Raw genomic sequence first — 57,671 nt, 5'->3', positions numbered from 1 at the left:
AGAAGTTTTACCGTCTGGATAAAAAAATCGGCGGTCCGCTGCCTACGCGTACCTTTTGGTACAAGTACACCGACCACCTCATGAACAAAGCGGTTACGCTGTTCAGCTCTTACCGCGAGGTTCGCACCTCACGGCTGCATGGTCATATTCTGGCCTGCCTGCTCGATATGCCGCATGTCGTCATTGATAATTCCTACGGCAAAAACTCGCAGTATTATAACACCTGGACACAGCCTAATCCCAAGGCGAAGCTGTTCAGCGATACACCGGATGCGCTGGAGCAGCCTTCTTAATAGTAAGGAAAGTTATTGAGTATTGAGAGTAATCTCTAATTGCACTGAAATTTTTCAAGACCTCCTGACCATTTAATTGGTTTAGGAGGTTTTTTGTTTAGTGCTATATAGAGCAAAGATATGATTTAATTAGATAAACAATTAAGGCAATGAATATTTAATGGCTTAAACTAACAGAGTGGGGTATCTTCTATGTCGTAATAATAGAAGATACTGGATTATTCAGACTTTCAAAAACAGTTTGTTTAAAAATGACCGTGTAACGAAAACAGCAGCGAAGTGGGCAGAATCGTTCTGAAGAAGCAACAGCGATCGTAAGAATGATCCGCCCGCGTAGCGGTCACAATTACACAAACATCCCTCCAAATACCGCTTTGTTTTGACAATTCATTTCATGAATAGATATAATTTATGAGATAAAACTTGCAGTAGAATCGAGGCTGACGAATGAGCAATCTACCGATGGACATGCTTCTCACGAAGGATATCGTGCGCGAAGGGGAAGCGATTTTGCGTACGAAGGTTGATCCGGTATGCCTACCGCTGCGTGAAGAGGATCTTCAACAGATGCGGTGGATGATGGATTATCTGAAAAATAGTCAAAATGAAGAGCTGGCAACTCGTTATGATCTGCGTCCGGGTGTGGGATTATCAGCCAACCAGGTCGGTCTGAACAAAAGAATGTGTGCTGTCTATTATCAGGATGGAGACAAAACGGTGGAGTATGCGCTGTTTAATCCGAAGCTGGTCAGCCACTCGACGTCCATGATTTATTTGGAACAGGGCGAAGGCTGCTTGTCAGTGGATCGTTACATATCCGGCTATGTCCCGCGTTATGGAAAAATTCGCATTAAGGCCCATTTGCCGGACGGAACGCAGGAACTGCTGACTTTCAAAGGCTATGCGGCGATTGTGGTACAGCACGAGATGGACCATTTGGATGGCATTATGTTCTATGACCATATTAACCCGGACGATCCTCAAAAGCTGCCGCAGGGTGTGCATATCGAGCCTTTTGTGCGAGAATAGTTCATGATCCGTAAAGTGTGGTGACTCCGTTCGCCACATTTTTATTTTGCAAAAATATAGATATAGATGTTGTGAAGCTTTAAACTGAAATCATGTATATCGTGATGCGGTGAGTAAGTAATACATATTAATGTAAGCGCTTATCTAACGGGGGGATGGCATGTATCGTGGAGTTCGACATCTGATGAATAATATGCGTATGCGAAATAAGCTGCTGTTCTCCTACGTGCTGATTGTCATGATCCCGGTGCTGGTGGTGGGCGGCTGTGTCACGTTTTATTTGCGGGAGCAGGCTTTGGACAGTGCGATTGCCCAAACGGTAAACAATGTGGAAAGGATCAAGAGCCAGACTGCGAATTTACTGCGCGTACCCACGGATATTTCAAATGGGCTGATGTTCGATAAAAGGCTGAGGGAGATGGCGAATCGCCGTTATTCGGGCATGGTAGAGCTGATGAATGCGTATCATCAATACAAGGACTTTAATGAGTATGTGCAGCAGTATAGAGAGATTGCGACCATCCGGTTTTATTCGTATAATCCGACACTTGTTAACAATCTGGAATTTATCCCTGTAGATTCTGGCATTGAGCAGCAGAAGTGGTTCGAGACGGCCTTGAAGGGGACGGCGATTAACTGGTTTTATATTCAGGATAAGGAGGATAACCCGGTAAATCGGCTGAGTCTAGTGCGGCAAATTCCCTTTCCTGAATACAACACCAAGGGAGTTCTGATGATTGCACTGAGTCAGACGGAGCTGAACCAAATGCTCAGCAAGGAGCCGTTTGAAACGTTGATTGTGGATCGTAACGGAATTGTGGTCGCGGCTACCCATACACAGTCCGTGGGTCAAACATTGGTGGATCTACATCTGGGCTTTGATGTTCAGGGTGCGGGTAAGGGTATATATGAAGCAAAAGTAAACGGGAAATCCTCGAACATTATTGTAGATGAGCTGCTGCCAGCCTCCAGTGTGAGCGGATTGACGATTATTTCGGTGTTTTCGACGGAACATATTGTACAGGGAGCGAACCGAATCAGCTTGATCGGCGCATTGTGTGTTCTTGCGGTGCTGGTCATGGCTTTGATTCTGATTACGATGATTTCCTGGCTGCTCACCAAACGGCTACAGCGATTGAGCCATGAGCTAGGTAAGGTGGCTGCGGGGGATTTCCATGTCGTGTCAAGCGTGGAGGGGATGGACGAAATCGGGGACTTGTCCCGCCGCTTCAACTATATGGTTGCCAGCATCCGCCAGTTGATGGGGCAGGTGTATGAAGCGAGTGAGAAAAATAACAGGCTCGAAATGGCACAAAAGGATATCAAGCTGAAAATGATGGCCAGTCAGATTAACCCGCATTTCCTGTTTAATGCGCTGGAGTCTATTCGAATGAAGGCACATCTTCACGGGGAGGCGGAGATTGCCACGACGGTGCGTTTGCTTGGCCGATTGATGCGGCGGAATCTGGAGATTGGCAGCGGTAAAACGACAGTGCGTCAGGAACTGGATATGGTGCGATCCTATTTACAAATTCAGCAGTTCCGATTTGGAAATCGTTTGATCTATGAAGTGAATCTGGCAGAAAGCGCTGAGGAAATGTCCATTCCTCCATTAATTATACAGCCGCTGGTGGAGAACGCAGTTATTCATGGCCTGGAAAACAAGGAAGAACCGGTTACCGTGAAGGTCGATATTTCGATGGAGCTGCGAGAGCTGCAAATAAAAGTAGCTGACGATGGAGCTGGCATGGAGGCAGAACCGTTGGCCCGTCTGCTTGACCGTATCACAGGCACGGAAGAGCCGGAAGGAAGCAGTATTGGTCTGCGCAATGTTCACCAGCGTCTGACGCTGATGTATGGTGAACGTTATGGTCTGCACATGGAGAGCGTACCGCAGGCAGGAACAACCGTAACCTTTTCAATACCCAAGGAGGAGGGGCCGAATGTATAAAGCGATGATTGTGGATGATGAGCCTGCGATTCGTGAAGGATTGACCTCCATTATTGATTGGAGAGACTGCGGCTTTCATATTGTAGATACCGCAGGGAACGGGCGCGAGGCATTGGATAAATTTAGGGAGCATCGGCCGGAACTGGTCATTGTTGATATACGCATGCCGGGGATGAGCGGGCTGGAGGTCATACGGAGCATACGCGAATTGAACGGCGAGCCTTTTCACTTTCTCATTTTAAGCGGATATGCGGACTTTGATTATGCGCGGCAGGCGATGGGCTTTGGCGTGGATGGTTATTTATTGAAGCCTGTGGACGAAGAAGAAATGACGACAGAGTTGAAACGGGTACGTCGAAGCATTGAGAGCGAAAAAGAAGACGGCAAGTGGGGAAGTCCACCTGTCCATGAGCGCGATTGGATCGAAATCCTGCTGTTTCCGGTTCAGGAAGATCAGGCTAATCGTGGTGCATTGGAGCACAGCAACCCTCTCCACGGAGGAACGGAGCAAGCCGAACATCATGGCCAGCATCCGGCGCTACCCTCTTTGGATTGGGGAAGCTATCAGGTCGTACTGCTGGATCTACGGATACCCGACTGGGATCGGCAAGCCCGGCAGTCGGCAGCAAAGCTGCGGCTAACGGAAATGTGCGGGGAGCAGGGCAGGGGGATTGTATTCGAGGCCGGAATATATACAGGCGTGCTACTTCCTGCCACGGTGGACACAGAAGAAAATGCTGTTCGATTGCTGGCTTCCTGGCGACAGGAGCTAAAGCCGTGGGCAACGAAAATATACGTAGCTGCTGGAGATCCTGTGAAGAGACTTCATGATATTCCGAGTTCTTTTGAACAGGCGCTGCGTCTACTGGAGCGTACTTTTCTTTTCCGGGCGGAAAGGGTTATGCTTACCAGTGACCTGCACGATTTGGAAGCTTCGGACGAGGAAATGCGCGAAACGACGGACAAAGCCTCAGACCCCATGCGTTATGCAGAGAAGCTGTACTACGCGCTGGATATGTCCAATCGTGAAGCTGCAATACGTGTATTGAAGGAAATGGAGGTCCAATTTCCACAGCTCTATCGCTCAGAGGCTGAAATCAAGGCGGCTTTTGCACGGACATTTACCTTGGCGCTGAACAAGTATGCGGCTGGACAGGAACAGAGCCGTACGGTGCTGGAAGAGCATTCCCGCTTGATTACGGATGTATATGCCTATTCAACCTTGGGAGAGCTGGTGGATCGGTCGGTGGAGCATATGGTGCAGTGGATAGGTCAGACCGATTCAGGTGGTAAGGAAACGATCATGAAACAATTGATTGATTTCATTCATAGTCATTATGATGAGAATTTGCGCTTGGAGCTGTTGGCGGATATGTTTAATTACAACAGCGGCTATTTGGGCAAATTGTTCAAAAGCCATACGGGCGAAGCTTTTAACGCCTATCTGGACAAGGTGAGGATCGAGCGGGCAAGGGAATTGCTTGCACAGGGGATCAGGGTGCATCAGGTGGCAGGACGTGTCGGATATGCCAATGCCGATTATTTTCATGGCAAATTCAAAAAATATGCGGGGATGTCGCCTTCCTCCTATCGTAGTCGGGTTCAGAAGAACAGAGGGACGGATGGCAGTTGATGGATTCCCGTGGGTTCAATTAATGAAGTCTCTCTTGCGGATGTCGGAGTAAAGTCTCCGAGCGAAGAGAGGCTTTTTTCATGGAAAAAATTTGGATAGATCAATCGAAAATGTCACACTAACTAGAAGATTTGAGCTGTTTTCATAAATTAGACATCATTAAGACACAGCTTTGACACGATGTTCACACTTTCGATTCTATTTCTATCAAATCTATTCTATATAATGATGATATTCTTAAGCCGGGTCATGTGATTCCGTAATGAAGATGCCTGAGGGGGCTATTCATAAAAAGTGATCGTTCCATATGTAATAATGTGAATACAATCACAAGGATGAAGGAAGGCTTCAGAACCTAATTATTAACATTCATTCTAAAGAGAAGCGCAAGGGGAGGAATAACATCATGGACGTATTAGAATTGGCACGGTTGCAGTTTGCAACCACAACAATTCTTCACTTTGTTTATGTACCGATCTCCATTGGATTGTCGTTGCTGGTGGCGATTATGGAGACTATGTATGTAATCAAAAAAAATGATTTGTACAAAAAAATGGCTCAATTCTGGGGAACTTTTTTGCTGATTAACTTTGCAGTAGGCGTGGTCACCGGGATTTTGCAGGAGTTCCAGTTCGGGATGAACTGGTCTGACTTTTCCCGTTTTGTCGGTGATGTGTTCGGTACGCCGCTGGCGATTGAGGCACTGCTTGCCTTTTTCCTGGAATCAACCTTTATCGGATTGTGGGTATTCGGCTGGGAACGGCTGTCCAAAGCAGTCCATTTAACCTGTATGTGGCTGGTATCCATCGGTACGATGCTGTCTGCCCTGTGGATTTTGGCGGCCAACTCATTCATGCAGCGTCCGGTAGGATACGAGATTCATAACGGTCGCGCAGAAATGAAAGATTTTTTCGCTCTGTTGACGAACGAACAACTGCTATGGGAGTTTCCACATACGCTGTTTGCAGCTTTTGCGACAGGCGCTTTTCTCGTCGCGGGTATTAGCGCATGGAAGCTGATGCACAAGAAGAATCTGGATTTTTTCAAGCCTTCTTTCAAAGTAAGTATTATTGTTGCCTTGATTAGTTCGATGTTAATCCCGATGTTTGGTCACGGACAGGCTCAATATTTGGTGGAAACACAGCCGATGAAAATGGCTGCGAGTGAAGGGCTATGGGAAAACAGTAGTGACCCGGCCCCTTGGACAGTTATCGCAGGTATTGACCCTAAAAAGAAGGAAAACAGCTTTGAAATTAAGCTTCCTTATCTCTTGAGTTTGCTGTCCTATAACAAGCTGTCCGGCGGGGTTTTGGGGATGAATGAGCTTCAGGCACAATACGAAAAAGCCTACGGCCCCGGTAATTATATTCCGCCGGTACGTACTACATTTTGGAGCTTCCGCATTATGATTGCGGCTGGATGTGCCATGATTGCACTTGCTTTGTACGGAGCTTATCTGACATTCCGTAAAAAATTGGAGGGCTCGCATCGCTGGTTCTTCCGCTTGATGATGCTTGGTATATCTCTTCCATTTATTGGAAATACTGCGGGTTGGATCATGACGGAAGTGGGGCGTCAGCCTTGGACTGTCTTTGGTTTACTTCAAACCAAAGATTCGGTTTCGCCTACCGTTGGGGCAGGGGAAGTGCTGTTCTCACTGATCTCGTTTACCGCATTGTATTTAATTTTAACGGGTGTGCTAGCATTCCTGTTTGTCCGTACGGCTCGCAAAGGTCCGGATATCGAACCACATCAGGAAACGGTAATCCATGATCCATTTGCTCAAGGGGGTGACACCAATGTCGTTAAATGATTTGTGGTTCTTATTAATTGCTGTGCTGTTTACCGGCTTCTTCTTCCTGGAGGGCTTTGATTTTGGCGTGGGGATGGCTACAGGTCTGGTGCCGCGTAATGACCAGCAAAAACGCTTGATGATCAATACGATTGGTCCATTCTGGGATGCTAACGAAGTATGGCTGATCACAGCAGCAGGTGCGATGTTCGCGGCTTTCCCGCACTGGTATGCGACCATGTTCAGCGGATATTATCTAGTATTTGTAGTTATTCTGCTTGGTTTGATTTTACGCGGTGTTTCCTTTGAATTCCGGGGCAAGGCAGAAGGAAAATGGTGGACAGGGACGTGGGATGCCTGCATTCTGATAGGCAGCTTTCTGCCGCCGATGCTGTTCGGTATGGCTTTTGCGGCTTTGATAAAGGGTGTACCTATTCAGCAAAACATGGACTTGAAAGCCGGATTCTCCGATGTGTTTAACGGATATACGGTATGGATTGGATTGACCGTGGTTGGGATGTGCCTGATGCATGGGCTAACGTTTATTTCTCTGCGTACGATTGGAGAAGTGCGGGATCGTGCTCGTGTGATTGCGTCAAAATTTCTTCCAATATTAGGAGTTTTGCTCGCGGGTATGGTGGTATGGACTTATTTTGCAACAGATGTATTCGCACGTCGTGGTCCTTATATGTACGCCGCAGTTGCAGTGGGGGTCGTCGCCTATGTGCTGGCGTGGTATTTCCTGAAGCAGCGCCGCGAAGGCTGGGCCTTCGGGATGACGGGAGCTATCATTTTGCTGACATTCGTTTCGTTGTTCGTCGGCTTGTTCCCGAGATTTATGGTGAGCTCGATCAATAGTGCATTTGATTTGACGATTTATAATGCAAGCTCCAGTCATTACACCCTGAAAGCCATGACGATTGTTGCAGCAACGCTTTTACCCTTTGTGCTGGCTTATCAGGCGTGGAGCTATTTTGTTTTTCATAAGCGTCTCAGTGAAAAGGATCATTTGGAATACTAATGGATAAAGCATGGTTTGGATTAAAGGGCATTCGGCCGGTAATGCTGCTGCTGGCCGCCCTTTCCCTGGCTCAGGGGGCCGCTGTGATTGCACAAGCGATTTTTTTGGCAAAGGCGGTTACGATTTTATTTGATAAACATCCGCTGGTGATGGCTTGGCCGTCACTCGCGTTGTTTTTCGCGGCTTTTGCGGCGAGGCATACGATGATCTGGCTGCAACGCCGGACGGCAGGCCGTTTTGCCGAAGCATCAGGCGCTTCTTTGCGGGAGCGTCTGCTTGCTCGTTTGTTCGAGCGAGGGCCTGTTTTTGCTGCCAAGGAAGGCAGCGGCAAGCTGGTGACGTTGGCGCTGGATGGAGTGGATCGTTTTCGCACGTATTTGGAACTGTCCATTCCTCGTATGATTGACATGATGTGTGTGACGATACTTCTGCTTGTGTCTGTTTTCACATTGGATATAATTTCAGGTGTGATTTTGACGGCTACGATGCCCATCCTGATTGGCTTCTTTATCCTGCTGGGCTTGGCGGCGCGGAAGCAGGCAGATAAACAGTGGCGCTCCTATCGCCTATTGTCGCATCATTTCACGGATTCGTTGCGTGGCCTACAGACGCTGCGGTTTTTGGGCCGTAGCCGGGAGCATGGAGAAACGGTCGGGAAGGTCAGCGACCAGTACCGCACGGCTACGATGCGTACCCTGCGGGTCGCGTTCCTTTCCTCTTTTGCGCTCGATTTTTTTAGTATGCTGTCGGTCGCTTTTGTGGCGGTAGGCTTGGGCTTGCGTCTGATTAGCGGATCGGTGGGACTGGAAGCGGCACTTGCGGTACTGATTTTGGCCCCGGAATATTTTATGCCTGTACGCCAGTTGGGATCGGACTATCATGCCTCGCTGGATGGCAAGGAGGCTTGGGGTACAATGCGCTCCATTCTCGGTACAGAGAATGAAGCGGCTCAACCAACAGATTCCGTGGATATCCTTACGGGGAGTGACCGCACAGACAATGCTAAGTGTGATGGCAATGCCCTAAATATCACGGGACAGGATACGATCAGGCTATCGGATATATGCCTTCTCAATGAGGGCGGTTCCGCACGGCTTGACCACATATCCGCGAGTGTTGAGCCGCATGTGAATATGATCGGCATCGTCGGAGTCAGCGGTGCAGGTAAAACAACGCTGCTCAGTATACTTGGAGGCTTTGCTGATCCGACCTCGGGCGAGCTGAACGTGAATGGATGGGCATTGGCTAGTGATACCCAAGCCGAATGGCAGCGGCATATTGCCTATATTCCGCAGCATCCGTACCTGTTCAGCGCTTCCTTGGCGGACAATATCCGATTTTATGAACCGGAGGCATCCAACGAACAGGTGGAATGGGCGATTGACGCGGTTGGATTGCGTGAGCTGGTGGATGGTCTTCCGAATGGATGGGATGAGCCGATTGGTGAAGCGGGCCGGACGCTGAGTGGAGGACAGGCGCAGCGGATAGCGTTGGCGCGTGCTTTGCTGAGCAACCGTCCGGTGATTTTGCTGGATGAGCCGACGGCACATTTGGATATCGAGACGGAATGGGAGCTAAAACAGACGATTTTGTCTGTTTTTCAACATAAAAGAGTGTTTCTCGCAACGCATCGTCTACATTGGATGCCGGATATGGACTGTGTCTGGATGATGAATCAAGGTCGCCTGGAGGAGGCAGGATCGCATAAGCAACTGGTTGCCCGCAAGGGAGGATATTACCATTTGCTGACGGGAATGACGGAAGGAGGGGACGGACGATATGAGAGCCACGGACAATAGCGGCCAAGGCTGGTTTGTATTTTATCTGAGACAATATTTCTGGGCCTTTCTGGCTGCGGCGCTATTGGGCGCTCTGGCGATTGGATGTGCAGGCGCGTTGCTCTTTACGTCCGGTCACCTGATTACCCGTTCAGCCTTAAAACCGGAAAATATATTGATGGTGTACGTTCCGATTGTGCTTGTACGAACGTTTGGTTTTAGTAAAGCGGTAATTCAGTACCTGGAACGGTTGGTGGGGCATGATGCCGCGCTGCGTCTCGTTTCCCGTATGCGGGTGCGACTGTACCGGGCAGTAGAACCGCAAGCGCTTATGATTCGCAGCAAGTTTCGCACAGGGGATCTGTTGGGTTTGCTGGCCGAGGATATTGAGCAGCTTCAAAACATATATTTGAAGCTGGTTCTGCCCGCGGTATCGGCGTTGCTCATCTATGCGCTGGGGATTTCAGCACTCGGATGGATGGACGGAGCCTTTCCCCTGATGATGGCATTGTATTGTGGATTTTTACTTTTTATCGCCCCGGCCATCTCGCTGTGGACCTCACTCGCTAAACGACGAACGTTTAAGCAGGAACGGAGTACAGCCTATCAGGAGCTGACCGATGCTTTGTTTGGCATGAGTGACTTGGTGCTGAGCGGTCGGACTGGACATTTTCTGGCTTCCTTCACCCAACGGCATAACAAGGCTGCTGTAGTAGAAAATTCACTTCGGCGAAGCGAATGGCGCTCTCATTGGATCGCACAATGCGTCGTAGGTGGCGGAATTGTGATGATGACCGTATGGGCTGGAGGGCTGGTAGCGGAGAACCGCATAGAGGCAACATGGCTGGCATCCTTTGCGCTTGTTGCTTTTCCGTTGCTGGATGCCTTCGTCCGCGCTGGAGAAGCGGTGGTCCATGCGCCGGAGTATCAAGATTCACTACGACGGTTGAAGAACTCCGAGAAAGATACACCTACACCTGCTGTACCTGCACCGTTTTCGGCCTCAGCTTCTGTGAAAGCAGGGCAACAAGCAGCAGGTAGCACTGTAGACAAAATAGAGGTGGAGCATGTTACCGCCCAGCCATCGAGCAATGCAGGTGAGCTGCTGCTGAACAACGTTAGCTACCGATATGCAGCAACGCAAGAATGGAGCGTGCGCGACATTTCCCTGCGTGTGCCGCAAGGGGGGAAGGTTGCACTGCTTGGTCGTAGCGGTGCGGGCAAGTCCACCCTTCTGAATCTGATTCAGGGTGCATTGCAGCCGGATGAAGGGAGCGTTACTGTCGCAGGTGCGCCTGTGTATACAGGCGGGGCGTATTCCAGCCTGTTTGCAGTGTTAAACCAGCAACCGTATTTGTTCGATACAACGGTAGCGAACAATATTCGGCTGGCGCGGCCAGATGCTACGCTGGAAGAGGTTCGTGCAGTAACCGAGCAGGTGGGACTGGGAACGCTAATTGATTCTTTGCCAGATGGCTATGACACCCGGATGCAGGAAACGGGCCTGCGCTTTTCCGGTGGAGAAAGACAGCGAATTGCACTGGCGCGGATTTTGCTTCAAAATCACCCCATTGTCCTGCTGGATGAACCAACCGTAGGACTCGATCCGCTGACAGAGCAGGAACTGATGCAGACGATGTTTCGTGTGCTGGAGGGCAAAACGCTCATCTGGATTACACATCATCTGACCGGGATGGAGCATATGGACGAGGTGATCTTTATGGAGCAGGGTGGCATATCCATGCGAGGTAGCCATGAGCAGCTCTGGCAGGAGCAACCTCGATACCGCAACCTGTATGAGCTGGATCATCCCAGTCTGTAAAGAAATAGAGAAGACCATATTTTGGTAAAATGAACATACACATTGGAGTCGGCATGAAGATGTCGGCTTTTTTCTTTTCTATCTGCTGTAGGATGGATCTTGTTCTAAATCAGCAAAAAAGTTATGCTTGGGATGCATAAAGACGCTCGGAATGGTGGGTATCACGGATCTGCTTAGTTTGTTCGTGCAAGTTTCGTGGTGCTGCAAGGAGGACGGTATGACGTATAAACAAATTAAATGGATGATTCTATTCGTACCTACGCTAACGGTAGGGGCCTGGGAATATGTGAGACACCAATTTTTACTCCCCTATATATCTATGGACCTTGGCAACTGGCTGACTCCAGTTCTCTTGTATTTGGTCAGTGTGACGCTGTTAACCAAGCTTTTTCGTATGCTGGAACGTATTCAGATGGAGTTGCAATACGAACGCGCGGCCAAAGCAGCCCTTGAAGCCAGAGAGGATCTTGCCAGGGAGCTGCATGACGGGATTGCCCAATCGCTTTTTTTGTTGTCCGTCAAAATGGATCGCCTGGAGCATAACGAAGATCAGGAGCAGTATCGTCAGGATATTTATAAAGTCAGAAAGACCGTCCACGAAGTGAACCGCTATGTTCGTCAGGCCATTGCCAATTTACGATTTGATCCGACCACCGATGAGATGCTGGCAACCAACGAATCATTGGACTATAAGGTGCAGCAAATGATTCATGAAATCCCTGTGTATGCAGATATTCAGTGGACGATTCCCGATGATGCGCTGAATCTCAAAGAGAAAGTAGAACTTCTGGCCTGTATTCGCGAGGCGGTGGTCAATATTGAAAAGCACGCACGGGCTTCCAAATTCTGGATTATTGGAGAAGGTAACTGCGATCAATGGAAAGTCACCGTCAAAGACAACGGCAAAGGCTTTATGACCGATCCATATCAGTTTAAAGACCGATACGGCCTGAATATCATGAAGGAAAGAGCGGGAGATATGAACTGGACGTTGCAGCTTCTGTCGGATTCTTCGTATACCATGGTGGAAATAACCAAAGAGGGAGAACATAAATGACGCATACCCGTGTACTGGTCGTAGACGATTCTGCTCATGCTCGCGAGGCCATCTGTGAAATATTGTCCATGGATCAAAGCTTTGAAATCATCGGGATGGTGGACAACGGCGAAAAAGCAATTGAGTTTACCGAGCAGTGGCTTCCAGATCTGATCCTGATGGATATTTCGATGCCTGGAATGGACGGGCTGGAGGCTACACAGCGGATTAAGCTCATGTTTCCATATGTCAAAATAGTGATGATTACCGTGTCGGATGATATGATTCATCTGCTTGAAGCTTTGAAACGGGGGGCCCAAGGCTACCTGTTAAAAAATATAGCGCCCTCCACATGGCTGGAATATCTGCATTCTATTGTGAATGAGGAGGCGCCGCTGAGTCGGGAACTGGCTTTTCAAATCTTGAAAGACGTTACCATAACAGCGAAAAAGGAACCGCAGGTCCGCCTTACCTCAAGAGAGCAGGATATTTTATATGGGGTGGCCGCTGGGTGGACGAACAAGGAAATCGCCGAAAAGTACGGTATTTCCGAGTACACAGTAAAAAACCATTTGAAAAATATTTTGCAGAAGCTGCATGTTCAGAACCGTGTACAACTGACGAGATATGCGTTGGAAATGGGGCTTGTTCCTGATGATCCTAAATTCAGGTCATAAGCCTCTTTGTTTTTTTGACACCATTTAGTTCAGAATATAGCTCCAATGAGGTATTTTAAATTTTGATTAACTTTTATATACTGGTTAGAGTTGGCGTGCTACACATGAACGGTCAACTGGAGGGGAATGATCTGAATGAAAACAATTATCTCTAAGCATTGGCACCTGATGCTGATTGGCTTTGTAGCGCTGATCGTGGGCGGATTTGTCTTGTTTTATTTTCAGGGGAGCGTGTCGTCGTTTCCAGCAAGTCAACCTAAAACCGTTCAAGAAGAGCCGGACAAAGCCAAGTATGAAATTGCTACGGTCAATGTAGAGGGAGACGGTTTTTATCCTAAAAATATTGAAATAAAAGCGGGTGTCCCGACTAAAATTAATTTTAAAAGATCGACATCCTTTACTTGTATAGACGAAGTACAGTCGCTGAAGCTTGGAATGGACGTCTTTATGGACCACGAAAATAATTATTTTACGGTCAAGGACCTGAAACCGGGTGTATATGAGTATAACTGCGGTATGTACATGTTCTATGGGACGATCACGGTAAAATAAATCAATACCAGCTTTCCAGCACATTTGTGCCGGGAGGCTATTTTTTTGCCTTAATATAAGGTATCTATGATAATAGTCACAAAATGTTCAAGGTTATAAGGCAAATATAGCTCAAGTGGGTCAGGTCATGACAAGCCAAAGGTAGGTAAAATAGAAGGAAACGATAGAGAAATGAAGGGGAAATATGAATAAACACAGGTTTATCCCAATGGTATGTATGCTTTTGATCGTAGTCTTACTGGCTGCTTGTTCTGGCCCGCAAGAGGGTTCAACGCAAGCAACACAGCAGCCCAAGAAAGAGCTGACTTTTCTGTTTAACTTCGCTAGTCAGACCGTTGATCCCAGTCTCGATTATATAGCGTTAAGAGCAGGTGTTGTAGAAACGTTGGTTAAACTGGACGAGAACGTAAAAAGCCAGCCATGGCTGGCTACCCAATGGTCGAGTAAAGACGGGCAAAACTGGGAGTTTCAGATTCGTGATGGTGTAACCTTTCAAAACGGAAAAAAACTCACCGCAGAGACGGTTAAGCAATCGCTGGAACGCTCAATAGAGCTGAATCCAGGGGTTAAGCAGGTATTGCGAATTAAATCCATGAAGGCATCCGGTCAAACGCTACATGTGGTGACGGAAGAACCATTCCCTCAGTTCCCATCCGAACTGGTTCATCCCAACACAGCCATTCTGGATACAGAAGCAGCTGATCCAGATAAAAAGCCAATCGGTACAGGGCCCTTCCAAGTAGAATCTTTCACCGCAGGGACATCATTAAAGCTTGCCCGCTATGATGGATATTGGAGTGGGGCGGCCATGCTGGATCGGGCAGTTTTTGCTTTTAACGAGGATGCGAATGCACGTTTATCCGCCATTTTATCCGGTGATGCAGATATCGTCTATCGCCCACCTGTTGAAAGCATGGACAAAATGAAGCAAGACAATCAGCTCAAGCTGGATTCAGTGGTTAGCTTGCGTACCCATGAGTTGATATTTAACACGAAAAAGCCTTTGTTCCAACATACGAATTTGCGTAAGGCATTTGATGCTTTAGTTAACCGTGAGGAACTAAAGGACGCTATTATGGGTGGACAGGCTACAGTGGCGCAAGGTCCATTTTTACCGGATTTCCCGTTTGTACCGGAATATCCAACTCGCAAAACCGGGGCTGAAGAAGCGCTCAAGTGGTTCAAGGAAGCCGGGTATCAGGTGGACAACGGTAAAGTAACGCAAAACGGGAAGCCGTTAACCTTAAAGCTGGTGACTTACGCATCCAGAGCCGAGTTCCCTATCTTCTCACAAGCGTTGCAATCGGAAGCCCAGCAATTGGGTATTATACTGAAAATCGAGCAGGTTGAAAATTACGAAGACTACTTGATGACCGATACGACTTGGGATCTCGGTATGTACAGTCCGTTGATTGCGCCTCGCGGTGATGCCAGCTACTTTTTGAATGTATCGTTTTTGCCAGATGGAACGCTGAATTTTGGGAAAATAAACGATGAGTTGTTGAATGAATTGATTTACCAGTTAGATCAAACCGTAGATACAGCCAAACGGAATGAACTAATATCTCAAGCGCTCACGAGAATTCATGAGCAAACGTACTATTCCTATCTGGTGCATCCGAACACGCTGGTTGTTTACAAAGACCGTGTGAAAAACTGGGTAACCAGCAAAAGCGAATATTACATGCTTACCAACCAGTTGGATGTTGAAGCCAAATGATTCAAATGCTTGGGAAAAGGCTGATCGAGTTTTTCCTGTTTATTTTTCTTCTGTCGCTCATCAGCTTCGCGGGAATCAAGCTTGCTCCGGGAGACGCTGTCCGACAACTGCTGCGTGCGGATGATGTGGCGGTTACGAACGAGCAAGTGGAAATTCAAAGGGAGATCATGGGGCTGAATGAGCCGGTTATCGTGCAATATGGGGAATGGCTTTCTAAATTCATTCGTTTGGATTTGGGAACCTCCTACATGACACATCGTCCGGTCATAGAAGAAATATGGACGAGGATGCCAGCGACGCTTCTTCTGACGTGTACCTCCATTGTGGTGTTGATGGGAGTTGCGGTACCGCTGGGCGCTTGTTCAGCTTTATATCCCAAGAAGTGGATTGATCGGGTCAGCCGGGTGCTCGCGATTATGGGAGCATCCATCCCCAGCTTTTGGCTAGGGCTTTTACTTATTGAGGGATTTTCGGTGCGCTGGTCGATCTTACCATCCATGGGGAATGGTACTTTGATGCATCTGGTGCTTCCTTCGCTGACACTGGGACTGACGATGGCTGCGGTATATGTACGTCTTATTCGTTCCAGCCTGTTAAGCAGCTTGAGTCAGGATTTTATTCTGGGTGCAAGGTCCAGAGGGATTGGAAGGCAACGTATTTTTTGGTTGCATGCGTGTCGCCATAGCTTGACTCCTGTAGTGACTATGTTTGGCATTAGTGTGGGAAGCATGCTGGGGGGAAGTGTCGTGGTAGAAACGATATTCGCCTATCCGGGTCTGGGAAAATTTATTGTAGAAGCCATTCATAACCGGGATTACCCGATGATTCAGGGATACATTTTATTTATGGGCGCTATCATTATGCTGCTTCATGTGATGCCGGATGTAACGGTAGGATACGTGAATCCTGAAATCCGCTTGAAGGAGGGAGGAGCTTGAGTACATCCCGACTTCCTTTATGGTTGTTTATCGGTGGAATAGCTGCATTGTTCATCCTGCCTGAGTTTATGAAAAATGATCCGTTGCTCGTTTCGCTCACTCGAAGACTTCAATCCCCAAGCGCCGAGCATTGGCTGGGTACGGATGGTTTGGGCAGAGATTTAATGTCACGGGTGGTATACGGAGGCAGAAATACGGTTGGCAAGAGCTTATTGATTTTGCTCCTGTCTCTAGGTATTGGCATTCCGGCCGGGGTCATTGCCGGGGTTATGGGCAAAGGGATAGACCGCTTGTTCATGCGGGTGTCGGATTCCTTTCTGGCTTTTCCCGATTACTTGATTGCAATTGTGCTGACGGGCTTGCTCGGGCCGGGTGTCGTCAACCTGATGATTGCGATTGTATCGGTAAAATGGGTGGCATATGCTCGTCTGGTGAGAAGCAGCCTGGTGGCTGAAAAAGAGAAGGATTATATCTACAGTGCCCGCTTGAGCGGGGTGCCGACGATTCGATTGGTCATCCGGCATTTGCTGCCAGCGGCTTTCAGAGAAATTGTGGTCGTAGCCACACTGGATTTGGGTAAAATCATTTTAATGATCGCGGCTCTATCCTATATTGGACTTGGGCTACAGCCGCCTACTCCCGAATGGGGAGCGATGCTGAATGAGGGACGGGCCTATTTTCACAGTTCTCCGTTGGCGATGGTTATTCCGGGGGGGGCCATTATGCTGTTCGTTCTTTTATCCAATCTGATTGGGGATCAGCTACGGGACAGTCTTGAACTAAGACCACGGGGGAAATGAAATGATGAACATTCTGGAAATAACCGGACTGCATTTGAGGTCGGAGCAAGGCTTGATCGTACGTGATTTTCATATATCTATTAGCGCGAGACAGTGCCATGCGCTGATTGGTGAAAGCGGTAGTGGAAAAAGTATGACCTCGCTGTCGATTGGCGATCTGCTTCCTGCGACGGTCTGGGTAGAATCCGGTAAGATCGAATTGTGCGGACGCTCGTTACTCACCCTGTCCAAGAAAGAAAGAGAACGCCTTCGCGGGCAGGAAATCGCTTATGTTTTTCAGGACTATGCCAGCGTGTTTACGCCGTTTATCACCATAGGCAAACAAATGGACGAAACGCTAAAAGCACATCATGTGTTAGAACGCAAAAGCCGGAAAGAGCGCATCAAGCAAGTCCTCGAACACGTTCGATTACCGAACGAAATATACAACCGTTATCCATTTCAGCTCAGCGGTGGGCAGCTACAAAGGGTATCGCTTGCGGTAGCCATCATGCTGGAATCCAAACTGCTGATTATGGACGAGCCTACGACAGCATTGGATCAAACGAATGCCAACGAAATTTTACGGATCATTTCAGAGCTAAAAGAACGCACCCAATGCGGCATTTTGTTCATCTCGCATGACCTGAGAAACGTCAAGCGCTACGCCGATCAAGTCACCGTAATGCGAGAAGGGCAGCTTATGGAGTCGGGGAACACATGGTCATTGTTGAACAACCCGAAGGCTGATTGAAGCTATTCCATCCTTGCGCCCATCCAATGAAAGCCGTGCATGAGTCCATATAGAGAGGGCGGTAAAGTTGTTATGAACCCGAAACTTGTGCCTGAACTTTTATTCGTGCAGGACGTGCATAAATCTTACCGCAAAAAGAGACAAGTGCTCGGCGGGGTATCGTTGACGATTCGAGCGGGTGAATGTGTGGGGCTGATCGGAGAAAGCGGCAGTGGAAAAAGCACCTTGGCACGCTGTATTATGCTTATGCAAGCTATAGATCGAGGAACAATCCGGTTTCAGGGAACGCCTGTTCAGGCAGGCAACAGGCAGTCGTTAAAACGTTATAAAGGACAGATGCAGGCCGTATTTCAAAATCCCTCTGCGGCGCTAAATCCAAGATTTCGTTTACTGGAATCCGTCATGGAGCCACTGGATCAACTGGAACGAAAGGTTCCATCTTTTGTGAAAGACTGTGGTTCAGACAGAAGAGAAATAGCAGTGAAATTGCTGGAATATGTGGGATTATCACCTGAATTGCTGGATAGATATCCTCATGAAATCAGCGGTGGACAAAAGCAACGGCTTTGCATGGCAAGAGCTATCAGCGTGGAGCCTGCACTCATTATTATGGATGAACCAACATCCAGTCTGGATACCTTAATTCAGTCAGAAATGCTAAACTTGCTCAAGGAGCTACAGGGGAGGCTGGGATTTGCGTATCTGTTTATTTCCCATGACCTACCTGTGGTGCAATATATGTGACCGGGTGCTAGTCATGCACGAAGGCCGTTTGGTGGACGAGTTTGTAAAAGAGGAAATCTTTGCTCCCGACAGACATCCGTATACTCGCCAATTGGTTGCAGAATATGATTGAGGAGTTTGAACATTCTAGAGAATTGCATTACCCTTTACCTTTGATCAGCTTACATTGCTGGTCTTTTGTTTTTTTATAAGATTTTCCTCAGGAAATTTACATTAGAACGGAGCAGGCGGAATGGTGCTGGACAAGCGATAGCGGTCGCCTTTGTCCCCGGATTTCTACCGTTGTGTGTTTATTCAAGAAATTCGGGGGGCAACAGCGATGGGAAGCACCATCCGCATGCGTAGTGGCACCCCATGTAAATCCCAACCCCCCATATATCTAATTTTGAACTGATTTTTCTCCTAATTCGTTGGGTATCCGCTTTCAAGCCAGCCAAGTATGATAATAGTAATTATATACAAGGAGGAGCTTGCTATGGAATCATCAATTGAAACCGCTTCCAATGCTGGTGCTACGATTCCTGAATCTAACCGGGGCAGACGGCGCAGGGTGCGCGGGCCGAAGCGCGGGCGTGGTGAAAAAGGCTTGTGGGACAGTGTAAAGCAGCAAAAGTATCTTTATTTTATGTCCATTCCTTTCGTCATATGGGTGTTTATTTTCAGTTATCTTCCGCTGTGGGGCTGGACGATGGCGTTTCAAAATTATAAGCCGGCCAAATCCTTTTCGGACCAGAAATGGGTAGGGCTGAATAACTTTATTGAGCTATTTCAGGATGAACGATTTTATCTGGTATTACGCAATACGCTGGCGATGAGCCTGATGGGCATTGTATTTGGTTTTGTTGTACCGATCTTTTTTGCCATTCTGCTAAATGAGCTACGGGGGATGCTGTTCAAACGATTTGTGCAGACGATATCCTACCTCCCGCATTTTGTATCCTGGGTAGTTGTTGCCGGATTGGTTACGAAAATGCTGTCCATCGACGGAGGGATCGTCAACGATATATTGATAGCGCTTCATATTGTGGATGAGCCGATTCAGTTCATGGCAAAGGGAAGCTGGTTCTGGTATATTGTAACCGCTTCCGATATATGGAAAGAGACAGGCTGGAATACGATTATTTATTTAGCCGCCATTACCGGAATTGACCAGGAGCAGTATGAAGCCTCGCGTGTGGACGGGGCAAGTCGCTGGAGACAGATGTGGCATATTACGTTACCGGGTATCCGTTCGACCATTGCCGTTCTGTTCATTATGGCGATTGGGCATCTGGTGAGCAACGGTTTTGAAAAGCAGTTCTTGCTCGGCAACAGTCTGGTGACGGATTATTCCGAGGTGCTGGATTTGTATGCGCTGAATTACGGGATTAATTTGGGTCGGTTCTCTTACGGGACGGCGATTGGTATTTTCAACTCATTGGTCAGCATCCTATTGTTGTTTACGGCAAATGGCATATTCAAAAAACTGACCAAAGAAAGCATCATGTAGGAGGGAGATGCGAAATGACGACAAAGGCTTTTAACGCGACCCGATCTGAAAAGGTGTTCGATCTGTTCAACTACATCCTCATGGCTCTAATCGTGGTCGTAACGCTGTATCCGTTTCTGAACGTACTTGCGATTTCCTTGAACAATTCGACGGACACTGTTCGTGGGGGCATTTATATATGGCCCCGCCAATTTACACTCGAAAATTACAAAACGATTTTCCAATATGACGGTCTTCTTCAGGGACTGCAGGTATCGATTTTACGTACAGTGGTGGGGACGGTGCTGGGACTCATCTGTGCATCCATGCTCGCTTTTACGCTAAGTCGGGTCGATTTCCGCGCCCGCAAGTTCATTTCCACGTTTTTGGCGTTGACGATGTATTTTTCTGGCGGGATGGTGCCTGTATTTATTTTGATGCGTGATTTGCATTTGCTGGGTTCGTTCTGGGTGTATATTTTTCCGACGTTAATTAGTGCGTTTAACGTATTTGTCATTCGTTCCTTTATGGATGGTTTGCCGTATGCCCTTCAGGAATCCGCCAAGCTGGATGGTGCGAATGATTTTACAATTTATTGGAAAATAATTTTACCGTTGTGCAAGCCTGTCTTGGCGACCATTGCTCTCTTTTTGGCGGTAAATCAGTGGAACTCGTGGTTTGATACGTATTTGTATAACGGAGGAGCTGCGCAATGGACGACGCTGCAATTTGAGCTGATGAAGGTACTGCAAAGCACGCAGCAAGGCGGCTCCAGTATGACGAACAGCAATGATATGGCGAAGCAAATGGCACAAATCTCGCCAGAGTCGATCAAAATGGCGATTACGATTACGGTCACCCTCCCCATCCTGCTGGTGTATCCGTTCCTGCAAAAGTATTTTGTAGGCGGCATGACGCTGGGTGCAGTGAAATCATAATGCAGTGAAATCATAAAAGCCGGATTCCCAGAGGTAAAGTAACAGCTATTTTGCAGGCTAAGTCATCATATGAATACAGGAGGTTTTGTTCATGAAAAAGGTTTGGTCCAGATTTGTACTTATTCCCTTGCTTGCGGTATCACTTGCTGCACTGGCAGGCTGTAGCGGGAGCCAAAATGCAGCCAAGGAAGGCTCATCTAGCGGAACCGATCCGGTTACGTTTAGCTTCTTTGGAGCCGACCCAAGCCCGAAATGGAACGGAATGAAGGATGAAATAGGCCAGGAAATCACCAGGAAAACAGGTGTAACCTTGAATGCGGAATTTGATGTCAGTGGCGGAGGTGGAGATGACCGAATTGCTTTGATGGCAGCAAGTGGAGAATACCCTGGCTTGGTTTCTCCTAAAGCGAATATTAGCAAGCTCGTGGATGCGGGGGCCATGATTGATCTGACCGATCTGATCAATGATCACGCGCCGAATCTCAAAAAGCTGTACGGCCCCTACATGAATCGACTGAAGTACAGCAATAAGGATCAGGCCATCTATGTCATCCCTACGTATGCAGGTGTGGGACAGAAGAACTTTGATGCGACGGGTGGATTTGAAATCCAGCACAGGGTACTTAAGGAGCTGGGATATCCGAAGGTAAAAACATTACAGGATTATGAAAACGTACTCAAAGCCTATGTAGCCAAGCATCCAACCATTGACGGTAAAAAGACCATTCCCCTCACGCTGGATGCGGACGACTGGAGAATCATGATTACCGTAACCAACCCTGCCTACCAGACGACCGGAGCGTCAGACGATGGAGAATATAATATTGATCCCAAGACATTTGAAGCCAAGCTCCACTACAAGCGTCCGGTGGAAAAAGAATATTTTCGCTGGTTAAACCACATGTACAATGAGGGGCTGCTGGATAAGGAATCCTTTGTACAAAAAAGTGACCAATACAAATCCAAAATTGCCAGCGGGCGTGTTCTTGGTCTCATTGACCAGGAGTGGGGCTACCTGGAAGCTGAAAATGCGTTAAAAACGTCAGGCAAGGCCGATGCCAGCTATGCACATTTTCCAGTTACACTCTCGGAGGAATATAAGGATCATTCCTTTCAGGATACAGGCTTTATGTCCGGTTACGGTGTAGGCATTACCGAGAGCTGCAAGGACCCGGTGCGGGCTATTAAGTTCCTTGATTTTTTAGCCTCCGATGAAGGACAGGTGCTGGTGAACTGGGGAATCGAAGGAAAGCATTATGAAATTAAAGATGGAAAACGCGTCATTCCGGCTGATGTGCTGGAGCAAAAAACGAACAACGCCACCAATTTTAACAAAACAACCGGGCTGGAGCTGTACACGTTGATCAGTGGACACTACGGCGATGGTGTGAAGGACCCTGCGGGTAACTATTACACCACCAAATTTCCGGAACAAATTATCGCAAGCTATTCGGAGCCGGAAAAGGAGTCGCTCAAGGCGTATGGCGTAAAAACGTGGAAGGAACTGTTCCTGAGCGAGAAGGAATTTGATGTGAAGCCATGGGGCGCAGCTTATAACCTGACGACAGACAATGAATCCAGCTATAACGTTACGTTCAAAAAAACGACGGATATTATCCGTAAGCGTATACCGGAGGCTATCTTGGCCCCAACATCCAATTTTGACACCGTATACGACAACATGCTTAAAGAGCTGGATGCTGCCGGAGCGGTACAAATGGAGCAACAATATACTCAATTGGTGAAGGACAGAGTGGAATTGTGGAACGGCAAGGCTTCTAAATAGCGAGCTGACTTAACGAGGCGCAACAAAATGACGGAATGACGGAGCGCTTGTCCTGTGGTTCATACGGGATCGGCGCTCTGTTTGATCTCAATGGGGAGGGTTTGATGTGATACAAACCGAAAAGCAGAAATCCCTGCGTTTATGGTATCGCCAGCCTGCCGAGGTGTGGGAGGAAGCATTGCCTGTCGGCAATGGGAGGCTGGGCTCGATGGTATTTGGCGGGATCGGGGAGGAGCGTTTGCAATTAAACGAGGATACGCTCTGGTCCGGATTTCCCAGGGATGGCGTTCAGTATGATGCATTGCGATATTTGAAGCCCGTCAGGGAGCTGATTGCGGACGGAAAATACAAGGACGCGGAACATCTGATCAATGCGAACATGCTGTGGCGCGATACGGAGGCTTACCAGCCTTTGGGCGATTTGTGGATTACACAGGAGGGACTTGGGGCAATCGCGGAGTATGAACGCGAACTGGATTTGGCCACCGGAACGGCGGCGGTCACTTTTCATAGTGGCGGTATTCGTTATACCCGTGAAGTCATCGCCAGTGCGCCGGATGGAATTATTATGGTATCGCTGACTGCGGATACGCCAGGCAAGATCAATGCAACCGTACGTATCACTACACCGCATCCTTGTGAAGCCGAGGCTGGCGAGGATGCACATTTTGGTGATTCATCCGAATGGGATAGCGATAAGGAAGATGACTCTTCAGGTGAACCAACGAGGGACTTAATTACGTTGACCGGGCGAGCGCCCAGTCATGTGGAATCCAATGATCACGGTGAACATCCGCAGTCGGTTGTTTATGAGGATGAATTGGGGATGGCTTTTGCGATTCAGGCACGGATTATCGCCGAGGGGGGGACGCTGACAGAGGATGATGATGGAGTGCTGAGCGTATCGGGTGCAGATAAACTCACGGTATATTTGGCCGCAGCTACCGGATTCCGGGGATTCGATACTCGACCGGACAGTGATGCAACGGAACCGACAGCCGTATGCCAAGCTACGCTGGCTAGAGCGGTCTTGCTTGGATACGAGCAGGTGAAGCATCGGCATGAGCAGGATCATGGGGAACTGTTTGGCCGCGTTGAGTTAGAGCTTGGGAATGGTATCGGGACGGATCGAATGACAAACAGACAAATTCCGACTGACTTGCGATTGGAGAAGTACCGTGAAGATCAGGCAGACCCGGATTTGGAGGTGCTGTTGTTTCAGTATGGACGCTACTTGCTGATAGCCAGTTCGCGTTCAGGCAGTCAGCCCGCCAATCTTCAAGGTATCTGGAATGACCGGGTGCAGCCGCCGTGGAACAGCAATTATACAACTAACATTAATACCCAGATGAACTATTGGCCGGCGGAAATATGCAATCTTGCTGAGTGCCATGAACCACTGCTGCACATGATAGGAGAAGTCAGCCGTACGGGACGCAGAGTTGCTTCGATCCATTATGGTGCGAAAGGCTGGACGGCCCATCACAATGTAGATGTGTGGAGGTATGCGGGACCGTCAGGAGGTCATGCCAGTTGGGCCTTTTGGCCGCTCGGGGGTGTCTGGCTAACCGCCCATTTATGGGAACGTTACCTGTTTACTCAGGATACGGCTTATTTGGCGGAGCAAGCTTATCCGCTGATGAAGGGAGCGGCCGCCTTTTGTATGGATTGGCTCGTGGAAGGCCCGGACGGCTGGCTTGTGACCTCGCCTTCTACATCACCTGAAAACAAATTTAAAACCCCGGACGGAGAGGATTGCAGTATATCCATGGGTTCCACGATGGATATGACGCTAATTCGGGAGTTGCTGAGCAACTGCATTCAGGCTGCGGAGCTGCTGGAATTAGACGATGAGTTCCGCAACCGCTGTGAAGAGACGCTGCAACGCCTGCTGCCTTATCAGATCGGTCGTCACGGACAGCTACAAGAATGGTTCGCCGATTTTGAGGAAGCGGAGCCGGGACATCGACATGTTTCGCATTTGTACGGATTGTACCCTGGTCGACAAATTCATGTTCGTGATACCCCGGAGCTGGCGGAGGCGGCCCGCATATCGCTGCGCCGACGGCTCGATCATGGCGGAGGTCATACCGGCTGGAGCTGCGCCTGGTTGATTAACCTGTACGCGCGGTTGGAGGATGGCGAAGCAGCGCATCGGTATGTTCGCACGTTGCTGTCGCGCTCGACCTACCCCAATTTATTCGACGCTCATCCACCTTTTCAGATCGACGGTAATTTCGGAGCGACGGCGGGTATCGCGGAAATGCTGCTACAAAGCCGTCCGGGTGAGCTGACCTTGCTGCCTGCCCTGCCTTCTGCATGGCCTGAGGGGCGGGTCAGCGGATTGCGGGGGCATGGCGGGATGACGGTTGGCATGGAATGGTCCGGTTCCCGGCTCGTCCGCGCGGAGCTTACCGCATCCGCCCCGACGGGACGCTGCACGATTCGCAGCGCTCATCCGTTTAGCGCAGATGCTCGGCAGGCTCAGCCTGATCCAGAGCATGGAGGATTCATTTTGTCATGGAATTTTACCAAAGAGCAGGAAATTATGGACAGACATTCGATTATTATTGATGGAGAGGAAGAGCAAATATGACCATTTTTCAATTTCCGCAGGACTTTATGTGGGGGACGGCAACAGCAGCCTATCAAATCGAGGGGGCCTATGAGGAGGATGGAGAGGTTTGTTCATCTGGGATACCTTTGCCCATACGCCTGGCAAGGTGTTCAACGGAGATAACGGGGCTTGTATCAACGATGAGATCGTAAATGGCAAGGTTGAGGATGACCGACGTATTTCCTATATGCAGCAGCATTTGGTGCAGGTACATCGGGCGATTCATGACGGCCTTCACGTCAAAGGCTATATGGCATGTCGCTCATGGACAATTTTGAATGGGCGGAAGGATATAATATGAGATTCGGCATGATTCATGTCGATTTCCGCACTCTGGCCCGCACCCCCAAGGAAAGCTACTATTGGTATCGAAATGTGGTAAGTAACAACTGGCTGGAGACCAGACGTTAAAAGAAAATATACTTTGATACTAAAGCGGACATGGGCATGTCTTCGCTCCCTTTTGTTTGAACAAAGAGTCCTCTGGGGTAATAATATCCAAGTTGAATTGCAGGTTGCTAAAAGTATGGTGAAGCGATTAAGAATAAGATCACAGGGATTGTGCATACTGACAAAAATACCTGAAGAGGGCGCTTCATCAATTTTAGACTAGAGGGAGTGGAGGATATGGCTTCGAATTTTAGTAAATCAGGATCGAACGAAAAGCAAATGAGCCGCTTCGTGTCTGTCATCGCTTGGCTCGCTTGGATTGTAGGCATTATTCTTATTTTGTTCAATTTAGGTAATCTAAGTGATCGTAACATATATTTAATGGTGGGTATTGGATGTGTCGTTGGCGGATTGTTTATTTATATGATCGGAAAAGGGCTGGTCATTGCCCGCAAGAAGGAAGATCAGGAGAAGGGACGCAGTTAATACAACTGAAATAACATCTATAGAAAAACAACAACTTGGGTCTTCGCACAGTGTGGAACAATAAACTGTCTGGAGCCCCGTTTTTGCTTCCTGACATCGCAAGAACAAACTTCAGCTACAAGCAGTGTGTCTTCCTTGGAATACTCCGATATATTCTTTTGCTTATGTCACCTTTGTAGTAATAGTAGATTTTGAATTTGCAAGAGAAATTTTATTTTTAGAGAGATTTTTCACAAAAAACGGACAAATAATCGACAATTCTGTTAACAATAAAAAAAGTATCCTCTTTTCTGATATCTTATATAGGGGCAACATTACAGGAGTTCGTAAGTTTTGAGTAATTTATTATTTTAATGAGAGGGGAACAACATGAACAAAAAACCAAAAGCGATTATTGCGTTGGTTTTGACCGTGCTCACGGTAGCATTGCTCATTTGGACGTGTTTTTATGCTGGCGGAAAATACGTTGTTTTCGATCCAAAAGGACCTATTGGGCAAACACAAAAAGAGCTGATCATTCTTTCAACGTCTATGGCTGCACTTCTAATTGTACCGGTCATGTTTTTGACTTTTTTCATCATTTGGCGTTATCGCGACGCACCGGATAACAAGGCGAAGTACGAACCCCACTGGGACGACAGTAAAAAACTGGAGACCGTATGGTGGAGTATTCCAATTATTGTCATCCTGATTCTTGCGGTTATCACTGCGAGATATACCTACTTGCTGGAGCCTTCCAAGCCATTGGCAAGTACACAAAAACCAGTAACCATTCAAGTCACTGCACTGGACTGGAAATGGCTCTTTATGTATCCGGAAGAAGGTATTGCTACAGTCAATGAAATTCACATTCCTAAAGGTGTTCCGGTCCGTTTCGAGCTGACTGCTGATGCGCCGATGAACTCGTTCTGGATTCCGCAATTGGGTGGCCAGATCTACACCATGTCAGGCATGGCCATGAAGCTGCACTTGCAGGCTGATCAAGAAGGAACTTACTTTGGTTCGGGCGCAAACTTCAGCGGTGAGCATTTTGGACAAATGCGCTTTGATGTAGAGGTTCAGTCGGATGATGATTATAAAAACTGGGTTGCTAACATTAAAAAGCAATCCAAGCCCCTGACGAAGGATGGCTATTTGGCGCTTGCCAAGCCAGGCCTTTCCCAGACTGACGAGTATTCTTCAATTCCAGACGGTTTGTTCCAGGATATTGTGACCAAGTATGTAGTGGAGGGGGCTCCTAATCCTCATGCTGGGCATGGCGGAGCTTCCACAGAAGGTTCTTCCAAGTCTGGCAGCACTGAAGATACAGGCACCATGAGTAATATGAATATGAGCGGACACAATTAAATGATTATAGGGAAGGAGGCCCCCAATGCTTGACAAAATAAAAGAGTTTGCATCCACTTTCTTCGTAACTGGAGACCCAATGATATATGGAGCGGATGTTTCTATCGCTCTCGCGATGATCGGGATCGTGTTTGTGCTCACTTATTTCAAAAAATGGGGCTGGCTTTGGAAAAACTGGTTGACCACCGTTGACCATAAAAAAGTCGGTATTATGTATATCCTCGCAGCCATCTTGATGCTGTTCCGTGGAGGCGTGGACGCATTGTTGATGCGTTTACAGCTTGCTACACCGGATGTTACACTTTTGCATCCTGAGCATTACAATCAGATCTTTACAACGCATGGCACGATCATGATCTTGTTTATGGCGATGCCATTGATGTTTGGTTTGTTTAACATCGCGGTACCACTTCAAATTGGTGCGCGTGACGTTGCGTTTCCTTTCCTGAACGCGCTGAGCTTCTGGCTGTTCTTTATGGGAGCGATGCTATTCAATCTGTCCTTCGTTATTGGCGGTTCGCCGGACGCAGGTTGGTTGAGTTATCCACCGCTTTCGGAGCTGCAATTTAGTCCCGGCGTCGGTCAGAACTTTTATATCTGGGGTATACAGATTTCTGGTATAGGTTCATTGGCTACGGGGATTAACTTTATTGTTACCATTATTAAAATGCGCGCACCTGGTATGACATGGATGAAAATGCCTGTCTTTACGTGGTCCGTATTTTCATCATGTGTTATCATCATTTTCGCGTTTCCGATTCTGACGATAACATTGGCTTTGCTGTTCCTTGACCGCTTCGGAGGAGGACATTTTTTTACACTTGATTTCGGCGGTAACCCTATGATGTATATCAACCTGATTTGGATGTGGGGTCACCCTGAGGTTTATATCGTAGTTATACCTGCCTTCGGTATTTATTCCGAGGTCATCAGCGTATTCTCCAAAAAGAAATTGTTTGGCTACAAATCCATGGTTTACGCCATGTTCATGATTGCTATCCTGTCCTTCTTCACCTGGGCGCATCACTTCTTCACGATGGGATCAGGCGCAGATGTTAATGCATTCTTTGCCATTTCGACGATGGTTATCGCAATACCGACAGGGGTTAAAGTGTTTAACTGGCTGTTCACGATGTATCGGGGTAAGATCACATTTAAGACACCTATGATGTGGGCAATTGCCTTTATTCCGAATTTCCTGATTGCAGGTTTGACGGGCGTCATGTTGTCTGTAGCGCCTGCGGACTTCCAGTTCCATAACAGTTACTTCCTGGTCGCTCACTTTCACTCCGCTCTGATTGGCGGTGTAGTGTTCGGCTATCTGGCAGGTCTGTACTATTGGTGGCCTAAAATGTTCGGCTTCACTCTGCCTGAAACGCCGGGTAAATGGGCTTTCTGGTTCTGGAATATCGGCTTCTATGTGTGTTTCATTCCACAATATTCCCTCGGTCTGATGGGTATGACACGTCGTCTGAGCACTTACGGCTGGGATACTGGCTGGCAGCCGCTCAACCTTGTTTCAACCGTTGGAGCATTCCTGATGGGTATTGGCTTCTTGTTCCAGGTTCTTCAAATTCTTCTGGGTATCAAAAATTTCCGCAAGCTGAAGGATACAACTGGCGACCCTTGGGGTGGTCATACGTTGGAATGGTCGATCCCTTCACCTGCACCGGAATACAATTTTGCTACCATCCCACAAGTAGAAGAACGTGATGACTGGTGGGCAGAGAAAGACAAACGCGCAAAAGGAATTTTCAGAAAGCAACCGCCAATTGAAGCGATTCATATGCCGAAAAACTCGGCGATTCCATTCATTATGTCGGTATTCTTTTTCATCGCAGGTTTCGGTTTTGTATTCGGGTGGTCGCTCTTCTATATTCCGGGTCTGATCGGCGTTGCGATTTGTATGATTTGTCGTTCTTTCTTCTCGTATGATGGCGACTACTACATCCCTGCGGATGAGGTAAAACGCACGGAAGCGGCAATAAGGGGGTCTGTATAATGGCACAAGCAGCAGCACATCACAGCCATGATCATGACCACGGGCATCACGATCCACAAGAATTGAAGATGCTTGGTTTCTGGATCTTTCTTGTAACGGACGTAATCCTGTTCAGTACCTTGTTCGCAACCTATGTCGTCCTTCGGGACAGCACAGCTGGAGGACCGGGGGGCGCAGAGCTGTTTAACATGTCGGGCGTTATCATTGAAACGTTCCTCTTGCTCACAAGCAGCTTCACAAGTGGTCTGGCTGTATTGGCCATGAACAAAGGAAGCATGAAGGGATTAATCAACTGGTTAATCGTGACGGCAATCCTGGGTCTTGGTTTTATCGGTTTTGAGGTTTACGAGTTTGTTGAAATGGTACATGAAGGAGCCAATTTTGGAACGAGTGCGTTCCTGTCGGCATTCTTCACTTTGGTCGGTACGCACGGACTTCACGTTTCGTTAGGTCTGGTATGGATGATCGGCCTTATGTTTCAGCTGAAAAAACGCGGGCTCACTCCAGAGACGAAGGGCAAAGTTTCGGCGTTGAGCTTGTATTGGCACTTTTTGGACGCTGTCTGGATCTTCTTGCTGACAGTCGTCTATTTGATGGGGGTGATGTAGATGGCACAGCATCAATCAGGAGCGGGTTCGCATGGTCATGATGATTCTCACGGTTCAGTGAAATCCTATGTAATCGGATTTATTCTGTCCATCGTACTGACCATCATTCCTCTCGGTGTGGTCATGAATCATATGTTGAGTCGTACTTCAACGATGGTTGTTATTTTGGCCGCAGCAGTGCTGCAATTTCTGGTGCAGTTATTCTTCTTCATGCATATCCGTGAAAGTAATGGACCACGCTGGAATGTCATGACTTTGATTTTCGGTGTCGTCATCCTGTTGACCATTGTTGGCGGTTCTGTCTGGATTATGGAATACAACATGGTAGCACAATAATAAGTACAAACTAATTAGGTAAGAGGAAGCAGCTTAGAGCCGCTTCCTCTTTTTTTTGTGAGTATCGTGTTGGAAATATAAACTGTGGCTACTTGAACTCAAGTTTATCTATGTGTAAAATGGAATTGAATAACAGTTGGGTAAAAACAACAAACTATTTGAGAGCGGAGGATGAAAATAATGAATACAGATATACTATTTAAACCTTTTAAGGCAGGTAATTTATCTCTTTCCAATCGGATCGTGATGGCTCCAATGACACGGAATTTTTCTCCTCAAGGTATCCCAGGCCCTGAAGTGGTCGCGTATTATCGTCGTCGTGCGGAAAATGCAGTCGGATTGATTATTACGGAGGGAACCGCTATTAATCATCCCGCAGCCGTGGAGCATACGAGCATTCCTAATTTTTATGGTGAGGGATTGAAGGGGTGGGCGAAGGTAGTCGAGGAGGTTCATGCGGCGGGTGGCAAGATTATACCGCAGCTCTGGCATGTGGGGGCGGCCCGGAAAATAGGCGCGGCTAATCAGCCGAATCCTGAGGCATTACCTGTCGGTCCGTCCGGTATCACTCCTGCTGGTGAAAAGGTAGTTGAGCCGTTGAAGGAGGCCGAGATTGCTGATATTATCGCAGCCTATGCCCAAGCCGCAGCCGATGCCCAGCGGGTGGGTTTCGACGGCATTGAGCTTCATGGAGCACACGGCTATTTAATTGACCAGTTTTTCTGGGATAAAACCAACAAGCGTACAGATCAGTACGGAGGCAATTTGGCCCAGCGTACTCGGTTTGGGGTGGAGGTCATTGAGGCTTGTCGTCGTGCAGTGGGTCCTGATTTTCCAATTATACTGCGGTTCTCCCAGTGGAAGATGTACCATTATGGAGAGAAATTGGCACAGACACCGGAGGAGCTTGAACAGTTTCTGACTCCATTGGTGAAGGCCGGGGTGGATATATTCCACTGCTCAAGCCGCCGTTTTTGGGAACCGGAATTTGCGGGGTCTGATCTAAATTTAGCAGCTTGGACCAAAAAGCTAACAGGCAAGCCGGTTATTACTGTAGGCTCCATTGGTTTGGAGAAGGCTTTTTTGAGTGAACTGGAAAAAAATAATAACAGCCAGACCGATCATTCGAGTAGCGTACAGGCAAGATTAGAACAACTTGTTGGACAAGTAGCTCGAGAGGAAGCTGATCTGGTCGCGGTTGGACGGGCTTTGCTGGTTGACCCGGCGTTTGCGGTTAAGCTACGTGATAAACGGATAGAGGAACTCGTGCCTTACAGTGATGAAGCATTAAAAACGTTGAATTAAGCTTTACTTAGCACAACTTTATAGGGTGTTACCTAGGCATTGAGACTTGAAAATTCTCCGTTACAGGGCAAGCTGTAATATAAGCTATTCGTAAATTCTACGAATTTGCTATAATAGGAGCATCAAGTCGAAATACACGGGGTGAAAAGGATGAATTCTGAAACGGAAGCTTTGGATTGCGAGCCGGCTTGTCATGGTTCAGACAAAGAAATCGAACACATAAAATCTTCTCTTGTTGAGGATTCCATCGCATACAAAATGTCGGAGCTGTTCAAAGCCTTGGGTGATCCGACACGGATCAAGCTAATCTACGCTTTGGCCCAGAAGGAGCTGTGTGTACATGATCTGACCCAGGTGCTGAATATGGGGCAGTCTGCAGTATCTCACCAGCTTCGTTATTTGCGCAATCTGCGCATTGTCAAACGGCGCAAGGAAGGCAAAACGGTGTTTTATTCGCTGGATGATAATCATGTGGAGCAGATATTTTTGCAAACCCACCAGCACATTTCACATCCATAATTTTGGGATAGAAACAAAGCAGGGCGCCAAGCGATTGGCGCTCTTTTGGTGTTTGTTCGAGAAGTAGATTTATTTGGCGGATAAGGGCTATTATCATTGACTTTTACTCATGATACTGAATATAATGAGTTTAATAAATAATATATGAACAGTTGCTCATATATAGTTAATTGGAGGCCAATGATTATGGATGCTCTGAAAAGAACGGCACGGCACGAATGGATTTTGGAAGGCTTGGATTGTGCCAACTGTGCTCTGAAGATTGAAAATGGAGTCAGTAAAATAGAAGGTGTACTTGATTGCTCGGTCAATTTTGTAACGAAAACATTGACGATGACAGCAAGCCTAGATCAAAAAGAGGAGATTTTTCGTCAAACGGAACGGAAGGTTCACAGACTGGAGCCTCACGTACGAATGATCGTAAAAAGCGCCCGGGTACGCTCGCGCTCGGGTGCAGCGCAGACAGGCAGCGCAGGGGAGCATCATTCCAATAGTCATGAGCATGATGAGGGACATACGCATGAGAACGGCCAGCAACATGGAGCTCACAGCCACACAGGTCATACTCATAGTCATGAAGCACATGCTGAGGAAGTTCATGCCCATGATGGCCACCACCATGGCGAACATGCACATGATCATGGTGATTCCACACATGCTCATTCACATTCGCATGGAGATGACAGCCATGCGGGGCATACACATGACCACGGTACAGACGGTATACGACGCATGATTGCACGCTTGGCTATCGGTGCGGTTGTTGCGGCTGTTGCTTGGTGGTTGCCTGTAGAGGGCCTAGGGAAACTGGCACTGTTTTTACTGGCATATATCATTGTTGGTGGAGATGTAGTCTTGCAGGCTGTGCGCAGTCTGGTACGGGGAATGGCTTTTGACGAATATTTCCTGATGACGCTGGCTACTGTTGGTGCATTTGCAATTGGGCAATATCCGGAAGGCGTAGCCGTCATGTTCTTTTATCAAATCGGTGAGCTATTCCAGGGCATTGCGGTTAATCGTTCGCGCAAATCTATCAGCGACCTGATGGATATTCGACCGGACTATGCCAACCTGAAGACGGCTGATTCCGTAAATCGGGTGTCACCCGAGGATGTGCGTGTAGGTGATCTGATAGTAATCAAGCCGGGCGAGAAGATTCCGCTGGATGGTAAGGTTGTAGACGGAAAATCGCATGTGGATACCTCGGCGCTGACGGGTGAATCCGTGCCTCGTACCGTGGAGCCGGGAAGCAGTGTGATGAGCGGATTTATCAATACGAACGGACTTTTGACTGTTGAGGTTAGCAAGGAATTCAACGAATCGGCGGTCTCCAAAATTTTGGAGCTAGTGCAAAATGCGAGCGCCAAAAAAGCACCGACTGAAAAGTTTATCACCAAGTTTTCCAGATACTATACTCCTGTTGTGGTTATTGTTGCGCTACTGCTGGCAGTCGTTCCGCCACTCGTCGTATCGGGGGCACAGTTTGCCGATTGGGTATATCGTGCACTTGTTTTCCTCGTTATTTCTTGCCCATGTGCGCTGGTCGTATCCATTCCGTTGGGCTTCTTTGGCGGCATCGGGGCAGCCTCCCGTTCAGGTGTGCTGATTAAAGGCGGGAACTATCTGGAAGCACTGAACCATGTAAAATATGCTGTTTTTGATAAAACAGGTACACTCACTAAAGGGGTTTTCCGTGTAACAGGCATGTATCCTGCCGGGGAATTTACGAAGGAAAGCCTGCTGGAAACAGCTGCTTTGGCGGAGCTGCATTCCACGCATCCTATTGCAGCATCCCTGCGTGATTCCTATGGCAAGGAGCTTCAAGCCGAGCGGGTACAGCAATATAGCGAGATTTCCGGTCATGGGATTCAAGCGCAGATAGATGGTCGCCTGGTGTTGGCCGGGAATGCGAAGCTGATGAAGCGGGAGCAAGTTGCTTTTGACGATGCACAACGTGCAGGAACGATGGATGAAGGAACAGTCGTTCATGTGGCTGTAGACGGAACGTATGCCGGATGCATCCTGATTTCGGATGAGGTCAAGGAGGACGCGGCACGAACGATTGCTTCACTGAAAAAGCTGGGTATAGTGAAAACGATCATGCTGACAGGTGACAACCGGACGGTTGCAGAGGCCGTAGGACGACAGTTGGGTCTGGACGAAGTACGTGCAGAGCTGTTACCCCAGCATAAAGCCGAAGCGATTGAACAACTGTCTGCAAGTAAAAAAGCGGGCGACAAGATTTTGTTCGTGGGGGACGGGATTAATGATACCCCTGTGCTGGCGCTGGCAGATGTAGGTGTAGCGATGGGCGGTTTGGGTTCAGATGCCGCGATTGAGGCGGCGGATATCGTGATCATGAACGACGAGCCTTCGAGGCTGGTTACAGCGATTCATATCGCCAAGCGTACACGACGAATCGTATGGCAGAATATTATTTTTGCGCTAGGTGTCAAAGCCGTGTTTCTCACTTTGGGTGCATTCGGTATTGCTACCATGTGGGAAGCTGTATTTTCCGACGTGGGTGTAACATTGCTTGCCGTACTGAATGTTATGCGTGTATTGAAAGTACGTTCTTTCGAATAAAAAAATAGTGCCCTCGGGTTATTATCGGATGTATTCATCCTGTGAAATCCGGGGGCTTTTTTTCGTTCAATGCTGCGGTTTAATCTATGCTTTCCGGTTGTTCTACAGATATGTATAAATGTGGGGTGCGACTAATACGTTAAGGTAGGGACCTTACAGGTGAGGCTCATTTGAATTCCGCTCGACGTCTGATAGGTAAGCGTTTTCTTTTTTTGGTGGAATACTCAAACTTGTGTGTGCCACCTTGCTGACGGGAGAAAGGATGGATTTGTAGCATGGAGGCTAAACTGATGTATGTATTCGCAGAACTGTTAAGTGAAAAAAACAGTCTGGATTGCGATGCCCCCGAGTTGGGGAGTGAGGCCGCTGCTGCACAGAGACTGGCTATTGAGTCAGTGCTGGCAGGATGCAGTGAAGTATCTGCCTCACAGGAGGAAGACCCGCTGGGCTGGCTGGTCGGATTAGCCGTACAGGGTAGGATCAGTCAAGAGGAGGCGTTGCTGGCTGCGGACTCCGGGCTAATAGAGGAAACGCTGCTGAATAAGGACAACGATAACAGGGAAGCGATGACCACACTGCTGGAGTGGAGCGATGAATACAGGCGTACATTCATACGTATCTATGCTGATGATCCTGCCCAGGTGAATTATACAAGCAAGGAGTCAGCGATAGGGCTAAGTATGGACAGCCTAGATGGCTATAGTCTTCTGCACGGCCCCTTGTCGCAGTCGTCCAGCCGTGTGGCTGAATTATGCCGTGCCTATCTAGACGCGGCAGAGTCCGGGCATACGATTCATGGTCCTGACGGGGAGCCTGACCCCCTCCTTATTCCAGGCTCCCGTGCATCAGACACGTACAAAGCCTTTAATCAGGCATCCGGCTTGCCCGGATTATGTGATCATCTGTCCCGGCGAATTATCGGGCTGCTGGAAACAGAGTATGAAGGCTTACTCGAGTCTCTGAATGGATTACCTCTCACAATCGCCTTGATCGAACAAAACAATGCAGTGGGCATCGGAAGCCTGCAAGATATGCAGTTGGAGGCGCTGCTGCGTGCAGCGTTGCGAAGTGTGCAGCAGGGGGGAGAACCGCAACTGGAGATTGTGGTGCGCAATCCGGCTGGCGTGGACCAATTCCGGGCAATCCGGGACTGGATCGACGGCGTTGCGGAGCAGACCTTATGCGGCCGCCTGCGGTGCATTCCATATCGGGTAGGCGTGCTTTTGACGGTCGATGCCCCCTCGAAGCTCAACGTCAGACAAACATGGAATAGACAGGCCCAACCGTCTTATGAGTCTGCCAGCGCCAACCTCATGCCGGAAGTGAAAGCGCAACAGATCAAGCAGGCAGCTCAAGCCGCAGATATGGCGCGTTTTGCCGACGCGGTGATTTTGGAGATCGCACCAATTCCATCATATAATGATGAGGGCATGCATCGGTTGAATCAACCCGTTGCTGGTAGTTTTGAGAACATCAGTGCTATGATAAAATGCATGACGCACGCCATTCGGGGCGTGAAATCCGAGCTGCCCGTATGGGTGGCGTTAGAGGCTATTCACGATTCGCTGGATGGAGCTTCCATATGGGGAAGCGGGCTAACGGGCGTGATTTGCCCGGAAAAAGCAGCTTCCATCGCACGTCTTGCGGCTGCACGTTTCGGACTGCTGCAACAAGCTGAGCAGCAACAAGGCTCTGTTGCTCTACAAAACCCCGCCCAGCGGTTTCCGCTGTAGCCCGATCCAGAAGGTAACTAGAGCGTTTTGATCTATATATTGCTGATTTGAAATCGCTCTTGGGATTTATCCAAAATGCTCAAATATATAGGATATCTGCGCTGTTTGTGCAGGTATCTTTTTTATTTGGGCGAATGTCGGTTTACAACCGGAGAAGAAAAGGATTATAATAAAGCAAAAGTTTCTCTAAACCAAAATAATTGTATCAATGCAAAAATGATTATCATTCTCATTGCTAAACATGCTGCTTCGGAATTCCCGAAGCAGCATGTGCTATTTTAAGGCACTTAACAATGGATATCATTCTCAATAAGATGCAATAACAAAGAACAAAAATGGAAAGGAACGTGACATCATGCAAGCAGTTCAACGACTTCAAAAAACATTGTCTCCCTCAGATCGGATACTTTCAAAAAACGGTGGCAGCGGACGGCCAGGCCCGAATCGCAAGCCGCAATTCCAGCTCAAAAGCATGCTGAAAAACAAGGAGATGCAGGCTGCCCTGGGCAGTGGAACGCTTATGCTGATGGCATGGGGCGTCTCGCATTGGTCGCAATGGCTGGCGGTCATCCTGTATGTGGTTTCCTACGCCCTGGGTGGCTGGTCTAAAGCTAGAGAAGGCATTGAGACACTGATCCGTGAACGTGATCTGGATGTCAACCTGCTTATGATCGCAGCGTCATTGGGGGCTGCGGCTATTGGCTATTGGAATGAAGGAGCAATGCTGATCTTCATTTTTGCGCTCAGCGGTGCGCTGGAGAGCTATACCACCGAGCGCAGCAGCAAGGATATTTCCGAGCTGATGGCGTTGAAGCCGGAAACGGCTTTGCGTCTGTCAAGCGAGGGGACGGAAACGGTCGGTATTGAGCAACTGCTGCCGGGGGATCTGCTGCTGGTGAAGCCGGGCGAACTGATTCCGGCAGATGGCCGGATTTCCAAGGGCGTTTCGGCAGTGAATCAGGCATCTATTACCGGGGAATCCATTCCGGTGAACAAAGCGGCGGGTGACGAGGTATATGCGGGCACCATTAACGGGGAAGGCGTGCTGTATGTGGAGGTTAGTCATTCCTCCGAAGGTACTCTATTTTCAAAAATCATCCGTATGGTGGAGGAAGCGCAGACTGAGGTTCCCGATTCCCAACGCTTTATCAAAAGGTTCGAGTCGATTTACGCCCGAATAGTTGTTGCGGTTACGCTGATTGTTATTGCAGGTGCGCCAATGGTATTGGGCTGGACATGGGCAGCGGCCTTTTACAAGGCAATGGTATTTCTCGTTGTGGCCTCACCGTGCGCACTCGTATCGTCCATTATGCCAGTCATGCTGTCTGCTATTTCCAACCGTGCCCGTCGGGGCATTCTGTTCAAGGGTGGTGCCCATGTGGAAAATATGGCGCTGACATCTGTCGTCGCCTTTGACAAAACAGGTACGCTGACCATCGGTTCGCCTGTTGTAACCGACTGGATTACCGCCACAGGCTACGATGCCGATGAGCTGCTACGTATTGTCGCGGCAATAGAAAGCTACTCCATGCATCCATTGGCACGAGCGATTGTAGCCAAAGCCGGGGCCGAATTGGGGCAGCGAGAGCTTCCCGCAGTGGAGCAAGTACAGTCTCTAACCGGATGGGGAATGGAAGGCATGGTAGACGGGGTGAGGTGGAAAATCGGGCGCACGGATGCGCTGGATGACGCTGGCCCGCTGGCAGAGCCGGAATGGGTTGAGATACGCGCCCGGCTGGAAGCCGAGGGTAAAACTGTATCCATTATCCTCGCGGATGACAGGATAGTTGGGATGCTGGCACTGCGCGACGAGCTGCGGCCACAGGCGCAGGAGGCGGTGAGACGCCTGCAAGCGCAGGGCATCCGGGTCGTTATGCTGACCGGAGACCGCCCGGAAACCGCCGCCGTGATCGCGGTGCAGGCCGGAGTCGATGCGGTATATGCTGGTTTGATGCCGGAGGGCAAAGTCAGTCATATTCGCATGCTTCGGGAGCAGTATGGGCATGTCGTCATGGTCGGCGACGGTGTGAATGATGCTCCAGCACTGGCTGCCGCAACAGTCGGGCTGGGCATGGGTATGCATGGCAGTGGAGCCGCACTGGAGGTCGCGGATGTGGTGCTGATGAACGATGGCATCGAAGAGATTGCCCCGACGGTAGCACTGGCACGCAAGGCGCAGCGGGTGGTCAAGCAAAATATGATCTTCGCCGTAAGCGTCATTTTACTGCTCATCATTAGCAACTTTGTGCAAGATATAGCTTTGCCATTTGGCGTCATCGGGCATGAGGGCAGCACGTTGCTTGTCATTTTGAACGGCTTGCGCCTGCTGCGGTCATAAATGGAAAGGAGCATTCACATCCCTTAAAGGACAGGGGGGAATGCTCCTTCTTTGTGTATCCACGAGAATCATCTCTATAAGATGAACTAGCGCAACAGCGATGGGAAGTACCATCCGACCGCGCAGTGGCGCTTCATGTACATCTTTGGTTCAGCGTATAGGTCGTAATAGGTTGTAATTTCACCTCTGACGAGGTGTAGACCGGCGTAAGAACAGGGAAAACAGTAGCCCTGCCAGCGCGATTCCGGTAGCAATGATAAATGCATCGTTAATGCCGTGGATCGTCGATTCTGTGACGGCACTTCGATATACCTGCTGTAACGCAAGCGCCGAGCCAGTTTCTGTCGAAACTCCAGCCGTTTGCGCGAGGGTTTGCCCCAGCTCAGCTACGCCTTCGGTTAAAGGAACATTGGCAGTGGTAGCCACATTTGCATAATCCGCCAAATGAACCGTAGTCCGGTTGCTCATCACCGTAATGAGCCATGCGGTTCCGATGGACCCGGCAATTTGTCTTACCGTATTGGACATGGCTGTACCGTGGCTACCGAGATGGGGAGGAAGCTGATTCAGCCCTTCTGTCTGTACGGACATCATTAACAATGACATCCCGAAGCTGCGAATCGTATAGATGATCATAATGTGTCCATAGGTCGTGGCATCCGTCAGCAGACTGAATTCCCATGTCGTGACTGCCGTAATGATCAACCCGATAATTGCCAGTGGCCTCGCACCAATGCGGTCGAAAATCGCTCCCGATATCGGTGACATGACACCCATCAGCAGTGCGCCAGGCAATAACAGCAAGCCGGATTGCAGCGGTGTAAAGCTGCGTATATTTTGCAGATAAATCGGCAGCAGCAGCATTCCACCGAACATCGTCATATTGACGGTAGCGCCGACCAGCGTAGATACTGTAAAAATATCATACTTAAACACACGGAACTCCAGCATGGGCTGTCTCATATTCAGCTCGCGTATGACAAACATGACAATAAACACGAGCCCGCCAGCGAGCGTGAGCACTACTGTATTGCTGCTCCAGCCCTTGTCTCCAGCGGAACTGAAGCCATACAGCAGGAAGCCAAAGCCAAGGGTCGAAAAGATCGTTCCGAGCAGGTCAAAATGAGGATACGTCAGCTTGGACACATTTTTCAGCCAGCGTACAGCAAACAGAATATCAATGATCGCCAGCGGAATGACCAGTAAAAATAGCAGCCGCCAGCTGTAATGCTCCACGATCCAGCCGGATAAAGTGGGTCCTATTGCTGGGGCGAACATCATCGCGATGCCCATCGTTCCCATGGCTGCCCCCCGTTTTTCAGGGGGAAATACGGTCAGGAACACGTTCATAACCACAGGCATGATAATACCCGCTCCGCTGGCCTGAATGATGCGTCCGACCAGCATAGGAGCAAAGCCGGTACTGACGGCGCAAACGACAGAACCCGCAGTAAACAGCCCCATCGCGGAAATAAACAGCGCACGTGTCCCGAACGACTCAATCATGAAGGCGGTAATCGGAATCAAAATCCCGTTGGTCAGCATATATCCGGTGGATAGCCATTGAACGGTAGTTGCGGATACATTGAAGTCATTCATCAAATGCGGAATCGCCACATTCAGCAGGGTTTGATTCAAAATAGAAATGAAGGCGCCCAGCAGTAGTACGGACAGGATGCGTCCGATGGACATTTTTTGTTCCATGACAGCCTCCTACTTGTGTACTCTGATGCTTGCACTCATGCCCGGGATAATGCCCAGTCCTTTGTAACCTTGAATGGAAATGTTAACAGGCACGACCTGCGTCACCTTGGTATAGTTGGCAGTGGTGTTGGAGGTAGGGAGCAGTGAAAAGGTGGCGGCCGTCGCCAAACCGATCTTTTCGATTTTGCCGCTTAGGGACGTGTCGGGGTATGCATCAATATATACATCCACCGTCTGACCCACCTGAAGATCCTGCACAGCCGTTTCGTCTATATTGGCGGTAATCCATAAATTGTTCAGATCAAAAGCCTTGGCCAAGGGCGTACCAGCCCCGACAATCGAGTTGTTGACCGCAGATTGCTGCACAATGGTGCCATCGGTTGGAATAGTAATGCTAACCCGGCTTCCGCCCCCCTCTACACTGCCAAGTGTGCCTCCAGCCGTGTAGGTTTTGCCGACTTCAGCGTTCCAGCCTGTAAGCTTGCCAGCGCTTGGAGAGGCAACGGTGACGGCTTGTCCGCTCACTTGGGCATTGTCGGTTTTTATGTAGTTAGCGGATTGATTGTAGTAATAGGCGGCGGCTCCGCCCCCTGCCAAAATAATGATAATAACTAGCAGGTTGACCAATATGGCGCGTGAATTCATGTGTACATGCCTCCCTAGTTCTTGGATTTTCAAAGTATGCGCCAAATGTTTCACAATATTCAGAGGGATTTTGGGAAGGATAAGAGCGCATGTGAAAAGGATGATTTTGCTGACAAAGGATGATGCGCATAATGACGACCAGAATCATGATTGTATATGACAGTGAAAATGGCCATACGGAGCGACTTGCTCGTTCCATTGCAGAAGGCGCACGCCATGAGCACACAGAAGTGTTGCTGAAGCATGTCGATGAAGCCGATGTGAATGAACTGGTGAACGCGGACGCGATCATTTGGGGATGCCCGGGTCATTTTGGAACGATCAGTAGTGGCTTGAAAAGCTGGATTGATAAGCTAGGGTATCTGTGGGCGCAGGGCAAGCTGGTAGATAAAATCGGAGCGGTGTTCTGCACAACTGCTACCGTTCATGGCGGCTTGGAATCCACACTGCTGAATTTGATTACTCCGATGCTGCATCAAGGCATGATGATCGTAGGACTTCCAGCTAATATTACGGAAAATGCGCTTTACGGCTCCTATTATGGCGTAGGGGTGACGTGTCCGGTGGAGACAGACCCGAACGGTCCGCCCCATTTCCCAACGGGTGATGATCTTGCACTTGGTCGGTCTTTGGGCCAACGGGTCGCTGAGACGGCGGGACGGTACCGTAGCGCTGGCAGAGAATAGGAGGCCGCTCATGACCATTGCTTTTATCGTAGTAGCTGCGGTTGCTTTTATCTTTTTGCTGGTATTCAACACGAAAATGGCGCGTAAACCCTCTCCCAAAAAAGCGGTCAGCCCGTCCGACGAGGATTCACGGCAAAGAAGCAAACGTCCTTATCCAGTGGAAGTGGAACCCAAGGCGAGGAAGTTGCCGGATTCTGATTCTACGCGAGAGACGCGCCATAAGGCTGCGGAGGTGGAGATTCATCATGAGGAGCCTGACGTAGATGCCAATACCAGGCCGATGAGAGTTAGCGTACACACCAAAGATTCCTACGGGGATCAGGACTATCGGGCGGCTTTACGCGGATTTGCCGGAAAGAGCGAAGAAAAGGAAGAACCGCATAGAAATAATCATGGAGAACGTGAGACGCACAAAAGCGAGGATGAGCAATATCGTGAAGCGCTGCGCTCTATGAACCGAAAAAAATGAAGCGCGAACGAGACATGCCTTAAGGCTGCTCTTCTGTCTGGACTACAGGCAGAGGGCAGCCTTTTTTGTGGTACACGGCTATAGCCATTCGGTTAGACCAATCATCGTAATCAGACCGAGAATAAAAGAGAAGGTTGCGATACGTTGGTTGCCGTCCCCGTGGCTTTCGGGAATCAGCTCCTTGTAGACGATAAACATCATCGCTCCTGCGGCAAAGGCAAGACCGTAAGGAACCAGTCCATGAACCCAACTGCTCAAATAAAATCCAATCAGACTTGTAATAATTTCAACGGCCCCGGTGAGGGTGGCAATGCCCAATGCCTTGAAGCGACCAATGTTTTGATTCACGAGGAATAGAGCGACGATAAAGCCTTCCGGGGCATTTTGCAGACCGATGGAAAAGGCAATGAGATTACCAAGATTTTGAGTTGCGCTCGCATAGCTGACTCCAACGGAAAGTCCCTCAGGCAAATTATGTAGTGTAATGGCCGCGATAATGAGAAAAGATTTGGATTCCAGATGAAAGGTTTTGGAATCCGGGTCCTCCAGATCGGCATGTGGAATATACATTTCCATCACTAGCAGCACAAGACAGCCGAGTAAAATCCCCGCAGACAGCACGAACCAGTTGGAATGATTGATGGCCTCGGGAATGAGGTTGTACACCGATGCAGAAGTCATGATCCCCGCAGCATAAGCCAACAGTACATCACGAAGACGGTGCGTAATTTTACGCATAAACAGTATGGGCACGGCACCGAGCCCGGTGGACAGGGCAGAAATAAGGCTGCCAACAAACATGTCACTCATAATCGGGATATCCCTCCATACCTGATTAATCTTTAAGGTTCGCTTCATGAAAACTTCATTTGACTGTTTGAAGCACTTTCCGCATAATGGAATTAGGATTTAGAATCAGTCTAATTCATTTTTTGAATGAGCGTCTGGCAGAACTACTTTTAGAGTATATGCATTAGCCCATCTCTCGGTACCGAAAACTCGCTATATCATTCTTATCATATTTTAGGAGGAACAAAGATATGTACAAGTCCATTATTATAGGTACCGGCCCTGCCGGTTTGACAGCTGCTATTTATCTGGCACGCGCAAATATGAGTCCACTGGTGATTGAAGGACCACAACCGGGCGGACAATTGACTACAACAACAGATGTTGAAAACTTCCCTGGCTTTCCCGAAGGAATCATGGGACCCGATCTGATGGATAATATGCGTAAGCAAGCAGAACGTTTCGGTGCTGAATTCCGCACAGGCTGGGTGAACAAGGTCGACACAGCCGCTCGTCCGTTCACATTGGATGTGGAGGGCTTGGGCGAATTGGTTACAGATACGCTGATCATTTCTACAGGTGCGACTGCGAAATACCTAGGTATTCCGGGTGAGCAGGACAACATTGGACGCGGTGTGAGCACTTGCGCAACCTGTGACGGATTCTTTTTCCGTGGCAAAGAAATTGTTGTTATTGGTGGTGGAGACTCGGCGCTGGAGGAAGCCAACTTCCTGACACGTTTTGCCTCCAAAGTAACGCTGGTGCATCGTCGTGAAGAAATGCGCGCCTCCAAAATTATGCAGGACCGCGCTCGTGCAAACACCAAAATCGAATGGGCACTGAATCGTACGCCTGTAGAAGTGATTGCTGACGAGAACGGGGTAACTGGCTTGAAAGTATTAAATAATGAAACAGGTAAAGAGGAAATCATTACAGTTAGCGGCGTATTCGTGGCGATCGGTCATCATCCGAATACGGGCTTCCTCGAGGGCCAAATCACAACCGATGCGAATGGTTATATCGTCGTAAATCCTGGTACCTCCGAAACAAACGTACCTGGCGTATTCGCTTGTGGCGACGTCCAGGACACACGCTACAGACAAGCGATTACAGCAGCAGGCAGCGGCTGCATGGCCGCTATGGACAGCGAGAAATACATCGAAAGTCTGGAACACAGCGCACTGGCCCTGTAATATTTCGTTTAAGTATGAATAAACATAATTTCTACAAAAATAATTGATGAGGTGATATTTCATGGAAAAAGCGATTGTATACACATCCACAAACTGCCCGCATTGCCGTCAAGTGAAAAGCTATTTGACTGAGAAAGGTGTAGAGTACGAAGAACGCAACATCGAAACCAATGATGCTTTCGCTCAAGAAGTTTGGGACATGGGCATTCGTGCCGTTCCATTGACCCTGATCGGAGAAGAACGTATTTCCGGCATGAACAAAACCAAGTTTGAAAAAGTATTGAACGCTTAATCAGCTTCACAGCGGATTCACAAATCGTCATATGATTTCAATAAGGCTCTCTCGCAGGTACAGACTGCGATGGGGGCCTTATTGCTAATTTTGAACGACAACAATTGTTAAGTTTCAAAGCAGTCGTCGCCCTGTGCCCTGTGGTCCTACGATTAGGAGAATTTTGTCGAAAAACGTTGCATCTCTTGCTGGTTGGTGTTATATTTGGATTGTAAGCGCTTAAAACCCGGGTTGCTTTATGTAACAGTTCATCATTGTACAATTATCAATCAATCAGTATCTCTTCATTAATTAAATAGCAGATTATCCAATACAGGCGTGTTACTGTTCGGCAGGCAAGACCTAGATTGGGTAGGATATTTTTCCCTACCCTTTTTAGGTCTTTTTTTGTTCCCTATTTTAAGAAAGAAGGTGTAATTCATGAATTACAAAGATATCGCACAGGCCATTTTTAATAAAGTGGGTGGGAATGATAATATTAACAGTGTCATTCATTGCTCTACTCGATTGAGAATGACGCTCCGTAAACCGGAATTGGCACAAACAGATGAAATTAAAGCCTTGGACGGGGTTATGGGAGCCGTGAATAGCGGTGGACAATATCAGGTCATCATAGGGAATGATGTAGGCTATGTCTACAATGAGCTGGTAAAATTGCTGGACCCGGATAAATCGTCCTCGGATGAAGCCGAAAAAGTGAAGGCAGACCGAAGCCTTAAGGGATTGTTTAATACCTTTGCGAACATGATCGCAGGTATTTTCCAGCCTATTATCCCGGCCATTGCCGCTTCCGGGATGCTAAAAGCATTGCTCTTGCTGTGTACAGTAACCGGAATCATGAGCAAGGAAAGCCAAACGTACATGGTTTTAAGTGTAATCGCGGATGCGGCATTTTATTTTCTGCCTATGCTGCTGGCTTTCTCCAGCGCACAAAAATTCAAGACCAACCCATTCGTATCCGTACTGCTTGGGGGCGTGCTGCTTCATCCAAACTTAATCAGTTTGTTAGGTGGTGAGAAGGCCGTTACATTTGCGGGCCTGCCCGTAGCGTCGGTACAGTATGCCACCTCTGTTATTCCCATTATTTTGACCATATGGTTCATGTCCTATATTGAGAAATTTGCTGATAAAATCTCTCCGGGACCTGTGAAAATTTTTCTAAAACCATTAATCGTTATTCTGATTGTCGCGCCTGTCGCTCTCATTGCTTTAGGGCCGCTGGGGACGTATCTGGGCTTGGGGATGTCAAACGGTGTATTCTGGATTCAGGAAAGAATTGGCTGGCTTACAGTAGTGTTGATGTCTATCGTGATGCCGCTAATCGTCATGTTCGGCATGCACAAAGTATTTTATCCTATCATATTTGCTGCGCTGGCTTCACCAGGATATGAAACATTGGTGCTGATTGCCATGCTGGCTTCCAATATGGCACAAGGAGCTGGTGCGTTTGCCGTCTCGCTGAAAACAAAAGATCCCAAGTTCAAACAAATTGCTTTGTCGGCAGGTATTTCAGGGGTATTCGGAATTACAGAGCCTGCCTTGTACGGCGTGCATTTACGCTTGAAAAAAACACTGTTCGCTTGCATGATTGGAGCTGGTGTTGCCGGATTGTTTGCCGGACTTGTGAATCTAAAAGCTTATGCCGCTGTGGGTCCTGGTTTTGCATCACTGCCGATGTTTATCAGTGAAGATCACTCCAACCTGGTATATGCGCTCATTACAATGGCCATTTCGATCGTTGTGACGTTTATAGCAGTATACGTGATCGGATTTAAGGATACGGTTATCGAACCGGTCAAAACAGAATCTCGTCCGGAGCCTGCTCAAGCGAAAGATAAGAGCATCAAGTCCAAAATCGTTATTTTTGCACCTATGGAGGGGGAGGTGATTCCCTTACAGCAGGTCAAGGATGAAGCGTTCTCTCAGGAAGCCATGGGCAAAGGGATTGCTATTCAGCCAAGTAACGGCAAAGTAGTTGCACCCTTTGACGGCACCGTGGACACTGTGTTTCGCACCAAGCATTCCATAGGCTTAAAATCGGTTGAAGGCGTAGAGCTGCTCATTCATATCGGTTTGGATACCGTGAAGCTGAAGGGCCAGCATTTTACGGTGCATGTACAAGAAGGTGACGTCATTAAGCATGGACAGCTTCTGATTGAATTCGAGCTTGAAGCCATACAAAAGGCGGGATATGATACGATAACTCCAATTATTGTGACCAATACGCCGGACTATCTGGAGATCATGAGTCATGAAAATTCAGGAAAGACAGGGCCAGAGAAGCCTCTGATTACTGTACTTTAACAGTGTGTTTGTTGGGGGAATCAAGCCTGGAAAGTGAGAGGTTGTTCGATATGAAAGTAATAAAAGTTCTCAATACGAGTATTGTGCTTGCCAAACGTGAGGATCACAAAGAGATTATCGTGATGGGGAAAGGTATCGGCTTTAAAAGCAAACCCGGTGACTTCGTCGATGAGAACGAGATCGAAAAGATATATGTTCTTGAAAATGAAAGTATGTCTTCCGATTTGACAGCCTTAATGAAGGAAACTCCCAAGGAGTATTTGATTATGGCAGATGAAATCATATCTTATGCCAAAAGCGTTCTATCCAGTCACTTGAATGAACACCTGTATATTTCCCTGACAGACCATCTGTTTATGGCAACCAAACGGTTTAAAGACCACATGACGATTCAGAACCGGATGCTGTGGGAGGTCAAAAAGTTTTACCCGGAAGAGTTTGGCATTGGTCTGTATGCGCTCACCTTGATTGAAAAGCGAATTGGTCTCAAGCTACCTGAAGAGGAAGCGGCGAATATCGCCTTTCATCTGGTCAACGCTCAACAGACCGATAACAATATGAACCAGGTTTTATTGATGACCAATACGGTCAAAGACATTTTGAACATCATTAAAATTCATTACCAAATTGAACTGGATACCCACAGCATCAACTATTCACGGTTTTTAACGCATCTTCAATTTTTTGTTCAGAGATTACTTGAGCATAAAATGTTGGATTCTCAAGACCAGGAATTAATGAGCCAGATTGTGAACAAGTATCCAGAAGAAGAGAAATGCGCGTTAACGATTCAACAGTATATTGAAGCCAAATTTGAGCTTTCTATTCCTGACGAAGAACTAATGTACCTGATTATTCACTTAAAACGAGTCATGAGCAGAAATTAAAGAGGAGGAGCTAGATGTGACAGAGATCAAAAGAACATTTCCAGAAGGCTTTCTATGGGGAGGAGCTGTAGCCGCGAACCAGGTCGAAGGAGCCTGGAATGTCGATGGTAAAGGGATATCTACAGCAGATATGGCTATTTACAAAAGAAATGTTAGCAAAAGTGATTACAAAAAACACAATTCAATGACCGAGGAACATATCCAAAAGGCGATGCAGGACACATCAGATCATGATTATCCCAAACGCCAGGGAATCGATTTCTATCATCGCTATCCTGAAGATTTAGCATTGTTTGGTGAAATGGGCTTTAAAACGTTGCGGGTATCTATTGCATGGACGCGTATTTTTCCAAACGGAGATGAGGACAAGCCTAACGAGGCTGGATTGCAATTTTATGATCGGCTGTTTGATGAAATGCATAAAAATGGGATCGAGCCGCTTGTTACCCTGTCTCACTACGAAATGCCGATGTATCTTGTCCATCATTACGGGGGCTGGACCCAACGGAAGGTTGTAGATTTCTTTATTCATTTTTGTAAAACCGTGTTTACAAGATACAAAAATAAAGTAAAGCACTGGATCACTTTTAATGAAATAGATAGTATCGTTCGGCATCCGTTTACGAGCGGTGGGATTATACCGGAACGCTTTGAAAATGTAGAGCAGGCGGTTTATCAGGGGTTGCATCATCAATTTGTGGCTAGTGCTTTGGCTGTGAAATACTGTCACGAAATTGTTCCCGGCTCGAAAATCGGCTGTATGTTAACCCGGCTGACGACATACCCGCACACCTGTAATCCGCAGGATATGCTTGCAGCGTTTAAAGCGAATCAGTTTAACTTTTTTTTCACAGATGTACAGGTTCGTGGTGCGTACCCGCATTATATGAAACGCTTCTTCCATGAAAAGGGGCTCGTGATAGAAAAGCTTGAGAGCGATGATGAAATTTTAAAAACGCATCCGGTGGATTTCATTTCTTTTAGCTACTATATGTCGCTCGTTGCCAGTGCAGATAGTGAAGGCATGGAAAAAGTCAGTGGAAATACGATTGGCGGCGTTAAAAATCCTTATCTGGAAACGAGTGATTGGGGCTGGCAGGTTGACCCGGTCGGCTTGCGACTTTCTCTTAACGAGCTGTACAGCCGCTATGAAGTACCATTGTTCATTGTAGAAAATGGTTTGGGAGCGTACGACAAGGTAGAGGAAGACGGTAGTATTCAGGATGATTACCGTATTGATTACTTCCGTGCTCATTTTGAACAAATGCATGAAGCTATTCTGGACGGGGTTGAACTCATGGGTTACACCAGTTGGGGAGCGATTGACTTGGTCAGCTACTCCTCATCTGAAATGGAAAAAAGATACGGATTTATATATGTGGATAAAGACAACGACGGTAACGGAACGCTTGAAAGAAAACGAAAAAAAAGCTTCTACTGGTATAAAGATGTGATCTCCAATAACGGTTTGTAGAAATAAATGGGCGTATAGGAACTTTAATGTTCCTGTACGCCTTTTTTTACAAAGATACCCTTACACGCCTGAGAAAAGGGGCTGTCGCTGCATAGGCAGCGCCTAACATGGTCGAACGGCTGCCAAGCGTGGAAAAACGGATTTGCAGCTGCCGTCGGTGATAGGGCAGGGCGCGTTCATCAATCACCTCACGCATACTCTGCTCCAGCCATGGTCGGGCCTCCGCCAGCGGACCGCCGATGATAAGCATTCCGGGGTTGAGGCTGTTCACAATATTGGTAATGCCCACGCCCAAATATCGCCCGATATCACGAAAGACGCTTAGCGTATTCGTGTCACCTTGCCGGGCAAACGGCAGTAATTCCGCTGTACTGTGCGCGGGCAGGGGGAGGGTAGGCGCTGTGTATGCTTTTTCCGAAGCATACAGCTCCCAGCAGCCCCGGCTGCCGCAGGAGCAGAGCCGCCCGTTCCAATCAATGGACATATGACCTGTCTCTCCGGCGTACCCCCAAGCTCCTTGATACAGCTTGCCGTCAATGATAATTCCGGCCCCGATCCCAGACCCTGCACTAATGTAGACCAGATCCCGCACCAGTTGCCGGTAATCGCTGTCCATACCATAGTACAACTCGCCCTGTGCGCCGACATTGGCTTCGTTATCCACCACCACGGGAAGCCCAAGCTCTTCCTCAAGCTGTTGCCGCAGCGGAACCTCTTCCCAGCCCAGATTGGGCGCGAACAAAACAGTTCCCGATTCATCCACCATACCTGGCACTCCTAGCCCCATACCGACGATGCCATGAGGGGAGGGAGGGACCGTCTGCATAAGCTCCTGAACCAGCCTTTGAATCTGCTCCATAACAAAAGCAGGATCATGCTGCGCAAGGGGGAAGGTAAGCTCTGTTTCAATGGTTCCTGCCAAATCGGTCAGAGCACCCTTGATATACTGCACGCTGACCTCGATGCCGAGAACAAAGCCCGCACGACTGTTAAACAGCAACATTAAAGGCTTGCGACCACCACTGGATTCACCTAATCCCGTTTCATATACAAGCCCGTCGGTGATCAGCTCCGCCACCAGGTTGGAAACGGTAGCCTTATTTAACCCGGTTTGACTGGATAATTGTGCCCGGGACAGGGGGGCATGGAGGCGAATGCGCTCCAGCACAATGGATTTATTCAGCTTTTTGACAAGCGCCTGATCGCCAGTGACATTCATGATTTTTTCACTTCCTGTTGGTGTAATTCCCAATAGTATATCATAAAAAAAACTTAGTTTAAGCAATAGACAAAGTGTTTTGGCTGTGCTAGAATCTTTTTTGTAAACGTTTACTATAAAGGAGGAGCTTATAATGGCTTATTTCGAACAGGTATCTAAAATTAACTTTGAGGGCAAGCAATCCAATAATCCTTTTGCATTCAAATTTTATAATCCTCAGGAAATTGTGGCTGGGAAAACGATGGAGGAGCATTTGCGTTTTAGTATGGCTTATTGGCATACACTGGTTGCAGGTGGATCTGATCCATTTGGGGTAGAGACGGCGGAGCGCCCTTGGTCCAAGTTTACTGGACTGGATTTGGCGAAGGCCCGTGTGGAGGCTGCTTTTGAGCTGCTGGATAAGCTGAACCTGCCTTATTTTGCTTTTCATGATGTGGATATTGCACCAGAAGGCGCGTCGCTGAAGGAATTTTACAGCAATCTGGATACCATCGTGGATTTGATTGAAGAGCATATGAAGGCAACGGGTAAAAAGCTGCTGTGGAACACGGCGAATATGTTCAGCCATCCACGTTACTTGCATGGGGCTGCGACGACTTGCAATGCAGATGTATACGCACACGCAGCGGCCCAGATTAAAAAAGGCCTGGAAGTGGGCAAGCGTCTGGGCGCGGATAACTATGTGTTCTGGGGAGGCCGTGAAGGCTACGATACGCTGTTGAATACAGATTTGAAGCTGGAGCAGGACAATTTGGGACGGATGTTCCATCTGGCCGTAGACTATGCGCGGGAGATTGGCTTTGATGCTCAGTTCCTGATCGAGCCGAAGCCGAAGGAGCCAACCAAGCACCAGTATGATTTTGATGCGGCAACGACGATTGCTTTCCTGCAAAAATATGATCTGGATTCGCATTTCAAGCTCAATCTGGAGGCTAACCATGCAACCTTGGCGGGTCATACGTTTGATCATGAAGTGCGTGTAGCACGGATTAACGGTATGCTGGGGTCACTGGATGCCAATCAGGGAGATTTGCTGCTGGGCTGGGATACGGACGAATTCCCGGTTGATCTGTATGATGCAACCCTGACTATGTATGAAGTGCTGCAAAATGAAGGCTTGGGCCGCGGCGGTATCAACTTTGATGCCAAGGTGCGTAGAGCATCATTTGAGCCAGAGGATCTGTTCCTCGCACATATCGCGGGTATGGATACGTATGCGAAAGGCCTGAAGGTAGCCGCCAAACTGATCGAGGACCGCGTGTTCGAGGACTTTATCGATAAGCGCTATAGCAGCTTTAAAGAAGGTATTGGAGCAGACATCGTATCCGGTAAAGCAACGCTTGCGTCTTTGGCTGAATATGCACTGGCGAACGATGCACCACGTAAAAACGTATCCGGTCGTCAGGAGTATCTGAAAGCGACATTAAATCAATACATTTTGGCGGATTAATATCAGAGCCTATCCATGAGACAGCGTCTATAGGGTAACAGGAAAGGAGGAATTTCCATGCAGGAAAAGCAGAAACAGGAGCAGGAGCGCTATGTCATCGGCGTGGACTTGGGTACCAGCGCAGTCAAAACGGTGCTGGTCAACCGCAAGGGACAGGTAGCTAATGAAACCTCCGAGTCTTATCCGCTCCATCAGCCCAAGGCAGGGTACAGCGAGCAGCATCCCGAGGACTGGGTTCGTGGCACGCTAACAGCACTGAAGCAGCTTGTTGAAAAGGCTGGAATCGGCGGGGCAGATGCTGTGGACGGCATTAGCTTTTCGGGACAGATGCACGGGCTTGTGCTGACCGACAAGGACGGGCAGGTGCTTCGTCCGGCTATTCTGTGGAATGACACGCGCACAACGGCGCAGTGCCGCCGCATTGAAGAACAGCTCGGACCGGAGCTGCTAAGTATCGCGCGTAACCGGGCGCTGGAAGGCTTTACGCTGCCCAAGCTGCTGTGGGTGCAGGAGCATGAGCCGGACGTACTGGCTGGTGCAGCCCATTTTATGCTACCGAAGGATTATGTGCGGTATCGCCTGACGGGAGAACTGGCAACGGAGTATTCGGATGCGGCGGGCACGCTGCTGCTGGATGTGGCCAAAAAGCAGTGGAGCCAAGAGATTGCTGCTGCTTTCGAACTGCCGTTGACTCTGTTCCCATCGCTGGTGGAATCGTTCGATCAGACGGGTACACTACTGCCGGAGATTGCGGAGCAGACCGGACTTTCGCCTGCAACGAAGGTGTATGCAGGTGGAGCGGACAACGCATGTGGTGCGATTGGCGCAGGCATTTTGAGCGAAGGCCGCACCTTGTGCAGCATCGGCACCTCAGGCGTTGTGCTTTCTTATGAGGAGCGCAAGGATATTGATGTGCAGGGTCGGGCGCATTTTTTTAATCATAGTGAGCAGGACGCTTATTATATCATGGGTGTTACGCTCGCGGCCGGGTACAGCCTGACGTGGTTTAAGGATACCTTTGCACCGGAGCATTCCTTTGATGCACTGTTGGAAGGTGTGGATTCGATTGAGCCGGGTAGCCGCGGGCTGTTGTTTACGCCTTATATTGTCGGCGAACGTACCCCTCATCCAGATGCTACCATTCGAGGCAGCTTTATCGGGATGGATGCGGGGCACAAGCTCGCGCATTTTACACGGGCGGTGCTGGAGGGAATTACATTCTCGCTCAAGGAATCCATTGATATTCTCAGAGGAACGGGCAAAGCGGTGAATGAGATCATTTCCATTGGCGGCGGTGCGCGTAATGAAGCGTGGCTGCAAATGCAGGCAGACATTTTTAATGCGGATATCATCAAGCTGGAAAGCGAGCAAGGGCCTGCCTTGGGCGCGGCGATGCTGGCCGCTTACGGAAGCGGCTGGTTTGAATCGTTGCAAGCGTGCGCGGCAGCTTTTCTCCGTGAAGCAGCCAGATACTCGCCAGACCCGGAACGTGTAGCCCGATATGAAGGCCTATATGAGCTGTATCGTGAAGTCTACCTGCACACGCGGGAGCTAAATGAACGGTTGGCGGAATACCGCTAAATATTGTGAGTTTGAGAGTAAAGGAAAAGCGTCTTCGGGTCAGGATAAACCCGCAGACGCTTTTTTCATGGGGATGCTAAGCTTGGATTAGATATTTCTGTTGATGTTCGCTTGGTCTTCCTTCACAGCACTCGTGGCACAGCCCGGACATGATTTGCTAGATGAGCATCCGGCACAAGCACCTTGACGGCTTTTTCGCAAAAAGCGTACGAACACCCACGCGCTATAACCGAGAATCACCAGTAAAATGATGATATTGATCATGGAATCCACTTCCTTCTATTTTCATAAGGCTCTAACTTAACCCCAACCTAATAATCTGCCACACTGATAGATCACAACGGCAATAATATATGCAACGGTCAAAGGATAGATCACGGAAAATCCGGTCCAGCGCCACGAAAGGGTTTCTTTACGAATGACCGCTACCGTGGCCAGACATGGCACATACAACAGAATGAACACCATGAAGCTAAAAGAGGCCAATGGCGTAAAGGCATGCCTTACTTGCATTTCTAGTCCCTGCATGTCCGGAACGTGGTAAATGATATTCATCGTCGATACCACAACCTCCTTGGCCATAAAGCCTGTGAGCAGGGATGCGCCTGCTTGCCAGGTACCGAAGCCGAGAGGGGCCAGTATGGGGGCGAACCATCCTCCAACAGTGGCGAGCAGGCTGTCATTCATGTCTGCACCGAACCCTTGGGGGCCGAAATTGGACAAAAGCCAAATACCGACGGACCCTGCGAGAATAATGGTTCCAGCTTTGCGGACGAAGCCCTTGACCTTTTCCCACGTGCTGCGAAATAGCGTAAGAGCTTGCGGCACACGATAAGGGGGAAGCTCCACGATGAAGAGGGAAGGCTCACCCGACAAAAAGGATACCTTGGAGAACACCTTCGCAAGTACAAGCGACACGACAATTCCTAGCACGTACATCAGCATGATGATGCTTGCTGCGTGTGTTGGGAAAAATACGCCCGCAAACAACGCATAGACTGGCAGGCGGGCGGAGCAGGACATGAAGGGTACCAGCAACGTTGTAATGAGGCGTTCTCTGGGCTGTTCAATGGTGCGTGCCGCCATAATGGCAGGAACATTGCAGCCAAAGCCGATAATAAAGGGGATGAAGCTTTTCCCGTTCAAGCCCACAGCTTGCATGAGACGGTCCATTAATATCGTGACCCGTGCCATATACCCGGAGTCTTCAATCAGCGAAATAATAAGGAACAAAATAGCGATCTGAGGCAGAAAAACGAGCACGCCCCCAACTCCCGCCACGATACCGTCCACGATAAGACTTTGCGTAAAAGCGGACGCGTTCAAGTGAACGAGCGCTTCAGAAATCCAACTGCTCAGTGCTCCTGAGAAGAATCCATCCAGCATATCTGAAAGGATCGTACCTGCCCAATCGAAGGTGAACTTGAAGGTAGCGTACATCAGCAGCAAAAAGATCGGAATCCCCAGATACCGATGTGTCAGCAATGCGTCCAGCTTGTCTGTCAGACTGTGCGGCTTGAGTTTGGTCGTATCCAACGCCTTTGTACACAGATCAGCGATCCACGCTGTACGAACAGAACGGATATGCTGAGCGGGAGTAGCCGAATAGCCTTCAAGGAGAAGCTCTTTCTCGCAACGCTGGATGTGATCCGTTACTTTTTCACGCTGTACCTCATTCGTCATCCATTCCATAACGACAGGATTGTTTTCCAGACACTGTAGAGCTGCCCACCGAGGGTTTGGCACAGATGTATTCGTCAGCAAGCTGCCAATATCTACAAGGGCTGCTTCGACGGCAGAGCCATAATCCAACTGGAAGGAATTTGGCGAACGTCGTACCTCTCGAAGGGATGCGAGCATTTGCTTACTGCCGCTGCCCGTGCGTGCCACCATAGGAATGATGGGAACATTCAATTGATCAGCCAGCAATTCCTTGTTCACTAGCAGGCCTGTGGCATCGGCTACGTCGGTCATATTTAAGCCAAGTACGAGCGGACGGCCATATTCCAGCAGTTGTACAGTCAGGTACAGATTGCGCTGGAGCTGGGAGGCATCCACGATGTTAATCAGAGCCGCAGGCGGTTCTTCCAGCAAATAACGGGTAGCGATACCTTCATCCAGCGAAAGTGGAAGCAAGGAATAGGCACCTGGCAAATCCACCAAAACGGCAGACTTGTCGCGCAGCAGACCGGTTTTCTTTTCCACCGTAACCCCGGACCAGTTCCCTACCTCTGCATACGTACGAGTCAGCTTGTTGAATAATGAGGTTTTTCCCGTATTGGGATTACCGAATAGAGCAATCATGTCCATGAAGGAACGACCTCCAGTTGTTTTACCTGATTTTGACGGAGGCCGACCAGTTGACCGTTGCATTCAATAACGATAGGGCCGCCCAACAGACTGATTTTTTTTAACCGTATAATGGAGCCTTCGTCAATCCCCATGTCCGTTAAGCGTCGACGCAATGAGGGGTGAAGAGAAGCAAGAGATTGCAGCCGCACGGGTTGACCCGGTGGAGTACGAAGGAGTGAGATACATTCTGGCATGGTGCTCAGCCTTTCTAATATAGAATGAGAATCAATATCAATGATTTCCGATGCCAGTACCATATCATGAGGATTACTAGATTGCTGTGATAAAATTCTCTGTGAACGGTATGGCCTGTCTGTAACCGACAAAACTAGAGTCCTTGGGCCAACTGATTTTATGGTAAGATAGAGCTGTTTACAATTATGCTAAGAAGGGCAGGAACGCTCTGTATGAACAGAAAAATCGGGGTTAGGCTTATAAAATGCCTGGCGGCAGGTGCAGTGCTGGCTGTGTTGCTGCCGCATGCTGTGGAGTGGGGGAACAATGTATATGCTGCGTCGGTCAAGCCAGCTCCATCCGTTTCGTCACAGCAGCTTCAGAATAAGCTCTTACAGGCCATGGCTACGCGGAGTGAAACGCTGACCTTTACATATCAAGGGCGGGTGAACGGTCTCAAGCAGCAGCTACAGACAGCCATCAAGCAGGCGATGGAGAGCGATCCCTATGTGAATTATACGATCAAAAGCTACGCATTCAGCTATACAGGCACAACCACGTCCGCCGAGGTTACGATCCGTCTGAGTTACCGGGAGACGAAGGAGCAGACTGCATATGTAGATAGCACGGTTAAAGCTGTGCTGGGGGACATCATTACGAAGGGGATGACGGATCATGAGAAGGTGAAGGCCATTCATGACTGGATCGTGGTTCGTTTGAAATATGATGAGACGCTGCAAAAGTACACAGCATACGATGGTTTGAAAACCGGAAGCACGGTGTGTCAGGGCTATTCCTTGCTCGCCTACAAAATGCTGGAACGCACCGGGATTACCAACCGGATTGTGGAGGGAAGAGCAGGGGGCCAACTGCATGCATGGAATCTTGTTTTGCTGGATGGACAATGGTACCACATGGATACGACATGGGATGATCCGACCCCGGATCGTGGCAACGAGGTAAGCAATTCGTATTATCTATTGACTGATGCCGAAATGCGCAGGGATCACTCCTGGGTTAAACAGTATCCTCAGGCGAACACCTCGTATCGGCAGACATTGTCGGGATTGGTCGCTGCGGGAGGACCCAAGGCTGCTGTGTATCAAAAGCTGTACAATAACTTGGAATATCCGCTACAAGACGGCAAGGGTCTGGTTAAATCATCCTCCGAAATCAAGGAGCAGGTTCGCAAAGAGATGAATAAGGGAGGGGCCACGCTTACCTTTGGCTATCAGGGGACAGAGCGAAGTCTCAAAGAAGATTTACAATCGTTGTATCAGCTCGGGGTAAAAACCATCTCTTATCAGATCACAGATTTAGGCAGCACCGGAAATCTTCGTGTAACTCTGAAATGGACCTGATCATTTTGCTGCAATAAAAAAAGCACATTCGTAAGGGAGTATTTTATTCATATGCATAAGCGTTCTTTTACTTATCTGCTCGGCACGCAGACGATGTCGAATGCGGCCGATAT

At 48.5% G+C, this 57,671-nt stretch carries 48 protein-coding genes and 2 pseudogenes (2 of these 50 cut by a window edge); 43 read left to right on the top strand and 7 right to left on the bottom strand.

Features of this window, described 5'->3' with window-relative positions:
- The 32 genes and pseudogenes from ACIFO6_RS00720 to ACIFO6_RS00565 form a co-directional block, all read left to right on the top strand.
- A protein-coding gene (locus ACIFO6_RS00720) for a polysaccharide pyruvyl transferase family protein (RefSeq protein ID WP_430036924.1) crosses the window boundary here: on the top strand, positions 1–293 show its final stretch. It extends 682 nt beyond the left edge of the window; only the last 293 of its 975 coding nucleotides appear in the window; the start codon falls outside the window, past its left edge; it ends in the stop codon at positions 291–293.
- Between the two features lie 447 nt (positions 294–740).
- The gene (def, locus tag ACIFO6_RS00715) at positions 741–1,322 is read left to right on the top strand and encodes a peptide deformylase (RefSeq protein ID WP_430036921.1); all 582 of its coding nucleotides are present in this window, start codon (positions 741–743) and stop codon (positions 1,320–1,322) included.
- 160 nt (positions 1,323–1,482) lie between these two features.
- Complete coding sequence (locus tag ACIFO6_RS00710) at positions 1,483–3,273, top strand: sensor histidine kinase (RefSeq protein WP_430036918.1); 1,791 nt, start codon at positions 1,483–1,485, stop codon at positions 3,271–3,273.
- Entirely contained in the window at positions 3,266–4,906 is a 1,641-nt protein-coding gene (locus ACIFO6_RS00705) for a response regulator (RefSeq protein WP_430036915.1), read from the top strand. Before ACIFO6_RS00710 ends, ACIFO6_RS00705 begins: the two co-directional genes overlap by 8 nt.
- 406 nt (positions 4,907–5,312) lie before the next feature.
- Complete coding sequence (locus ACIFO6_RS00700) at positions 5,313–6,719, top strand: cytochrome ubiquinol oxidase subunit I (protein WP_430036912.1); 1,407 nt, start codon at positions 5,313–5,315, stop codon at positions 6,717–6,719.
- A complete protein-coding gene (gene cydB / locus ACIFO6_RS00695; RefSeq protein ID WP_430036909.1) occupies positions 6,706–7,719 on the top strand; it encodes a cytochrome d ubiquinol oxidase subunit II in 1,014 nt (337 codons plus the stop codon). Before ACIFO6_RS00700 ends, cydB begins: the two co-directional genes overlap by 14 nt.
- Positions 7,719–9,518 (top strand): thiol reductant ABC exporter subunit CydD, encoded by a 1,800-nt coding sequence (cydD, locus tag ACIFO6_RS00690; RefSeq protein WP_430036906.1) that lies wholly within the window; start codon positions 7,719–7,721, stop codon positions 9,516–9,518. Before cydB ends, cydD begins: the two co-directional genes overlap by 1 nt.
- Entirely contained in the window at positions 9,499–11,319 is a 1,821-nt protein-coding gene (gene cydC / locus ACIFO6_RS00685) for a thiol reductant ABC exporter subunit CydC (protein ID WP_430036903.1), read from the top strand. Before cydD ends, cydC begins: the two co-directional genes overlap by 20 nt.
- Positions 11,320–11,536: 217 nt before the next feature.
- On the top strand, positions 11,537–12,376 hold the full coding sequence (locus ACIFO6_RS00680; RefSeq protein ID WP_430036900.1) for a sensor histidine kinase: 840 nt from the start codon (positions 11,537–11,539) through the stop codon (positions 12,374–12,376).
- On the top strand, positions 12,373–13,032 hold the full coding sequence (locus ACIFO6_RS00675; RefSeq protein WP_404520766.1) for a response regulator: 660 nt from the start codon (positions 12,373–12,375) through the stop codon (positions 13,030–13,032). Before ACIFO6_RS00680 ends, ACIFO6_RS00675 begins: the two co-directional genes overlap by 4 nt.
- Positions 13,033–13,167: 135 nt before the next feature.
- The gene (locus tag ACIFO6_RS00670; protein WP_430036897.1) at positions 13,168–13,584 is read left to right on the top strand and encodes a cupredoxin domain-containing protein; all 417 of its coding nucleotides are present in this window, start codon (positions 13,168–13,170) and stop codon (positions 13,582–13,584) included.
- 208 nt (positions 13,585–13,792) lie between these two features.
- Positions 13,793–15,304 carry a nickel ABC transporter substrate-binding protein gene (gene nikA / locus ACIFO6_RS00665; RefSeq protein ID WP_430036974.1) on the top strand — a complete coding sequence of 504 codons (1,512 nt, stop codon included), beginning with the start codon at positions 13,793–13,795 and terminating at the stop codon, positions 15,302–15,304.
- On the top strand, positions 15,301–16,242 hold the full coding sequence (gene nikB / locus ACIFO6_RS00660; protein ID WP_430036894.1) for a nickel ABC transporter permease: 942 nt from the start codon (positions 15,301–15,303) through the stop codon (positions 16,240–16,242). The genes nikA and nikB overlap by 4 nt, the downstream gene beginning before the upstream one ends.
- On the top strand, positions 16,239–17,042 hold the full coding sequence (nikC, locus tag ACIFO6_RS00655) for a nickel transporter permease (RefSeq protein WP_430036891.1): 804 nt from the start codon (positions 16,239–16,241) through the stop codon (positions 17,040–17,042). Before nikB ends, nikC begins: the two co-directional genes overlap by 4 nt.
- A gap of 1 nt (position 17,043) precedes the next feature.
- Positions 17,044–17,775, top strand: coding sequence for an ATP-binding cassette domain-containing protein (locus tag ACIFO6_RS00650; protein ID WP_430036888.1), 732 nt, complete (start codon positions 17,044–17,046; stop codon positions 17,773–17,775).
- A gap of 72 nt (positions 17,776–17,847) precedes the next feature.
- Positions 17,848–18,631: pseudogene (locus tag ACIFO6_RS00645) on the top strand (ABC transporter ATP-binding protein).
- A 363-nt stretch (positions 18,632–18,994) separates the two neighbouring features.
- Positions 18,995–20,008 carry an ABC transporter permease gene (locus ACIFO6_RS00640; protein WP_430036885.1) on the top strand — a complete coding sequence of 338 codons (1,014 nt, stop codon included), beginning with the start codon at positions 18,995–18,997 and terminating at the stop codon, positions 20,006–20,008.
- A gap of 14 nt (positions 20,009–20,022) precedes the next feature.
- A complete protein-coding gene (locus tag ACIFO6_RS00635; protein WP_430036882.1) occupies positions 20,023–20,925 on the top strand; it encodes a carbohydrate ABC transporter permease in 903 nt (300 codons plus the stop codon).
- A gap of 91 nt (positions 20,926–21,016) precedes the next feature.
- Positions 21,017–22,711: an ABC transporter substrate-binding protein gene (locus ACIFO6_RS00630; protein WP_430036879.1), complete on the top strand. Its 1,695-nt coding sequence runs from the start codon at positions 21,017–21,019 to the stop codon at positions 22,709–22,711.
- A gap of 106 nt (positions 22,712–22,817) precedes the next feature.
- On the top strand, positions 22,818–25,307 hold the full coding sequence (locus ACIFO6_RS00625) for a glycoside hydrolase family 95 protein (protein WP_430036876.1): 2,490 nt from the start codon (positions 22,818–22,820) through the stop codon (positions 25,305–25,307).
- Positions 25,304–25,480 (top strand): family 1 glycosylhydrolase, encoded by a 177-nt coding sequence (locus ACIFO6_RS00620; RefSeq protein WP_430036874.1) that lies wholly within the window; start codon positions 25,304–25,306, stop codon positions 25,478–25,480. The genes ACIFO6_RS00625 and ACIFO6_RS00620 overlap by 4 nt, the downstream gene beginning before the upstream one ends.
- Positions 25,447–25,739, top strand: a pseudogene (locus ACIFO6_RS00615) (family 1 glycosylhydrolase); the annotation flags it as partial. The gene ACIFO6_RS00620 and the pseudogene ACIFO6_RS00615, both read left to right, overlap by 34 nt.
- A 216-nt stretch (positions 25,740–25,955) precedes the next feature.
- The gene (locus tag ACIFO6_RS00610) at positions 25,956–26,204 is read left to right on the top strand and encodes a hypothetical protein (RefSeq protein WP_430036871.1); all 249 of its coding nucleotides are present in this window, start codon (positions 25,956–25,958) and stop codon (positions 26,202–26,204) included.
- Positions 26,205–26,573: 369 nt separating this feature from the next.
- A complete protein-coding gene (cyoA, locus tag ACIFO6_RS00605) occupies positions 26,574–27,551 on the top strand; it encodes a ubiquinol oxidase subunit II (protein WP_430036868.1) in 978 nt (325 codons plus the stop codon).
- A gap of 25 nt (positions 27,552–27,576) precedes the next feature.
- Positions 27,577–29,553: a cbb3-type cytochrome c oxidase subunit I gene (locus ACIFO6_RS00600; protein WP_430036865.1), complete on the top strand. Its 1,977-nt coding sequence runs from the start codon at positions 27,577–27,579 to the stop codon at positions 29,551–29,553.
- Positions 29,553–30,161, top strand: a complete 609-nt coding sequence (gene cyoC / locus ACIFO6_RS00595; RefSeq protein ID WP_430036862.1) for a cytochrome o ubiquinol oxidase subunit III — start codon at positions 29,553–29,555, stop codon at positions 30,159–30,161. The genes ACIFO6_RS00600 and cyoC overlap by 1 nt, the downstream gene beginning before the upstream one ends.
- The gene (gene cyoD / locus ACIFO6_RS00590; RefSeq protein ID WP_044644504.1) at positions 30,162–30,497 is read left to right on the top strand and encodes a cytochrome o ubiquinol oxidase subunit IV; all 336 of its coding nucleotides are present in this window, start codon (positions 30,162–30,164) and stop codon (positions 30,495–30,497) included.
- A 180-nt stretch (positions 30,498–30,677) separates the two neighbouring features.
- Positions 30,678–31,802, top strand: coding sequence for an NADH:flavin oxidoreductase (locus ACIFO6_RS00585; RefSeq protein ID WP_430036859.1), 1,125 nt, complete (start codon positions 30,678–30,680; stop codon positions 31,800–31,802).
- Positions 31,803–31,952: 150 nt separating this feature from the next.
- Positions 31,953–32,321 carry an ArsR/SmtB family transcription factor gene (locus ACIFO6_RS00580; RefSeq protein ID WP_430036856.1) on the top strand — a complete coding sequence of 123 codons (369 nt, stop codon included), beginning with the start codon at positions 31,953–31,955 and terminating at the stop codon, positions 32,319–32,321.
- Positions 32,322–32,507: 186 nt separating this feature from the next.
- Complete coding sequence (locus tag ACIFO6_RS00575) at positions 32,508–34,907, top strand: heavy metal translocating P-type ATPase (RefSeq protein ID WP_430036853.1); 2,400 nt, start codon at positions 32,508–32,510, stop codon at positions 34,905–34,907.
- A 275-nt stretch (positions 34,908–35,182) separates the two neighbouring features.
- The gene (locus ACIFO6_RS00570; protein ID WP_430036850.1) at positions 35,183–36,640 is read left to right on the top strand and encodes a PEP-utilizing protein; all 1,458 of its coding nucleotides are present in this window, start codon (positions 35,183–35,185) and stop codon (positions 36,638–36,640) included.
- Between the two features lie 355 nt (positions 36,641–36,995).
- Positions 36,996–38,978, top strand: a complete 1,983-nt coding sequence (locus tag ACIFO6_RS00565) for a heavy metal translocating P-type ATPase (protein ID WP_430036847.1) — start codon at positions 36,996–36,998, stop codon at positions 38,976–38,978.
- 180 nt (positions 38,979–39,158) lie between these two features.
- Here ACIFO6_RS00565 and ACIFO6_RS00560 read toward each other — a convergent pair whose 3' ends face one another.
- Both ACIFO6_RS00560 and ACIFO6_RS00555 read right to left on the bottom strand, forming a co-directional pair.
- On the bottom strand, positions 39,159–40,682 hold the full coding sequence (locus ACIFO6_RS00560) for a DHA2 family efflux MFS transporter permease subunit (protein WP_430036844.1): 1,524 nt from the start codon (positions 40,680–40,682) through the stop codon (positions 39,159–39,161).
- A 9-nt stretch (positions 40,683–40,691) separates the two neighbouring features.
- Complete coding sequence (locus ACIFO6_RS00555; protein ID WP_430036841.1) at positions 40,692–41,327, bottom strand: HlyD family efflux transporter periplasmic adaptor subunit; 636 nt, start codon at positions 41,325–41,327, stop codon at positions 40,692–40,694.
- A gap of 131 nt (positions 41,328–41,458) precedes the next feature.
- Between ACIFO6_RS00555 and ACIFO6_RS00550 the strand changes: the two genes are divergently transcribed.
- Both ACIFO6_RS00550 and ACIFO6_RS00545 read left to right on the top strand, forming a co-directional pair.
- Entirely contained in the window at positions 41,459–42,013 is a 555-nt protein-coding gene (locus tag ACIFO6_RS00550; protein WP_430036838.1) for an NAD(P)H-dependent oxidoreductase, read from the top strand.
- 10 nt (positions 42,014–42,023) lie between these two features.
- The gene (locus ACIFO6_RS00545) at positions 42,024–42,482 is read left to right on the top strand and encodes a hypothetical protein (RefSeq protein ID WP_430036836.1); all 459 of its coding nucleotides are present in this window, start codon (positions 42,024–42,026) and stop codon (positions 42,480–42,482) included.
- A gap of 78 nt (positions 42,483–42,560) precedes the next feature.
- On the opposite strand, the gene ACIFO6_RS00540 is transcribed toward ACIFO6_RS00545, so the two are convergent.
- Positions 42,561–43,292: a ZIP family metal transporter gene (locus ACIFO6_RS00540; RefSeq protein ID WP_430036971.1), complete on the bottom strand. Its 732-nt coding sequence runs from the start codon at positions 43,290–43,292 to the stop codon at positions 42,561–42,563.
- Between the two features lie 230 nt (positions 43,293–43,522).
- On the opposite strand from ACIFO6_RS00540, the gene trxB reads away from it, so the two are divergent.
- The 5 genes from trxB to ACIFO6_RS00515 all read left to right on the top strand — a co-directional run bounded on the left by trxB (position 43,523) and on the right by ACIFO6_RS00515 (position 49,421).
- Positions 43,523–44,464: a thioredoxin-disulfide reductase gene (gene trxB / locus ACIFO6_RS00535; RefSeq protein WP_430036833.1), complete on the top strand. Its 942-nt coding sequence runs from the start codon at positions 43,523–43,525 to the stop codon at positions 44,462–44,464.
- A gap of 61 nt (positions 44,465–44,525) precedes the next feature.
- On the top strand, positions 44,526–44,756 hold the full coding sequence (locus tag ACIFO6_RS00530; RefSeq protein WP_014278134.1) for a glutaredoxin family protein: 231 nt from the start codon (positions 44,526–44,528) through the stop codon (positions 44,754–44,756).
- Between the two features lie 420 nt (positions 44,757–45,176).
- The gene (locus ACIFO6_RS00525) at positions 45,177–47,060 is read left to right on the top strand and encodes a beta-glucoside-specific PTS transporter subunit IIABC (RefSeq protein WP_430036830.1); all 1,884 of its coding nucleotides are present in this window, start codon (positions 45,177–45,179) and stop codon (positions 47,058–47,060) included.
- A 50-nt stretch (positions 47,061–47,110) separates the two neighbouring features.
- Entirely contained in the window at positions 47,111–47,947 is an 837-nt protein-coding gene (gene licT / locus ACIFO6_RS00520; protein ID WP_430036827.1) for a BglG family transcription antiterminator LicT, read from the top strand.
- Positions 47,948–47,963: 16 nt separating this feature from the next.
- Positions 47,964–49,421 carry a glycoside hydrolase family 1 protein gene (locus tag ACIFO6_RS00515; RefSeq protein ID WP_430036824.1) on the top strand — a complete coding sequence of 486 codons (1,458 nt, stop codon included), beginning with the start codon at positions 47,964–47,966 and terminating at the stop codon, positions 49,419–49,421.
- A 46-nt stretch (positions 49,422–49,467) separates the two neighbouring features.
- Here the strand turns inward: ACIFO6_RS00515 and ACIFO6_RS00510 are convergent, their stop codons facing one another.
- Entirely contained in the window at positions 49,468–50,640 is a 1,173-nt protein-coding gene (locus ACIFO6_RS00510; protein ID WP_430036821.1) for an ROK family protein, read from the bottom strand.
- Between the two features lie 133 nt (positions 50,641–50,773).
- Here ACIFO6_RS00510 and xylA point away from each other — a divergent pair, with 133 nt between their 5' ends.
- Both xylA and xylB read left to right on the top strand, forming a co-directional pair.
- A complete protein-coding gene (gene xylA, locus ACIFO6_RS00505; protein ID WP_430036818.1) occupies positions 50,774–52,090 on the top strand; it encodes a xylose isomerase in 1,317 nt (438 codons plus the stop codon).
- Positions 52,091–52,147: 57 nt separating this feature from the next.
- Positions 52,148–53,671, top strand: coding sequence for a xylulokinase (gene xylB / locus ACIFO6_RS00500; protein WP_430036815.1), 1,524 nt, complete (start codon positions 52,148–52,150; stop codon positions 53,669–53,671).
- An 87-nt stretch (positions 53,672–53,758) separates the two neighbouring features.
- Here the strand turns inward: xylB and ACIFO6_RS00495 are convergent, their stop codons facing one another.
- From ACIFO6_RS00495 to ACIFO6_RS00485, 3 genes are read right to left on the bottom strand one after another with little or no spacing between them, the layout of a single operon-like run.
- Positions 53,759–53,935 (bottom strand): FeoB-associated Cys-rich membrane protein, encoded by a 177-nt coding sequence (locus ACIFO6_RS00495; protein ID WP_082067089.1) that lies wholly within the window; start codon positions 53,933–53,935, stop codon positions 53,759–53,761.
- 36 nt (positions 53,936–53,971) lie between these two features.
- Positions 53,972–55,981, bottom strand: a complete 2,010-nt coding sequence (gene feoB / locus ACIFO6_RS00490; RefSeq protein WP_430036812.1) for a ferrous iron transport protein B — start codon at positions 55,979–55,981, stop codon at positions 53,972–53,974.
- The gene (locus ACIFO6_RS00485) at positions 55,972–56,217 is read right to left on the bottom strand and encodes a FeoA family protein (RefSeq protein ID WP_044644606.1); all 246 of its coding nucleotides are present in this window, start codon (positions 56,215–56,217) and stop codon (positions 55,972–55,974) included. Before ACIFO6_RS00485 ends, feoB begins: the two co-directional genes overlap by 10 nt.
- A gap of 213 nt (positions 56,218–56,430) precedes the next feature.
- Between ACIFO6_RS00485 and ACIFO6_RS00480 the strand changes: the two genes are divergently transcribed.
- Together ACIFO6_RS00480 and ACIFO6_RS00475 are read left to right on the top strand one after the other, a co-directional pair.
- Complete coding sequence (locus ACIFO6_RS00480) at positions 56,431–57,558, top strand: transglutaminase domain-containing protein (protein WP_430036809.1); 1,128 nt, start codon at positions 56,431–56,433, stop codon at positions 57,556–57,558.
- Positions 57,559–57,609: 51 nt separating this feature from the next.
- Positions 57,610–57,671 carry the 5' portion of an MFS transporter gene (locus ACIFO6_RS00475; protein ID WP_430036806.1) on the top strand. It continues 1,321 nt past the right edge of the window, so the window shows 62 of its 1,383 coding nt (coding positions 1–62); it begins with the start codon at positions 57,610–57,612; the stop codon falls past the right edge of the window.

It is taken from the genome of Paenibacillus sp. NRS-1781 (assembly GCF_050467745.1).
Taxonomy (GTDB): Bacteria; Bacillota; Bacilli; order Paenibacillales; family Paenibacillaceae; genus Paenibacillus; species Paenibacillus terrae_A.
Note: the sequence above shows the minus strand (reverse complement) of the source record. Positions and strands in the feature narration are given on the sequence as shown.

What these genes read in the sequence shown, in the direction of transcription:
- def (WP_430036921.1), top strand. Translation starts at nt 741, where the DNA reads ATGAGCAATCTACCGATGGACATGCTTCTCACGAAGGATATCGTGCGC.
- ACIFO6_RS00710 (WP_430036918.1), top strand. Translation starts at nt 1,483, where the DNA reads ATGTATCGTGGAGTTCGACATCTGATGAATAATATGCGTATGCGAAAT.
- ACIFO6_RS00705 (WP_430036915.1), top strand. Translation starts at nt 3,266, where the DNA reads ATGTATAAAGCGATGATTGTGGATGATGAGCCTGCGATTCGTGAAGGA.
- ACIFO6_RS00700 (WP_430036912.1), top strand. Translation starts at nt 5,313, where the DNA reads ATGGACGTATTAGAATTGGCACGGTTGCAGTTTGCAACCACAACAATT.
- cydB (WP_430036909.1), top strand. Translation starts at nt 6,706, where the DNA reads ATGTCGTTAAATGATTTGTGGTTCTTATTAATTGCTGTGCTGTTTACC.
- cydD (WP_430036906.1), top strand. Translation starts at nt 7,719, where the DNA reads ATGGATAAAGCATGGTTTGGATTAAAGGGCATTCGGCCGGTAATGCTG.
- cydC (WP_430036903.1), top strand. Translation starts at nt 9,499, where the DNA reads ATGAGAGCCACGGACAATAGCGGCCAAGGCTGGTTTGTATTTTATCTG.
- ACIFO6_RS00680 (WP_430036900.1), top strand. Translation starts at nt 11,537, where the DNA reads ATGACGTATAAACAAATTAAATGGATGATTCTATTCGTACCTACGCTA.
- ACIFO6_RS00675 (WP_404520766.1), top strand. Translation starts at nt 12,373, where the DNA reads ATGACGCATACCCGTGTACTGGTCGTAGACGATTCTGCTCATGCTCGC.
- ACIFO6_RS00670 (WP_430036897.1), top strand. Translation starts at nt 13,168, where the DNA reads ATGAAAACAATTATCTCTAAGCATTGGCACCTGATGCTGATTGGCTTT.
- nikA (WP_430036974.1), top strand. Translation starts at nt 13,793, where the DNA reads ATGGTATGTATGCTTTTGATCGTAGTCTTACTGGCTGCTTGTTCTGGC.
- nikB (WP_430036894.1), top strand. Translation starts at nt 15,301, where the DNA reads ATGATTCAAATGCTTGGGAAAAGGCTGATCGAGTTTTTCCTGTTTATT.
- ACIFO6_RS00650 (WP_430036888.1), top strand. Translation starts at nt 17,044, where the DNA reads ATGATGAACATTCTGGAAATAACCGGACTGCATTTGAGGTCGGAGCAA.
- ACIFO6_RS00640 (WP_430036885.1), top strand. Translation starts at nt 18,995, where the DNA reads ATGGAATCATCAATTGAAACCGCTTCCAATGCTGGTGCTACGATTCCT.
- ACIFO6_RS00635 (WP_430036882.1), top strand. Translation starts at nt 20,023, where the DNA reads ATGACGACAAAGGCTTTTAACGCGACCCGATCTGAAAAGGTGTTCGAT.
- ACIFO6_RS00630 (WP_430036879.1), top strand. Translation starts at nt 21,017, where the DNA reads ATGAAAAAGGTTTGGTCCAGATTTGTACTTATTCCCTTGCTTGCGGTA.
- ACIFO6_RS00620 (WP_430036874.1), top strand. Translation starts at nt 25,304, where the DNA reads ATGACCATTTTTCAATTTCCGCAGGACTTTATGTGGGGGACGGCAACA.
- ACIFO6_RS00610 (WP_430036871.1), top strand. Translation starts at nt 25,956, where the DNA reads ATGGCTTCGAATTTTAGTAAATCAGGATCGAACGAAAAGCAAATGAGC.
- cyoA (WP_430036868.1), top strand. Translation starts at nt 26,574, where the DNA reads ATGAACAAAAAACCAAAAGCGATTATTGCGTTGGTTTTGACCGTGCTC.
- ACIFO6_RS00600 (WP_430036865.1), top strand. Translation starts at nt 27,577, where the DNA reads ATGCTTGACAAAATAAAAGAGTTTGCATCCACTTTCTTCGTAACTGGA.
- cyoC (WP_430036862.1), top strand. Translation starts at nt 29,553, where the DNA reads ATGGCACAAGCAGCAGCACATCACAGCCATGATCATGACCACGGGCAT.
- cyoD (WP_044644504.1), top strand. Translation starts at nt 30,162, where the DNA reads ATGGCACAGCATCAATCAGGAGCGGGTTCGCATGGTCATGATGATTCT.
- ACIFO6_RS00585 (WP_430036859.1), top strand. Translation starts at nt 30,678, where the DNA reads ATGAATACAGATATACTATTTAAACCTTTTAAGGCAGGTAATTTATCT.
- ACIFO6_RS00580 (WP_430036856.1), top strand. Translation starts at nt 31,953, where the DNA reads ATGAATTCTGAAACGGAAGCTTTGGATTGCGAGCCGGCTTGTCATGGT.
- ACIFO6_RS00575 (WP_430036853.1), top strand. Translation starts at nt 32,508, where the DNA reads ATGGATGCTCTGAAAAGAACGGCACGGCACGAATGGATTTTGGAAGGC.
- ACIFO6_RS00570 (WP_430036850.1), top strand. Translation starts at nt 35,183, where the DNA reads ATGGAGGCTAAACTGATGTATGTATTCGCAGAACTGTTAAGTGAAAAA.
- ACIFO6_RS00565 (WP_430036847.1), top strand. Translation starts at nt 36,996, where the DNA reads ATGCAAGCAGTTCAACGACTTCAAAAAACATTGTCTCCCTCAGATCGG.
- ACIFO6_RS00560 (WP_430036844.1), bottom strand. Translation starts at nt 40,682, where the DNA reads ATGGAACAAAAAATGTCCATCGGACGCATCCTGTCCGTACTACTGCTG.
- ACIFO6_RS00555 (WP_430036841.1), bottom strand. Translation starts at nt 41,327, where the DNA reads ATGAATTCACGCGCCATATTGGTCAACCTGCTAGTTATTATCATTATT.
- ACIFO6_RS00550 (WP_430036838.1), top strand. Translation starts at nt 41,459, where the DNA reads ATGACGACCAGAATCATGATTGTATATGACAGTGAAAATGGCCATACG.
- ACIFO6_RS00545 (WP_430036836.1), top strand. Translation starts at nt 42,024, where the DNA reads ATGACCATTGCTTTTATCGTAGTAGCTGCGGTTGCTTTTATCTTTTTG.
- ACIFO6_RS00540 (WP_430036971.1), bottom strand. Translation starts at nt 43,292, where the DNA reads ATGAGTGACATGTTTGTTGGCAGCCTTATTTCTGCCCTGTCCACCGGG.
- trxB (WP_430036833.1), top strand. Translation starts at nt 43,523, where the DNA reads ATGTACAAGTCCATTATTATAGGTACCGGCCCTGCCGGTTTGACAGCT.
- ACIFO6_RS00530 (WP_014278134.1), top strand. Translation starts at nt 44,526, where the DNA reads ATGGAAAAAGCGATTGTATACACATCCACAAACTGCCCGCATTGCCGT.
- ACIFO6_RS00525 (WP_430036830.1), top strand. Translation starts at nt 45,177, where the DNA reads ATGAATTACAAAGATATCGCACAGGCCATTTTTAATAAAGTGGGTGGG.
- licT (WP_430036827.1), top strand. Translation starts at nt 47,111, where the DNA reads ATGAAAGTAATAAAAGTTCTCAATACGAGTATTGTGCTTGCCAAACGT.
- ACIFO6_RS00510 (WP_430036821.1), bottom strand. Translation starts at nt 50,640, where the DNA reads ATGAATGTCACTGGCGATCAGGCGCTTGTCAAAAAGCTGAATAAATCC.
- xylA (WP_430036818.1), top strand. Translation starts at nt 50,774, where the DNA reads ATGGCTTATTTCGAACAGGTATCTAAAATTAACTTTGAGGGCAAGCAA.
- xylB (WP_430036815.1), top strand. Translation starts at nt 52,148, where the DNA reads ATGCAGGAAAAGCAGAAACAGGAGCAGGAGCGCTATGTCATCGGCGTG.
- ACIFO6_RS00495 (WP_082067089.1), bottom strand. Translation starts at nt 53,935, where the DNA reads ATGATCAATATCATCATTTTACTGGTGATTCTCGGTTATAGCGCGTGG.
- feoB (WP_430036812.1), bottom strand. Translation starts at nt 55,981, where the DNA reads ATGGACATGATTGCTCTATTCGGTAATCCCAATACGGGAAAAACCTCA.
- ACIFO6_RS00485 (WP_044644606.1), bottom strand. Translation starts at nt 56,217, where the DNA reads ATGCCAGAATGTATCTCACTCCTTCGTACTCCACCGGGTCAACCCGTG.
- ACIFO6_RS00480 (WP_430036809.1), top strand. Translation starts at nt 56,431, where the DNA reads ATGAACAGAAAAATCGGGGTTAGGCTTATAAAATGCCTGGCGGCAGGT.